This window comes from Ochrobactrum sp. EDr1-4, from assembly GCF_049199085.1.
Lineage (GTDB): Bacteria > Pseudomonadota > Alphaproteobacteria > Rhizobiales > Rhizobiaceae > Brucella.
This window is the reverse complement of record NZ_JBLZOF010000011.1, coordinates 57,672-113,214: the sequence shown is the minus strand read 5'-3', so window position 1 is coordinate 113,214 and position 55,543 is coordinate 57,672. Positions and strand designations below refer to the sequence as shown.

Sequence of the window (55,543 nt, the reverse complement as noted above, 5' to 3'; positions counted from 1 at the left end):
GACGGCAGAAGTTACACTGAAAAGCTGGGATCCATTTACAGCATCTGTTGATTTTTTACTAACTTCTCCGGCCGCAACATTAACGATCTGACGCTCTTTACCGGCAGAACCGACGCTGAATGTTCCATCCCCAGCTTTGGAAACACCTGCAAATTGATAGGTTTTCGAGTTAATTGTAACATTATCAATAATAGTTGCTGCCTTATCAGTTGAATTTGCACCTATAACGACATTATTATCCAACTGAGATACTGCATTGCTTCCAATTGCAATGGAATTGTTACCCTTAGCGGTAGAGTACATTCCCAAAGTCAATGAGTACTTACCTAAAGCACTTGCACCCGAGCCCACTGCAATTGACCTATCACCCAACGCAATCGTAGCCCTTGCATTTTCAATGTCATTGACAGAGGTTTGGAATCCTCCAATCGCGATAGCATTAAGACCAGCACGAGCATTTAACGTGGCTACGCTACCAATTCGGGTGGCAAATGATTTGTCTTGTTGGTCAGTTAGCCCTATTCCCCCGCCATTAACATAGAGAACGCCACCAAGACTTAAGTTCTTAGATTGATTAGCTGAGCCCAATAATCCTTTGGATCCTACATTACCAAAAAATGTTGAGTGATCCGTTTGACTGGTCAGATTCTTATTGCAAGAAGAACGGGTATTAGTGATCTGCGTGTTCAGACCATTATCCACAATTACAAAACAGTTGTCATCCCTACCATCATTTACAAAAACTTGTGAAAATGACGTGCTTGGAAATACAGAAAAGAATAAAAATCCACACAATGCAGATGAAGCTATGTATTCTTTACTGTATTTTTTAATTATCTTTTGATAACCAACGATTTTTGACATGTGCTTACCCGCTTTCATGAATTTTTCTGCAAAATAAGCCGTAGTATTAATTAATCTATCGAAAATGGAACCATAATGGTAGCAAATCAAAAAAATCCTTACATGGCATGATATAAGACAATAGAAACAAGGTTTTATCCTTTCCAAAATGAGAACGATTTTATTTGTATGGTAATGTATCCCCGTCCTGAATTATCGCCCAAGAAACCAAATTGGATGGATTGGTCAGGCCGTGTTGGCGGCTTGGCACCGTTATCATAACGTTGTTGCCGACAATATCAGCAAAGACCGCAGAACACGGTTGCGCAAGCTCAGACGTTATCCAGAGCTGCGCAAGTGTGTCATAGAACAATTGGAAGCACACTGGTCGCCGGAACAGATCTGTGGCCGGCTCATTAGCCATGGCCTGAGCGCGATACGTCTATGCGCAGAAACCATCTATCACTTCATCTATTCCAAGGAAGAATATGGGCTAAAGCTGTATGAACACCTGGCCGAGATGCGAACAAAGTGCTGCCCACGTGGCACCAGGCGATCGAGCAGTTCCCGCATTCCAAAAGCGTTTCGCATTCATAACGGTTTGATTTTTATTGGCAATCACCACCAATTTGGAAATTGGGACGGTGATTTGATTATCTTTGATCATGATCTTGACGAAACCGATGCCATGACACTGGTTGAACGCAAAAGTCGTTAGTGCGTCATCATTAACTATATTTGGCACGTTTATTTCCGTTTAGCCGACGTAATATCTTATTCATAAGTATGGATGGCTGACTACATTCATAACTGGATGCTGTGTGGGTCTAATTGGCGCGCTGCTCGGTACTTTAGCAAACTTTTTCGGCCTATTCTCGTTGTACTGTTTATCCTGCCTTCTACTAGGTTTCTTTATGGCAACCGTTCAGTACTGCGTATACGCCGAAGGAGAGTGTGACGGCGATCTACCAAGCGCCATTGGTTCTACTGATTGGCGATGATGCCTCCCGCATTGATTGGGACGAAACCGATCAGAGTTGGAGTAAGAAGGATGTCAAAGCCTACCTACACAACCTTAACCTACAGGGGTATTTACAATGCAAACTTCCATATTGGGAGACATCGGAATAATGACAGGGTGAGTGCTTCAATAAGCAAGGTAAGAATGCATCCCGATAAAGCTTTAGAAGTGTCAACAAACCGATCCACTCATCGGCAATATGGCTTAATTCTGGAATAACCGTTAGAAGAGGTCATTGAAGTGGTTAAGAAGGATACAAATAACAATTATGGACCAGCCCCTATTCAAGAGCTTGTGTAAGGCAGGGAAGTTCAAGGAAGCCCTCGCTCTTGCCGTTAATGGCCACGAAGACGATAAACTCGCCCCAACTCGTTTCTCATTGGATAGAAAAACCGGATTGCCGATCTTCTATCGCGGCAATAAGCGAGTAGAATTAGACGCGGCCGATGAATGGAAATTGGCAAAAAACACCAATTTTTAGAGAAGAGATTTAATTACTTATTTTCAAAAATAGCATTCTACCACCGATAAAATTCCGCCAGTACAGTCAACGGGGCATTTGTGGAAACTGATAAGATTGCTTGTTCCGAACAATGCAGTTGCTTATTGAAATTTACTCGTTGTAGCAGAAACGACTGAAGGGGGGTGCGGACGAAAACTTGGACTGGTTTTACGTCACAATGTCAGGACTTCTCAATTTTCAGGGCCCTTGTTTGTCGGTCTATTGCTCTTGTGAGGGCTCGATCTGAACAATTGAAACGGACGCTATTCCCTAAAAGTCCACCAAGAGCACGGCGTGGGGTGTCGACGTCGGCCTTTCCAACATCTTCCTGTTGATTTCAACGTAGAAGCTATGGGATGGCAATCAACATCTTAGGCGATGCAAAGCTCTTCCTGCCGAGTCTTCTCGACCAGCTCGTGGTAAAGCGGCACAACGATCCACGGCTTCCGGCTTGATGAAGTCCTGAACGATCACCTTAAGCATGAGCTGGGCTTTTTGGAGAAGGATTTTATCCCGGTCTTTAGTGTTCGTTCGTCCACGGGTCGATTATGGGGACACCCGCTGCTTTAAAGACACTAGCATCCCGTGTGGCGACGGAGAAACCATGAGCGGTGGCTATCGAAGCGATGTAGCCATCCGGCGTCGGAAAGCCCTTGCCGGCCTTGCGCGCAGTGACCGCCAGGTCTGCATAGTTACGAGCGGCTTCAGTATCGAAGGGCAGGATGCGGCCTTCAAACAGATCAAGCAATCCCTCGAGTGCGGCGGCGAACTTTTACTTCCGTCGCCCTTCAGGCAATGCGCCGGTGCCAAAAAGAAGTTCCGCAACGGTGACGCTGGAGAGATAAAGGGTCAGTGCGGCCTGCTCGTCCAGCCAGCCAAGCACGACGGGAGCCGGTTCCGGTTTCATAGCCTCGGAAACGACATTCGTGTCGAGAACAATCATTCAAAGCTCAATGGCTTGGCGGGATTGCGGTCGCGAGCCTGTTCCAGCACCTCGGAATCGGCGTTGGTAAGCCCGGCATCGCGGCTCAAGGCCGAAAGAGCGGAACCGATGCGTGTGCGGTTAGCGAGGCGAACCGCCGCATCCAGAATGTCGCGCATTTCCGCCTCGGCGCTGCGGCCATGATGTGCCGCGCGCACCTTGAGGGCGCGGTGGGTCTTTTCGGAAAGGTTTCGAATGGTGACGGCGGGCATCTGATAGCACCTCCTGCAGATCGACATCTATGCTATCAATTTAGTCGATATGCCATCACGTTCAAGCCGGGCTCGTGAGAGTATCGTGAATACCTCTTCTCGACTCGTCGTCGGGAGTATTCCCTGAATAAATTCGCACTTAACGCAGTCATGGACTTGCCCTGATTTAGTGGAGAGGTTCTGTCACTAATATACGGTTTATCATCTCGAACTGGATCGGTGATTTATACCCGAGTGCAGAATGTCTGCGCACAGGATTATAGAAGCCGTCAATGTATTCACCAATGGCGTTGATGGCAACCTTACGTGTGTAGAACACAGTTCGCCATATCAGTTCTGACTTGATCGTCTTGAAGACGGTTTCCACCATCGAATTATCATAGCAATTTTCTCTTCCGCTCATGGATGGAAGCATGCTGTACGCTTCGAGAATTCTGCTATACTCATAACTGGCATATTGGCTTCCCCTGTCCCAGTGTTGGATCAGTCCCGGCTTTGGTTGCCGGATTGCAATAGCCTTCTTCAAAGCGTAAATCGCAAGATCCTTTTCATCCGGTCCCGTGCTTCCCAGCCGATAATACGACGAGAGAAAAGATCGACAACGATTGCCAGACACAGCCATCCTTTTGCGGTCCATATGTAACTGATATCGACACCCCATTTCTGATCTGGCCCGTCACAAGTGAAGTCCTGATCCAGAACATTGGGAGCGACAGGCTCACCATGACTGCTATCGGTCGTGCGTTTGAAGCGCGTTTTCTGCCGAGCTTTCAAACCATTTTCTTGGCACTCAGTCGTGCTGTGCGGTGGCGTCCGGCTCGAATGCCTTCTTCGCTCAGTTCGACATGCATACGAGGGCTGCCGTAGGTTTCACGTGATAGCGCAAACTGATTGCGAATATGAGCCAGGATAATCATGTCATCAAGCTGACGGCGACTGGGGCGCCGATGCTTCCATGCATAATAACCGCTGATGCTGAGGCCTGCAAAAGTACACAGCCGCGACAGAGACATGTGGGCCTTCTCCGTATCGATGAAAGCAAACTTCATCGACTTGTCTCCCGAGCGAAGAAGGCCGTCGCTATTTTTTTTAATAAATCTCGTTCCTGGCGCAGGAGTTCGTTTTCTTTGCGAAGGCGAGCAAGTTCCTGGCTCATGTCCTCATGCGGACCAGAGAGCAAATCTTGCTCAGCAAAAATGCTACGCCAGCGGTCAAGCGTTGACTTGCCAATGCCTAGGTCGGCCGCGACCGATAAAATGCTGCGACCACTCGTCGTTAAAATCCGAACGGCTTCGCGTTTGAATTACTCTTTAAATTCTCGCTGCTTCAATTCTAAGTCTCCTGTCAATCTTGTCTAACAGAAGCCTTCACTTTTGAAGGGGAAGCCCATTTCTGGCTCAACGTAATATTCTGAACATGAGCCGTTTTCTCTTATGTTGCATGCTCTTCAATGTGCGAAGATTTTCTTAAACAAAATTCATTCTGAATGTTTATTATTTCAGCCGTGACATGATAATTAGTTATTTTAAGTTAGCTTTGGGGTGGGGACATGGATCAGGCATCAGCAAGAAATAATATTGCTTCAGAATTATTTGAATTGAAGCCAGCAACCTGGAACTCCTGGCGCGCGATAAGAACAGCCTTTTGCATCGGATTTCCTTTTGCTGTTGGTTTGTTCTTTAACGATATAATGACCGGCATGTGGGTCGCGATGGGGTGCCTGATGATGGCGACCGGCGAAGGCTCAGGCAGCTATAGTTCAATATTTAAAAAAATGCTGATTTCTGCGCCAATCGGCGCTTCAGGCTACCTCCTCGGTTATCTTGGGATATTGCCTTGGGCTTTCGTTGTTTTTGCAATGATGCTTGTCGGCTTTTGCGCAGCATATTTGAGTAACAAAAGCAGCACATTATCCATCGGCACGCTCCAGGCACTACTTTTAGCATCAATCGCACTTGGAGTTCCTGCTATTAAACCATTTTGGCAGCCTGCGGCTCTTTATCTGGTGGGTACTCTTCTCTATTCAGTAGTCCTCGGTTTGGAAGCGTTGATACGCGGTTGGCATTCACAAGATGCTCAATCAAAAAAGGTAACTCATAATTCCTCAGCCCAAACTCGTGCTGCAACTCAGCGATCAATTGTAGCAACCGCAATCGCTTTTTCGGTCTGCCTTGGTGTTTCTTATTCTTCCCATTGGTTTGATCATGATGCCCATTGGTTCTGGATCCCCCTCACAGTTGGCCTGGTAATGAAGCCAGAGTTTGGATCAATTCGAGACCGTGCAATTCAACGCACCATCGGAACAATCCTTGGCGTCATAATCGGGGCTGTAATCTTAGCAGCCGTTCCAAAAGGCGCTTTGTTCATTGCTCTGATGGCTGCTTTGAGCGCTATGTTGCCGTGGGCAATGCAGCGTTCTTACATTCTGCAAGCCGTTTTTCTAACACCACTGATTTTAATGCTTGTTGATGTCATAGTTCCAGGAACTGCCAATATTGATTATGGAGTTCAGCGTCTCGTCGATACAGCGATAGGCGGACTGATAGTTGTTTTTTTAGGATATGTCCCGCTTCAATATGTAAATAAATTAAAAACTTAGCGTGGATCAGCGATGAGAACGTAGTTGTTTGTTACGTGAAAGCAAAAGAGGATAAGCCGAACTTTGACACCCGGCTTTCGCCGCAAAAATCTACCTGATATTTGACAATTTTTGCGCCTGTTGCAGAATTTCCGCCTTCTGCAACCGTCGTGGTTTGACTGTTAAAAGAGCTTCTAGCGCGTCCAGCAACAGATTTGGTGACACCGGTTCGCCACCTGTTTCCCAGGAATTCTGAAACCCGGCAATCTCTATGCCTATAAATGGGTATCCCGCAATAACGTCGCAGCAAATGCTAAGATCATTGAGGGAGAAGCCACCTTCATGCACATAGTCGGTCGGAACGACGCCCGGATTAAGCACATCGCAATTGAGATGAACGTAGACCGGGCGCCCTCCCATCGCGGCGCGAAGTTCGGAGGCCTGATTACCATTTGGCTTGATGTGAGGGATGCCGTTCCTATCAATCAGTTCCTGCTCGTAAGGGCCCAGATCGCGTTAGCCAACAAGCACTATCTGATCCAGTTTCAAGGCCGATCTCAGGCCTGAATCCCAGAGGCCTGCAGGGCCGGCAAAGGCCAGTCCACCCAGATAGCCAGTTGATGTGACCGCCGGGTGTTCAGATCACCATGGGAATCAAACCACACAACACATGCGGACGGATTATATTTCGCGATGATAGGAAGGGTAGCCAGCGCGACAGCACAGCGACTTGTCGCAGCAATGGAGACAGCACCGATTGTTAAGACATCCTCAAACCGTTCCCGAACCTGCCGTAGTGCTTGCAATACAGCATCCAATTCTTCTTTCCAACCAATGTTTAAAAAAGGTTCCGGTGTGCCAATCACCACGGGTTACACACCGCCCCGTCTGGCAAGAGCCTCTTCAATAACCTACGCACCCGGCATGGCCAAATCATTGTGATCGCCCTCACGGCTCGGAAAAAGCCGGGAAGCAGCCAATCCGCGTTGTGCGCAAAAGCAGACCCTCACATTATCCTGAAATACGTCTTTGTTGCGCTGCAATGTCGTAATTGATCTCGAAAAGCACCCCCGATTGCGGCGCGCAGGAAAGCTGATCTTCGCTCAGCCCCACTCGCGCAGTGGTGATGAACAAAGCTCTGTCGTCGCCCGCAAAGGCGCAACTCGTCGGACGCGGCACCGGCAGCGGGATCAGCCGTTCGAGAGAGCCATTCGGTTCGATGCGGGCGAGGGCCGATCCATCGAACAAAACGCTGAGAAGGTGGCCGTCACGGTCCAGCGTGAGGCCATCGGGCTTTCCATCCCTTGGGTCCATACCGAAGAACAGGCGGCGGTTGCCGATCTCGCCTGTGGCCGGGTCAAAATCATAGGCGTAGATCTCGCCCTTGTGCGAGTCCGTGAAATAGAGGATTTTGCCATCTTTGCTCCATTCCAAGCCGTTGGGCAAATCGAAGCCGGTGTCCGCAACATGCCATGTTCCGTCCGGATCAAACCGATAGAGGGTTCCGCGCCCCTTCTTTCCCTCCATGTTCATCAACCCGGTCCACAGGCGGCCCTGCCTGTCGAACTTGCCATCGTTGAACCGGAAGGCGGGATCGGCCTGGGGCGCACGTGCAAACAGCTTAACTCCACCATTCGCATCAAGACGCGCGAGATCGCAACCGAGGCCGAGAACGATTTCACCCTCGGGATCCTCCGCCAGAAGTCCGGCAGGCGTGGGAACAGGGGTAGCAGTATTTTGTCCGCTCAGCGGATCATAGCTGTGGAGGTGTCCACCAAGGATGTCAATCCAGAGCAGGCGCTTACGCCGCGCGCTCCAGACGGGGCTTTCGCCGATGATTGCCTGCGTGGCGGCTGCAATCCTGATCTGGCCGGTCATGCCCGTGGCTCCCGTGCCATCAAGGCAATCCGGTCCCATGCTGCCGCCACTGCCGCCGGCGAGCCGGCCCGAACGGCGCGGAGGTCGCGCGGATAGTCCACCCCTTCGGCCTCAGCCGCGCGGGTGGCATGGAACTGCCCATTGGCGGCCCGCAAGATCCAGCCGCCTTCGGTGCAAGCCTCCGACGCCAGAAAGGCGACACCCGGAGCAACCGCCTCGGGCTTCAGGTCCTCCGTCTCCCCTTCTACTCCCCACATCCGCGTCTTTGCTACGGGGGATACCGCGTTGACGACGATGCCGTGTTCGGCCCCTTCATCTGCGAGTACATTCACGATACCCACGGCGGCCATCTTGGCAGCGGCGTAGGAGACAAGACCCTTCTGGACATATTGCGGATAAAGCGCGCGGCAGGAGGTCGTCAGCACGATCCGGCCGTATCCGACCTCGCGCATCGCGGGCCATACCGCCTGGGCGATCCACAGCGGTGCCTTCGCCATGACCGTCATCATGTGATCGAAGGATGACTCCTGCACATCCTCGACGCGTTCGTAGCCGACCCACCCGGCATTGTGGATCACGGCATCAAGGGATCCGTTCACTGCAAGGCAGTCTTGCACCAGATCATGGCAGGCATCGCGGGTGTGGATTGAGGCGTGGAACGAATGTGCGTCGATCCCGTCGTGACGCAGGTTCGCGACCGCGATTTTGGCGATCATCGTGTCCGTTCCCGTTCCGTCTGTGTTGGCACCGACATCGTGCAGCAGGACCGTTGCGCCCAGCTGGCCGACCGCGCGCGCGTAAGCAAGTCCAAGGCCTCGGCCCGCGCCGGTGATCAGCACCGTGCGTCCGGTGAAATCTTGTTGGTTCATTGTGGCATCCTCTATTGAGCGGAAGATGGCGACACCCTTATGATACGTCCAATACTGAATGGATGGAGCCATGATATGACAGATGTATCAGAAGTCACGCGCGGGATGATCGACTTGCGTAAGATGGAGCAGTTCGTTGCCGTTGCCGAAGAAGAAAATTTCCATCGCGCCGCGCATCGCCTTGGCATGTCGCAGCCACCCCTGACGGTGGCGATACAGCGGCTGGAAGCCGATCTGGGCGTGGCCTTGATCGAGCGGGGCGGCAACCGGATTACCGGCCTGACGGATGCCGGTCGCGCATTTCTTCGCGAAGCGCGCGAGACGCTGCGACAGGCGCACCATTCGATCCTCATGGCGCGGGAGACGGCAGCGGGTCGCACAGGTCTCGTGCGGCTCGGATATGTCGGGAGTGCACTTTACGGGCGACTGCCGGACGCGATCCGGGCGTTCCGCCTGGCGCGCCCCAAAGTGCGGCTGGAACTGCGCGAGGCCACAACGGCCAGTCAGATAACCGGCCTTCGCAATGGAACACTTGATGCAGCAGTGGTGATCCCGCCACTGGCGGATGCGGGAAGCATTGTGTTGCACAGCTTCGACCGGGATCGCCTCTGCATGGCGCTGCCCGTCGACCATGTTCTTGCTGACAAAGGTGGGTTGACGGTGGCTGATCTAGCAGTGGAACCGTTCATCCTCTGGCCGATGATCGAGGGGCGCGGTTTCCACCTTCAGGTTATCCGGATTTGCTCCGCTGCTGGGTTCGCGCCCCAGATAGCTCAGGAAGCTCATGGCATGCATGCCGTGCTGTCGCTGGTTGCGGTCGGAGCTGGCGTGTCTATCGTGCCGCAAAGCATGGCGAGCTTCCGACCTGATCGGATCGTCTACCGCGAGATCAAAGGAGCAGAATCGACGTTCGATCTTTGCCTTATGGTGAACGCTCAAAATTCTGCGGCAAAGGCTTTTGCTAGTATAGTTGCCGATGTTCAAGCAAACACGTGAAGGACATTTAAGGGCCGACAGCGGAATGGCAGCTTTAAAGCTGGGAGCTGACAAAGTGGAAAAGTTTGGTCATCCTTGAGTGGCTTTACGACCATGCGTGCGGTAGTGCTCAACAGCCGCTTCCTTCTGCGCCTGTGTGAACTTGGGGGTTCGAGGTCCAAATCCTAAACGCAGATCAATATGGTGCTCATATTCCAGGTGCCAGCCCTTCAAAGCATTCTTGCTTGGATAGCCCAGCTGCCCAATAGTCGCTTTTGGTCCCTTGCCCAGCTTGATGTAGAGCGCAACGGCTCGCATCCGGTCTTCGTAGGAATACATGAACTAACTCCCTGATAGTCCAAGTTTTCGTCCGCCCCCCAAAAATCAACAATGTCAGGACTGGTCAATTTTCAGTGCCCATATTTGTCGGTCTATCGCTCTTGTCAAAAAAGATTTGAACGCGAATCCTGGAAGATCTGGTGGTTAATTAGCCATACCCCTGGGTTGTATCCGTCTCTCTCGGGACAAAACCAATTCCAAATCCAAATAATCTGCCTATTTTTGCCAATGTTTCGAGCGTGGGGTTTGCTGTGCCAGCTTCTATCTCTGCGATTTGACGCCTTGTAAGTGCAAGCGTCCTGGCAAACTCCTCCTGTGTCATGCCAAACCCTTTACGGATATCTGCAACGGCTTCAGGCAGCCTCAAATCCCCTGTTCGAGCACGCTCCGCCAGTGTTCGCCGATTATCAAGAATTTCGTCTTTCGTGGGTTTCTTCCAGCGAGCCATTTAGCTGTCCTCCCGCATCACTGACACGCTGCCAGAACACTGTCCGCTATCGCGATACAGCGCCCCATCGCGCGATCCAGAATGTCCGGAGGCGCGCTCATATCTTTCGCCATGGACGGAGCCTGGCGCAGGCATTCGGCAAACATGACAAGCCTGGCTGCCAGCGCTTCCTGCTCAGCTGGATCAGGCATTAGTTCACCGCAAATGTGCTTCCAATCGGGAAGATGATCGCCACCGCCGTCACGCATCATCGCCCATCGGGTGGAGCGAACAATCCCCTCTTTGGCGAGCCGCATGGGTGCGAAATCAAACAGAGGAGACAGGCGGATCGTACCGTCGTGATACTTGCTGAGTGCCGAATTCCGGCCGTGATTGTCGAGATTGCCAAACGCAAGGTTGGCAATATCGCGCTTCAGGTATTCGACAATGTCCGCAAAGGGATCGGCCGAATATTGGCGCAGAACGTCGATATAGGCCTCATGCGTGCCGACATGGCCGAAATCGGCAACGCCGACCGCGGACACGAGGCTTTCCTGCCCCAGCCGGACGGTTCCGCCGCCTTCTCTCGTCCTCCGGTCGAAACGGGGAATGATAAGGATACCTTCGGTATAGGTCGAAGGTTCGCTGACATTCAGACCGATCTCCTGAGCGATCCGCGAATAGAGGGCTTCGCCTTCGAGGATCAGGCGGTCCACGGGCTCGTTGCTGCGTACCAGCTTGACGATGACGTGGCGCACGGCCTCATCATCGGTTACGAAGCTGTCGGGGTAATAGAGCCCGTCATTCGCCTGCGTCATAGAGACCTTAGGCCATTCGCCTTGTAGGCCGCTTGAGCCGGAGGCCAGCATTCCAAAGCGGTCGGCGACTTCCATGAAGCGATCCGACCGCTCAAGGATTTCCGCCTCTGTAACTCCCTGGCGCTCAACACCGCTCAGCCGTTCCGCTTCGGCGGCTGCCGCTTCTTTGATGCGGATATTGCCTATGCCGCCAGTCGCCGATCGGAGAAGCAGTGGCAGATCAGAAGCGCGCGCGCCTTCAATAAGGCCGAGGTGCCCGGCAAGCCTTCGCCGTGCATGCCCCTGGGGCATAAGATCCAGGAGGAAGGGCGGCCACTTGCGGCTAAATCGATTTTCCAGATCGACGGGGCAACGGACGGATAAGGCACGATGGCCCCGGACCGTTTTTCCAGCAGAAAACTCCGCCGATGCCACGGTGACGAAATAGTCGAGATCGTAATCGACGATCGACGCGCCCTGGAAGCCGGCCGCGTCGTCATTGAGTTCCAACGTCGCAGCGTGATGCCACTTCCGGTCAAAATGGGTTTGGAGCGTTAAGCGCATGAATTGACCCTTTTAATGGTTCAAATAATGCATTACTCAACGTTATTCAACCCATCAATGTGGGTTGAATAATTACCGTCAGAACTGCCGGCCACCAAAATGGTCATTGAAGATTCCGATCCGGCTGACCATCTTCGGGCCGGGCAATGCACTGCCGCACGCGAACAGGATGAGCGACAGGCTAAGCGGTTTCATCCAGGCTACGGAGCCGCTGTTTGCGTCGAACAAGATGAGCGAAACGGCTCCCATTGCAGCTAAGAAGACCATCCCGAAATCATATTGCTCTGAAAGGCTCTTGAGCCGGGCCGAATGCCTGGCGTAGTGCAATTGCCTTGCCAATTTTCGTTTTTCGGATGCCAATTGATCGCGCTGACGGCAGAGGGCGGAGGCGCCCTGCATTATCTGCTCTTCGAAGCTCGATTTACTCATATCGCTGAGCTCAGATATTTTTCTGCAATTTCCTGTGTGAATTCACCGTGCGGTTCGGCTTAGTCAATCAGGAACCGGATGAGCTTCAAGCGCTTGTCCGGTTCTACCTGAAAGTTTTCTCTTGCGATGAAAGCTGTCAATCGGAACGGAATATTCACCGCGTTTACTTATCCAATATTGACCCCCGATTACGGATTAGCACTTGGCTTGCCCGACGCTGGCCGTGTCCGGCTGGGCCAGCCGCGCGCGGTGTGCCGCGAAAGGACGGCCCGTAGGGCAACGCCCAATCCTGTGACGTTCAATACCATTCGTTATGGGTTCGGAGGCGAGGCTTTATCCAGCCGTGCAACGGCCTTGGGATCGGAAGCCTCCTTGTGCAGCGCGTCCCAGTCGTCGGGCGGATTGCCGTCATCCAGCATCCCTTTGAAAACCTTGTAAGCATCCGTTTTGGAGCCGTAGGTTCGCAAGCTGTTTTCGTCGTTCACCCAGGCGAAGATGATGACCTTGCCAGTGCTGCTATAGCGGAAAAAGAGTCGGAAACGACCATTGCCGAACTTGGTTCGAAACCAGTGTTTGCGGTCGTCGCCAAGGGTCGCGCCCTGACGATAGATGGACGCTGTCGGGTCCGATGGCACATTGACGGTGACGAGTTGTACCAGGGACGCGAGCAACCTAGCGTCGGCGGATTTCTGATAATCGTCCGGTTTCTTTGCTTTGAGCGCGTCGACCGCTTCGATCAGCTTTTCCCATTGATCAAGAAAGAGAGGGTGTGCGAGGACGGTCCAGCCATTGAACGTCAGCATATCAGATCGAAACGTCCCCCTCGATCTCGGCATCGAGATCGACCGTCATGCCCGCAGTCAGGGCAACAGCCCGGTCAAGTAAGGATTGCGGGAACGGGAGAACAGATTTCTCGGGCTGCCTGACCATGTCGCGCGCAAGAAATTCGAGAAAACGGTCGATCACGGGATCAGCGGTTTCTTCAATCTCGGCCTTCTGGACATAGACGCGGTGTTGTTCATCGATGAGAAAGGCAATGCGTCCGCCATAGTCAACGCCCAAGGCCTGCCGAACGGATTTCGGCACAGTGGTCTGTCCCTTGGCGGTGATAGTGCTTTCTTCTTTCAGCAGGGCTCCCATGGCGGGCCTCCATAAATCGGTCGAACGGAATGTAAGGAATATTCCTTATTGTGTCAAGATTGGCCGTCGCCTTGCTCCGCCGCCCGGTTCGGCGCCGTTAGTTCGCGGGATGTCCGACACCTGCCGCCAGACGCGCCAATGCAGAGAATCTGACGAATGTGCCGCCGACGATGCTGAAGAGTGCCGCCAGATGTCTGACGGCACAGCTTCCCCGGTGACGCGATAGACCAGCGCATAGCCCGCGACGGCGGCGGGCGCGCCGAAGATCAGCGCAACAATTAAGCGGATGACAGGTGAACGGATCGTCTCAAACAGTCCGGCCAGAATGCCGAAGGCGGCACCAGCCGAGCACAGGCCGACGAGTCCCGCACGGATCAGGCCCGCACCTGTCCCGTAGGCGAATTGTGCTGCGGTCAGCCCAAGCGTGAAAGGCAGCGCATAGACGGCGAGATTGTAGGCGAGGATGCAGAGAAGCGCGCCCAGGGCAACGCTCATGAACATGACGACGACCATGATGTTTCACCTTTGCTGACGGCACCCCCTTGCATGCAATCGCCACGATGGCCGCTGCTCGTACACCACCAGCCATGCGGGCCGCTCGGTGCGCAGGATCGGCGGGAGCCATCCGGTTCCTGCCAGAAACTGTTCTGCGGCTTCGGCCATCTCCGGCTTCTTCTTGCCCGCGATCCGTTCCGCTGCCTCATCGCCAAGCGCCTCCCGCACGGCGTGAAGGCTAACAGCTCGATTTCGTAGCAGAAACGGCAGATCGTATCCTCATGTTGGAGCCTAAAATGGCTACCCAAATCCAGGACAAAGACGTGCTCGCGAAGCGCAGCGTGGCCGTTCAATGGTGCGCATGGGCAAGCGAGCACGCGCGTTCTTGTCCTGGGAAACCACGGCAGTACTTGCTGATCCAACACGATGCCATCGCTGAGAATATGACAAGCGATTTTTTGGGAGGGCAATTCGGATAGCAGTGTGAAGCACATTACTATCCGCTTGCTGCTCTGATCGGAGTTAGTGCGCCAACCGGCCGATTGCCCTCTATAGCGCGATATTGCCGCCGATCACGGCCGTTTCTACGCTAAAGTCCGACATATCAGCGTCTATAGCGATAATGATCTTGATGGGTTGTTCGTGAGAGACCGTGTTGTCGGCGACGGGCCAAAGGGCGAATGCGATCGGCAGGGGGGTCCGTCATTGAAGACGGGAAGTATACTGCTACGAACCTTTTGCGTGTACGCGCCATAATGTTGTCGACCGTTATTTAAGAGCACTTACTTTAGCTCAACGACTATTTAAGCCAAAAGCCAATTGCTTAAAAAAGGCCGCTTCCGGATAGTGGGAGCATGTCCGCACCCCCAAATACTTGTTTCTCGCGTGGCATTCCAGCGACACGCTGAAGCCGAAGGGCGGTTCAACGAAGTACTGGCAAGACTAAGCGATATGGCCAGAAAGTTCGGGGCAGGCTGATAGTCTGTTTAATCCGACGTCGCGAAGTGCGTGCGTGGCGCACTGCGCCGCACATATGCGCGCTGGTGCGGGTATCTTGCTATCCGGTTTTTGTGATCGGATCTGCGTTAGAGAAAAGCTTCGCTGGGTCCTGGCAATTTCTTTTTCAGGCACGATCATTGTCGGTCCGCTTAGCGCGCAATTGTAGACATTACGGTACAATTAACACGCACTCCAAAACGGTCATTCTGCTTTTTTTGCTGCAAACCACCATGATGGGGTGGAAACAGACTGGCAGCTTTCGGTAATGAGATCGGCAAAGCAGACCGCTCTGAACAGTAGCATAGGCAAAGAATTGGAAAAGAGACATGAGCGGTATCCTGCGGGACAGGATACCGCCATTCACGAGGCACTGATGCCTAGTGCGCCGCCATAAAGGGCATACTGCTTTTTGTCGGTCAGATTATTGGCGACCTGTCGACGGCAGACTCACGGGACCGGAGGAGCGCTAGCCCTAACGACACCAGCACCGCCATCATTGTTGAGTAACAGATCACCGGCCACGCTGTGTCTCCGTTTAGTAGCGTCACCGCAAATGTCCCGACGATGCTGACTATCAGACTTTGGATGCAGAAGTAGAACGCAACCGCCGATCCTGCGATGTCGTCGAACTGCGCAAGTGCGCCGTTGGCGGTAACGGACACTGTTAAGACAATACCGACTGCCATAACCCACATTGGCACGATAAAGCTGAGGAACGACGGCGAGCCGAAGAGTTCGCCGACTACCAATAGAACCGCGCCGCAAACGAGCAACGCCATTCCTCGCGCCACGCACCCCATGATGCCACATCTGGCGACAAAGGACTTCGCGAAACGAGTTGTCACGATCATGACGAGCGCGACGGTTGCGAAGGCAAAGCTGAATCCGATCTCGGAATAGCCAGCTTGACCTATGAGGACGCGGGGGGCGGTCGAGAAGAACACAAAGAAGGTGCCCATGCCGGCGCTAAAGCCAACCGTATAGACCCAAAAGGCTGGGCTCGCGAAAATCGGCAAAACGGATCGTCGTGTCTTCGCTTGATCCATAAAACGGGTTTCGTGCCACCTGAACCCGGCATTCAGCAGAGCAAGCAATGCCAGTGCAGACAGTGTGATGAATATCGCCCGCCATCCCAAGAACTCACCGATCAACGCTCCGGCGATAGGGCCGAGCGCAGGCACAAACGCCAGCATCGAACTGAAAAGGCCGTAGATGATAACACCTTCGGGACGATTGGCATAAACGTCGCGAACCGTCGCGAAGGTCGCCACCAGCATGGCCGACGCGCCAACTGCTTGAAGCAGTCGGAAAGCCACAAAGGCTAATGCAGTTGAAGACCCAGCAGCTCCCACAGACGCTATGACAAAAGCCGTTGCGCCCGCAAGCAGGATTGGCCGCCGTCCGATGCGATCTGAGAGCGGGCCAAAGATCACCTGGCCCACCCCGAGCATCACCATGTAGAGGCTCAAGGTGAGTTGGATCGTGGAGGACGTCGTGTTCAGGATGTCAGGCATCGCTGGAACGACAGGGAGGTAAATATCCATCGCCAATGAAGCGAGAATGTCGAAGGGAGCCATCAGCACTAGGGCTGCCGGCAGCGTATAGGCCCACGCAGGGCGTGTGGTGGTCATGATAAATCAACCGCTCGATTAAGGAATACCGGGCGGCGTCTGCTCGTGAGCAATCAGATGGGATTGGTCTTACAGAGCGCCGCAACAACAATACTGGTTGTTGCGGCTTACTTGTCTGCTGACTTCGAATTTTCCATCTGATGACTCCACAATTCGAATTTGGGTAGCTATTCACTATCCGATTATATGTTACGCCGCAAGGTGACAGGGTTGATGCCTATCGCGTCAATGCTTTAGCGTATGCCCCGTTCAAGCGGCTCCCGGATGGCCATGCCGAGTAAGCAGATGTCTCCTCATTGCGCTGGATCGGGCCCCATCGCCATCGCCGTCAAGGAATATTTCCAACAGCGTGGAAACCGTACTGGCGTGATCTGACAGAGACCGCTTTCAGTATTTCGTATTTCGACAGCCAAGGGCTGACTTAAGGGTCGGAAGCTGCCGGACGGCATTGCGCGTAATGCTGGACGTTAGGGGTACCGAAAAGTTTGCTGAAAGCGGTCGTTTCGCTTTTCATACTGCTAACGACCATGATGAGGTGGAAATTGAACTGGCGTCTTTAGGAAGGCCGCACAAGAAAGCAGTCATTCATTTTAATGACTAGATGTCCTGATCGAACCCTTAGTGGACCCGTTAAAACATTCGCGAATTCGGACTGCTCCAACAAAAATTATGCGGGCGGCATTCGCTCGAATGCCTGCAGGGAGGGATCCATCTTGTTCCACCTATGGCCGCCCACACTATATGTGACTACCTGCGGATTGAACCTGCCTGGATCGTCAAGACTGGAAGCGTGGACCGCTATCAGTTCCGGCATCGCGGCAAATGTTAGGTAAACTGGAGTTCCGCAGGTCGGGCAGAAGGCGTGTATCTTTTCATTTCCACTGTCGCCCGCGACCGGCCAGCTTTTGGCCTCACCCATGATTGTCACTTCGGCGCGCTGCGGGAACGTCAGATAGGATCCATGCCCAGTGCCGCTGCTTTTCTGGCAATCGCCGCATTGGCAGTGGTTCTCGAAGATCGGTTCGCGGGTCGTTTCATAGCGGATCGCACCACAGGCGCGGCCGCCGGTAGGCTTTGGTCATGATTATTCTTTCTGGATGTGAGATTTGACGCCGCCTGAAGTCAGACCGCCTTTGGCTTGGCGAAGACGTCCAGACTCTTGCCGGTTTCGAGGAGAGATTTCAGGCTGGAGAGAACAATCGGCCACCCTTTGCTGATGCCGTTCGCCATACCGCTACCTGCAATCAGGTCGTCATGGGTGACGGTCAATCTGACCATCTCGTCGTACTCTATTATCTCGAAGGTCACGCGGCTGTGGCTGGCCGGATCGGCAACCTGCGAAGCATTGGCCCAGGAGATGACCAGACGGGTCGGCGGAGAGACCTCGATGATCTTGCCGACAAGTTCGACGGTGCGTTCATCACTGGCACGAATGTGTTCCCACTTCGATCCGATCTTCCAGTCGGAAACATTCTCGTGACCCCAGTAACGCCTTGCGATTTCTGGTTTCGTTATAGCCTCGAACACCTTTTCCGGCGTCGTGTGAATATAGGTTACGTAAACAAAGCTGGTTGTCTCTGTGGTCATTGCTATTCTCCTTCGAGTTCTTTCTTCAGGTCGTGCAGCAGAATGAGCCTCTGGCGTTCGAATTTCCGCACCCACCGCTCGTAGACTTCGTGCAGCGGCACCGGATTGATGAAATGCAGCTTTTCGCGTCCACGCCTGACCGTGCTCACCAGATTAGCATCTTCCAATATCCCGAGGTGCTGCGCGGCGGATTGCCTGGCCATGTCCAGGGTTTCGCAAAGCGCGCCTAGCGTCTGCCCGTTCTTCTCACACAGAAGGTCGAGCAGCTTTCTGCGTGTCGGGTCGCCCAGGGCTTTGAAAACTTTGTCAGTGTGCATGGTCTCAATCTTTACCAGAGTATAAATATGCAGGTAAATACCTGCATGTCAAGAGGCGAGCTGACTCAAGCGCCCAATCCACACTGATATCAGTGTCCGGTTAGGGAGAGATTGGCCATCGTCGGCTATGACTTGGTTGAGGGTCGCAAGCCGTCGGACCGTTTAGCGCCTCCAAGCCGGTCATAGAGGTCGTTATCGCCCCTCCCAAAAAGCAGATATCGCGCCGGGACGGGGCACGTCGCCTCTGCCCCAATAGCCGCCAAGCCCCCAACACTTCGATCGCGAGCGAAGCATCTCTTCCGGGAAGCTGCCATAAGGATCCGTCGCCATTGGAGCCCAGGTTATGATGTCTTTCCCACCATTCACGAACGCATCCTTTTTCGGCTGGCATGTGGTCGCTGCGACCTTCGTGCTGGCAGTCTTTGGCTGGGGCGTTGGTTTTTACGGAACACCGATCTACCTGCAGATGGTGGTCCAGCGAACGGGTTGGTCCGTCGCGCTTGTCTCGGCTGCCGTAACACTGCACTTTTTGGTCGGCGCGGCCGTCGTGGCAAACCTTCCCCGACTGTATCGGCTTGCTGGCGTAGCTGCGATCACCACCATCGGCGCGGTTCTTCTCGCCATCGGCGTCGTCGGTTGGTCTGTAGCCGACCAGCCGTGGCACCTGTTTGTCGCCGCTCTCTTGAGCGGAACAGGCTGGGTTGCAATGGGCGCCGCGGCGGTGAATGCCATCATCGCCCCCTGGTTTGTCCGCGCCCGCCCGGCGGCACTGTCCATGGCCTACAATGGGGCGAGTGTGGGTGGCGTGATCTTCTCCCCCCTGTGGGTTATGCTCATTGCTTCAATCGGCTTTGCACAGGCAGCCATCGTCGTTGGCATCTCCATGGTCACCACTGTGGTCGCCTTGTCCGTTCTGGCTTTTTCCCAATCTCCCGACGTTCTGGGGCAATTTCCGGACGGAGCACGGCCGGACCGCGAGGCGACGGTTCCACTGCTCGTTGCGCCCATAGCAAGCGCTTTGCTTTGGCGCGACCGCCGATTCCTGACGCTGGCAGCGGGTATGGCAGCCGGGCTGTTTGCGCAGATCGGGCTGCTGGCCCATCTGTTCTCGATCATGGTTCCGGTTTTCGGATCACGGTCGGCGGGCCTGCTCATGGGAGGGGCTACTGTTGCGGCAATCCTCGGGCGCACTGGCATCGGCTGGCTGATGCCGGTTTCGGCGGACCGCCGTCTGATTGCCTCCGCCAGCTATGGCGTTCAGATCATCGGCACCCTGATGCTTTTGACGACGGGTGGAGGAAATACTGCTGCAACGGTTGTCGGCGTGCTGCTTTTCGGCCTCGGCATCGGCAACGCCACGTCGCTCCCGCCTCTCATCGCTCAGGCGGAGTTCGACAAAGCCGATGTCTCCCGCGTGGTGCCACTGATCGTGGCTCTCAGCCAAGCGGCCTACGCTCTCGCTCCCGCACTATTCGGAATGGCCCGGACGATCTTCGATCCCGCCGTTTTTATATTGGCGGTGGCGATCCAGTTTCTGGCAGTTATGGCGTTTTTAGCCGGACGCCGCAAATGACCGCAAAGGGATGAGAGGCGTCTGCCGCTTTGCGCCCTCATTTCAGACGTTCATGTGAAATTCGATCGTTTCCTCGAAGCAGACATAGACCAGACGCTCCAAATGCGTTCTCTCTGATACTCCTAGCCGACGTGAGCATCAATCCAAGCGCGCGTCTGATCAAGAACCTCGTCTGATAATTCCGGATCATCGACCGCTCTGGCCAGAATGACTGCTCCCACCATTGCTGCCCAGCTTCCTATCGCTGCACGGCGCTTGTTGGCTGCATCTTGCTCCTGAAGCGCCCCCTCAATACGGACAATCTGCGCGCGCAGTCCTTCAGCCATAGCGGCCTTCGCCGCGGGTGTCTGGTGGCGAATTGCAGCACTCAGGCTTGCCGTCGGGCAGCCGTTACCTGGATTATCACGGTGCCGAGGCGTCAAATAGGAGCGAGTGAAATCACTGAACTTGCCGTCTCCGAAACTATCTGCTGCAATCGCGTGACCCAGCGTCTGCGCCACCAGATCGTCCTTCGAGTTAAAGTGTCCATAGAAGCCGCCATGGGTAAGTCCGGCGGCCTTCATAACTTCGGCGACGCTCACCGCATCAAACCCTTTATCCTTGAACAACTGGCTTGCGACTTCAAGAATCCGGCGTCTGTTCTGCGCCATTTGTTCGCGACTAACCTTCATTTTTAAAATTCTCCGCAACGGATATTGACATTTACATGATGCTCATCATATTTAAAAGCAATCATGATGGTTGTCATGAATATACGATCAATAATAGAAAAGAGCAATCCGATGAGCCGAATTCCTGAAGTCCTGATAACGGGCGCCTCCACTGGCATTGGCGCAACATATGCGGAGCGGTTCGCACGTCGCGGACATAATCTCGTGCTGGTCGCCCGAGACGTGGCACGTATGGAGGCGCTTGCAAGCCGTCTGCACCAGGAAAGCGGCGTGACTATCGATATTCTTCAGGCCGACCTCACACAGCTGGCCGATATTGCAAAAGTTGAAACCAGACTACGTGATGATGTGCGCATCGGCATTCTCGTCAACAATGCCGGAACAGCGATCGGCGGAAGCTTCGTAGACCAGAGTGTCGACGATATAACCAAGCTCGTTGCTCTCAACGCTACTGCACTTGTCCGACTTGCCAGCGCCATTGCTCCACGTCTTGCTAAGGCTGGTGAGGGTGCAATCATCAATATCGGTTCAGTCGTTGGCCTCGCACCGGAGTTTGGTATGACGGTTTACGGGGCAACAAAGGCTTTTGTCCTGTTCCTGTCACAGGGGCTTGCACATGAACTTGGATCCAAAGGTGTCTACATTCAGGCCGTGCTTCCCGCCACGACACGGACCGAAATATGGGATCATGTCGGCGCAGACATAAACGCCATGAGCAATGTCATGGAAGTGGGCGATCTTGTGGATGCCGCCCTGGTAGGATTTGATCGTCGCGAACCAGTGACAATCCCGCCGCTTCACGATGCTGGACAGTGGGATGCTTTTGACGGCGCGCGCAAAGCTATGCTCGGCAACCTCGTCAACGCGCTTCCAGCCGAACGGTATCGTACGCTTGCCTGAGCATTTAGTTAGCAAGTCAAGGCAACTGCAGAAGAAATACCAGAGGTAAAACTATGACCAATAACCCGCTTTTTGAATCCTACGCTCTCGGTGCTATCACGTTATCTAACCGGATCGTCATGGCGCCCCTCACGCGCAATCGCGCTGGTGCTGGCCTCGTGCCGAGTGAGCACGCTGCGCAATATTATGCCCAGCGCGCGAGCGCCGGACTCATTATTACCGAGGCGACACAAGTCTCCAGGCAGGCACAGGGCTATCAGGATACGCCAGGGCTCTACACACCGGAGCAAATTGCTGGCTGGCAGAAGGTGACCGATGCGGTTCATGCCAGTGGCGGCCGGATTTTCGTCCAGCTCTGGCATGTGGGTCGCGTCAGCCACGTCGATCTTCTTGGCGGTGAAGCGCCGGTTGCACCATCAGCAATTCGTGCCGGGACCAAGACGTTCGTGAATAATGGTTTCGCTGACGTATCTGAGCCGCGTGCTCTTGAGCTTAATGAGCTTCCGGGCATTATCGACGATTTCCGGCAAGCGGCAGCCAATGCCATCAAGGCTGGTTTCGACGGTGTTGAGGTCCACGGTGCTAATGGCTATCTGCTTGAGCAGTTCGCAAAGGATGGTGCCAATGTTCGAACAGACGCCTATGGCGGCTCTGTGGAAAACCGCGCGCGCCTGATGCTCGAAGTTACCGCTGCGGTTGTGCAGGAAATCGGTGCTGAGCGTACCGGTATCCGGATTTCTCCGGTCTCGCCCGCCAACGGCATTTCGTCCAGTGATCCACAAGCGCAGTATGACTATATCGTCGATGAGCTTCAGGCACTTGGCATCGCCTACATTCACGTCGTTGAAGGTGCCACCGGTGGACCGCGCGATGTCGCACCCTTTGATTACGGCTCGCTTCGCAGCCGCTTCAGCAAGACCTATATCGCCAACAATGGTTATGATCTTGGGCTAGCGACGTCGCATCTGGCCGACCGCAAAGCAGATCTGATTGCCTTCGGACGCCCATTCGTTGCCAATCCGGATCTCGTGGAACGGCTACAAAGCGGCGCACCGCTCGCCGAAGTCAATCCGGCGACGATCTACGGCGGAGGAGCTGCGGGCTATACGGACTATCCGCGCGTTACTGAGACTTCCCCTACTTGAGCCAAAGGAGCCGCACTTACGTGCGGCTTCCGCAAGACCGCCCACCATTAATGTCTGATAACTCCCAAAGCTGCGGGGCACGGCGCCACGCCCTAGATCGAGAAGAATGCAATGACGACCTTTGCATCAGCAACACTGAAGACTGCATTCGTGACCGGCGCTTCCAGCGGCATCGGCAAGGCAACAGCATTGGCGCTCAGCCGGGCGGGTTACCTGGTGATCGGCACAAGCCGCAAGGCGGCAATCGGCGAGATCCGCGATGGCATACGTATGATCGCTTGCGATGTGACCTCGGTTGCCTCCGTTGCAGCCGCTGTGGCCTTGGCACATGCAGAACTCGACCGCATCGACCTATTGGTCAACAATGCCGGCTATGCTGTATCGGGGGCAGCGGAGGAAAGCTCGATTGAGCAGGTCCGCGCACTGTTCGACACCAATTTCCTGGGCGTGGTGCGGGTGACGAATGCGGTTTTGCCGATCATGCGTCAGCAGGGTTATGGTAGGATACTGAACATCGGCTCGGTCGTGGGACTTATTCCGGGCCCATACGGTGCCTATTACACGGCGAGCAAGCACGCTATTGAGGGCTATTCCGAATCCCTTGACCATGAGGTGCGGACGTTCGGCATCCGTGTTGCAGTAATTGAGCCATGGGCCACCAAGACCGCCATCGAAACCAACTCACCGCAGGGCGACCGCCCGGTTGCAGCCTATCGTGAGACATTTGCCAGATACCAAGTTGCATTCAATGCGGCGATGGCGGCAGGCGATACGGCGGATGATGTCGCGACGACCATTCTTGCGGCAGCACAGGCCAGGAAGCCGCGTTTGCGTTACCCCTCGGGTAAGGCGGCTGGCCAAACGTCCTTTGCCCGGCGCTTCCTGCCGCGCACGCTGTTCGACCGAATCCTGCGCAAGCAGTTCAATATCGCCTGAATCCACAAGCAAACTAATATGGGCCGCAATAGCGCGGCAAGCAGGAGCAATCATGACAGACGCTTTCACAGCGGCAGTCGCGGCAGACCGCTATACCGACGCGCCCAACCGTTTCATCACGGCTGGGAAGACTCAATTCGCGTATCGCGAACTCGGTCCACGCGGTGGTGTGCCATTGGTACTCTTGAACCACTGGGGTGCGGTTTTGGATAATTTTGATCCCCGGATCGTCGATCTGCTTGGCTTCTCGCTGGGCGGCTTCGTGGCGCAGGATATCACTCTGAAAGCGCCCGATCTGGTTCGCAAGTTGATTTTGACCGGTACCGGCCCTGCAGGTGGAGCTGGTATTGAACGCGTCGGAGCCGTCTCATGGCCTTTGATGTTCAAGGGCATAGTGACGTTTCGTGACCCCAAGACCTTCCTGTTCTTCACCTCGACTAACAATGGTCGTCGCGCAGCGAATGACTTTCTGGCACGTCTCAAAGAGCGTAAGATCAATCGCGACAAAAGGCCTACACCGCGTGCCTTCCTGCGTCAGCTTAGCGCCATCAAAGCTTGGGGTCGTCGGGCACCTCAGGATCTGGGGCGCATCCACATTCCTGTTCTCGTGGCCCACGGAGACAATGACATCATGGTGCCGACAACCAATAGTCGCGATATGGCGCGGCGCATCCTCAATGCCGAGCTCGAGGTCTATGAGGATGCCGGCCATGGCGGGATATTTCAATATCATGCCCAGTTCGTGCCGAAAGCCCTGAGCTTTCTGGCGGCCTGATCTCATCAAAATTTCACAGCGGAGAAAGTCAATGCAAGCCTTCGTCGTCGACAAGTACAAGAAGAAGGGGCCGCTGCGCCTAGCCGACGTACCCGAACCCCGGACCGGTGCAAATGATGTGCTGGTTCGCATCCACGCCACAGCGATAAACCTTCTGGATTCCAAGATAAGGGACGGCGAATTCAAACTGTTCTTGCCCTATCGCCCGCCCTTCATTCTGGGCCATGATCTGGCCGGAACGGTTCTGCGCGTTGGCGCCAATGTCAAACAGTTCAAGTTGGGGGATGAGGTCTATGGCCGGCCGCGCGATCTTCGTGCTGGCACCTTTGCGGAGATGATTGCGGTTAATGCGGACGACATAGCACTGAGACCGAAAAGCTTATCGATGGAGCAGGCCGCTTCGATCCCACTGGTCGGACTGACCGCCTGGCAAGCGCTTGTTGAGGTGGGTAAGGTTAAGCCCGGCCAGAAGGTGTTCATTCAAGCCGGCTCCGGCGGTGTGGGTACTTTCGCTATCCAGCTCGCAAAACATCTCGGCGCCATCGTCGCAACCACCACGAGCCCCGCGAATGCAGAGCTGGTCACGAGCCTCGGCGCAGACGTAGTAATCGATTACAAGACGCATGATTTTGAACAGGTGCTGTCCGGTTATGATCTGGTGCTGAACAGTCAGGATGCGAAGACGCTGGCCAAATCACTGAACGTGCTGAAACCAGGTGGCCGATTGATCTCGATCTCTGGCCCGCCGGACGTTCCCTTCGCCAAATCTCTGCGGCTGAACCTTTTCCTTCTCTTTGTCATGCGAATGCTGAGCCGGGGAGTATTGAAGAAGGCAAAGAGCCGGGGTGTTGAATATTCCTTCCTGTTCATGCGCGCCGATGGGCGGCAGTTGGTTGAGATCGCCAAGCTGATTGACGCTGGCACTATCCGTCCGGTAGTGGACAAGGTATTTTGCTTTGCGCAGACGCCCGATGCCTTAGCGTACGTGGAAACCGGGCGCGCCAAGGGGAAGGTTGTTGTTAACGTATTGTGATGACCATTTTGCCAGCAGGCAGGCTGCTTAGTCAGAGCTTAATGTCCACTTCAAGGGCCCACGGGACAGAATCCGACATTCCGCTCCCGGCCCCATTACAGTCATAAAAAGTGAGGTCGGCGTGTGTCCGACCTTTTGTGTATAGAATCGAGCCTACGACGTAAGACCGTATGTCCGTCTTTGCGCCTGAGGTGGCTCGCCCTACACTGGTCTTCCGAGGTTTGCTCGGACGGGCCGAGCTGATCCTCATCACAGGAGGACGAGCCATGGCAGATTATAAAGAAGCTTTTGTCGGAATCGATGTCGCCAAGCTGTCAATCAGCGTTTAAAAGTTTCCAGTTTTAGTTGGTAATTTGGGTTGTTCTTTTGCGCTGTTTAAATCGGAATGAATCATTTCCGGTTTCTATGATTACGCAGTGATGGGTAATGCGGTCGAGTAGAGCGGTTGTCATCTTGGCATCCCCAAATACGGTGACCCATTCGGCAAACGAGAGGTTTGTTGTGACCAGGAGCGATGTTTTCTCATAGAGCTGGCTGATGAGATGGAATAGTAGCGCACCACCGGCTGCGGGGAACGGCAAATAGCCAAGCTCATCAAGAATAACAGCATCGATCTGTTGTAACTGCTTTGCGAGATTGCCTGCCTTTCCATCACGCTTTTCCTTTTCCAGGAGATTGACGAGATCAACGGCATTGAAGAAACGGATGCGTTTGGAGTGATGCACGGCAGATACGCCGATTGCTGTCGCAAGGTGAGTTTTGCCTGTTCCGGTTCCACCAACTAGAATGATATTGTGCGCTGTTTCCATGAACGCCGCAGTTGCCAGTTGCTCGACTTGTGAGCGCGAGACTGTTGCCTCTTTCCAGTCAAACCCGGCAAGGTCACAGTGGGCCGGAAAGCGGGCGACCTTCAGCTGATATTTCAGGCTTCTTACCTGCCGGTCAACGATTTCAGCTTCAAAGAGTTTTTCCAAAAAGATGTCTGGCTGAACCGGCTTTCTAACCTCTTCCGCCAACCATTCGCTCCAGATCGTGGCCATTCCATAAAGATGCATAGCCTTGAGTTGTGCTAGTTTATCAATAGGCATTAGCAGCTCCCAGCAGCATGTCGTAGCGGGCACAATCGGCCAAAGGCTCAATGGTCAGGCGCAACCTGTCATTATCCTCATCAGCTTGGGGTCTCGGTGGTTCAACGAGGCGTCGCAGCTCATTCATGACAACACCGGCCGACACGGTGCCCGCATTCATCGCAAGTTGACAGGCAATGTCGAGGGCTTCCAACCCATGCTGACTAGCGATCTGTAGCAATTCCACAAATGCACGATCACCACGCGACTGACCAAGGATGTGATCTCTGACAGTCCTGATTGCACTGGGCAAATCCCACTCCCTGAATGGAATGCCATTGCGTAGCGCACCGGGTTTGCGTTCCAGGACAGGGAGATAGTGCCACGGATCACAGATAAGCTGATCACGGCCAAACTTTCTGGGATGGTCAGCTATTTCCCGGTTGTCTGCGACAGCTTTGATCCTTGTCGCACTTGTTCGAACGGAAACGATCTTTCCGGCAAAATCAGCTGGAACACTATAGCGGTTGCGATCGACACGAACCAGGCATGTGCTGGAAACACGCATCATTTGCTCGACATAGCCATCAAAGGCTGCGCGAACAGGACGTAAATCTTGCTTCTCACGCTCAAAACATTCGGCAATAGTCTGTTCGCCATAAGCGGGATGCTTACGAGCTCCCAGTTCCAGGCAACGAACAGACAGCCATACATTCAAATCATCGAAGCTTGCAAAGCGCGCCATCGGTGTAAAAAGCCACTCACGAAGATTGCCGACCTGATTTTCCACTTGGCCTTTCTCCCAACCAGAGGCGGGTGTGCATGCAACAGGCTCAAACAAGTAATGGTTGGCGAGAGCTAAGAACCGGCGATTAAACTGTCGTTCTTTGCCGACGCAGATCAAGTCTACAACGGGCTTCAAGTTGTCGTAGATCATACGAACAGGAACCCCGCCGAAGAATGCAAACGCCCCTACTCAAACATTGGCATGAGCATCAAACACCATCTCTTGGCGTTCCCGTGGACAGCCAACCACAAAACACTGGCGGCTGTGCGCCAGACGGAAATGTGCGACTTTGACGGTCTGGACAACTCCGCCAATCTCAATACGTTCTTGACTCCAGTCGAACTGACACGCCTCACCAGGCGAAAAGGCAAGTGAACAAATGCTGCTTTGATGCCGGTTCCAGAAGCCGTAGCACCAGAGTGATTGTTGCGTTTCCAGCGCTGCACATAACGCTGCACACTATCGTAAGCGCCTTCATACCCTTCTTCTCGCAACCCCTCATAAAGACGCTGCGCTGTGCGCCGTTCACGAGCAGGTTTACGCTTTTCCAGTTCAAGCCAACTCAGCAATCGATCTTCAAAACAACCTAGCCGCCGACCGGGTTTAACAGCCCGCGAATATACAGGCGCTGTCGTAGTCAACAGATGCTTGCGCACCGTCGGTCGTGAAAGACCGACTGAACGAGAAAGCGCACTTATGCTCTCGCCACCAACAAAATGTCGGCGACGTATCTCGGCTATCAATTCCATTGTTATCACCACAGGTTCTCCGGATATTCATCCGGATTGGATCACAACCAGGTGGAAACTTTTAATCGCTGTTTCCGCCCGGAACCTGGTAACTTTTGCACGCTGATTGACACTAGACGGATCGGTCGACCATCAGCATCGACAACTGCGTGGATTTTGGTGGTTAGGCCGCCACGGGAACGTCCCATGCAGCCATCGTCTTGATCCCCCTTTTTCCCTTCGCCGCATGTCGATGAACACGGACACAGGAGCTATCGATCATGACGATATCGTCATCGAAAGCTTTGGAAATCTCGCCCAGAACATGATCCCAGACACCCGCTTTGCGCCATCGCACGAACCGGTTGTAGCATGTGGTATACGGACCATATCGATCCGGAACATCCGCCCATGGGGAGCCTGTCCGAAACCGCCACAAGATAGCGTTGATCACACGCCGGTCGTCAACACGGGGCACGCCGCGCGGCTTGTTCGGTAGCAACGGTTGAATAACACACTACTTGAAATCGGTGAGATCAAACCGGCGACGGGTCATGAGAAGCCTCCAAATCAAGGCTTCAGTGAATCAAAATCAGACCAATTTGAAAACCCGGTTTATGAGTGTGCGGCCTAGCAAACCTATTGCCATTCGCTTCAGCTAATATATGAACAACATGATCGAGCAGGACCATCGCCGCATCAAACGACGCACACGCTCCATGCTTGGTTTCAAATCCGAAACCTCAGCCGGCATCACGCTCTCTGGCATTGAACTCATTCATATGATGCGCAAACAGCAAGGCGTCTGTGCAGATCAGAAAGTATGCTCAATCAAACAACAGCTCGAAGCACTCGCAGCATAATTGCGCCCAGAATTAAGCCGCACTCTGTTCAATTCGAATTTTTCCAACACAACCCTATTTATCTGGCACCCGGTATTACCGATATTACGATCTTGCGCCCGCTTCTCACATTGTTCGTGCAGCAAGTCATGAACATCCTGACACTGGAACACGATCCCAATTCGCTCCCTGTCTATTTTTTGCTTGATGAATTTCGGCAGCTTAAAAAGATGGATGAGATTATGACGAAGCTTGCCTATGTGGCCGGCTATAATATCAAGCTTGCTATCATCATTCAGGATCTCAAAAATCTCGATGAGATTTATGGCGAGACTTCGCGTCACTCGCTTCTTGGCAACTGTGGTTATCAGCTGGTGCTGGGTGCCAACGACCAGGCCACAGCGGAATATGCATCCCGAACCATCGAAATTCTCGGTTTACCCCGTCGTACAAAGGTTGAGCAAATTCGCGAGCGCGATTTGATGATGCCGCAAGAAGTGCTGCAAATGCCAGAAAGCAAGATGATCTTGCTAGTCGAAGGACAACGACCAATCTATGGCGACAAGCTGCGATTTTTCAACACACAGCCCTTTAAGTCCGCTGAAGCTTATTCGCAATCGCATGTTCCTGATGTCCCGACGATTGAATATTTGCCCCATAGGCCAATACCAGCACTCACGAGCGAATATGTGGTTGAAGGCAGCAAGCCCCCAGAGCAGAATATCATCGCCCGTCCTTCTCAGCCTCAACTGCATGAGGAACCTCAGCTAGATAGTAGCGGTGGAGATACAGAAGCCGTTGCAGAAGGTCGTTACAAGAAACAGCCAGATAGCAGAAAGGTCAATCTGAGCGTCAAGTTGCCATCCAAGCGCAACCGCACGTCACCGTCTGCTCTTCCCGCTGATATCAATAACCACATAATGGACGTCGAAGCTCAGCTAAAATCTAGTGCAAAACGATTATTGAAGGTGGTGCATGAGAAAGTTGAAGCCGGCAGCGCTTCACCTCGTAAACGAAAAAGCTATCTCGACATATTCAACGCTACAGTGCCAGTCCCGGAAGACATCGATCTGGCCATGGCCGTTGTAGCAATATCCGAATAGCGCAGCTCATTGGATAGGGACTAAGCCTATGTTATGTGGCGACTGAAGGCTTCCCAGACGGCATGTATGAATATCTTAATGCGCTCACATCCGAATTTAACACTCACGAAAGTGAGGCAGCAACAAGTCGGATGCGGTAGCTCAAAGCGCCCATAATTGAAGTTGCTAACTGATCCGGAAAACCAACGGGTAACGCAGCAATAGCGGCTTCAGCCTGCAGTTCAGCATTTTCGACAATATCTTCGAAGATTGCATTCATCGTTGAGATACCAACACCGGCAAGATCTGCAGTCTGAATAAAATGACGCGGCACGATGTCCGAAATCGTATAGTGCCGGTTTCTGCCAATCGACATGGCGAGTTTAAATTTCTTGCGCGAAATCTGCCTCTCATCAAGACTCGGCTGTGCACTAAGCACATCATAGAGCGGCGTCATTCTGAAACGGCCACCCGGCCCGAGGAAAATACTGAAGTTTTTTGCATGCCCATCCGTCGCGCCGAGTAGCCAGAACAAGATGCAGGCGCGCATGAATAGCGTAACATCAACATCGGGCGTGTCGCTGCCCTTTAACAGATTGATGATTTCCCGCATAGCTGGGCCACCATCGGACTGATACTTTCTGGTGGGTGGGATCGACAACGCTTGGCAAGTATCTTCTTGTGGCAATCGAAGCAATCTTCCGTCTTTCGCCCAAAGGCGATCGAAACGTTCTACGATTAACGTGCGGCGTCCACCGAAATCTGTGATTTCAACGTTAGCCGTGGGGACACCCATTGCTTGCAAAAGTTTCAGACAGAGATACTCATTCTCAACACTATTGGAAAGGTCAACCCCATTTGGAAGCTGACCAATCTGTGGTTTGAGAATATGAGTTGTCGCCGTAGTACCTAAAGGTTTGAACCACTGGCCACCTTTGCGTAACAGAGCAGTTTTCTCCTGTGCTCCCGCAATCGAAATTCTAAAATCTTGATCTTCCCCCATACCAAGCGGAGCGGACGCGAGGTTTTTGATGATGTCAGCAATCTCATCGTCACTGACCGGTTTACCCTCGCTATTGCCGGCAGGTCCCGGATCTACACCGTCGGGCAAGAACTGTAGTGCGCCCACACAGTCCTGGCCGAGCGCAGTCAGGAGACTGAAAGCGTCAATACCGTCCGCACCAACACGCTCAGCGACACGCCTGCGCAATACGTCGTTGTCAGGAAGAAGATTATCAAACACATTGATGACAGGAGTGCCTATATACCGGTCTTCGCGCAAAGGCAGTGACAATGACACCGGGAATGTATTACGCCAATTCAGCCAGCTTGATCCGTACTGAAAGTCGACTGCGCCTGTAGCTTCGCGGCGTAGTACGCCGACATGTCGGCTGTTCAGGAATATATTAAGAGGAACGTGGACCCGCTTTCGCGTCATCAGAACAAGTCCTCAATGTCGGAGGCATCACTCTGACTGCGTGGCCGGACAACCAATTCTAAATTAAGTGCAGAAAGGGCTTCCATCAAGGTGTGCAACTGTACCGCTGGCTCACCAGCTTCAAGGCGTGAAACCGTACCTTGACGCATATGAATTTGTTCACCAAGCACACCTTGGCTCAGACCTGCCTGCTTGCGGGCACGTCGTATGATAGCGCCAAGTTGTTTTTCTGTACGGGCGATCTGTTGGTTCATCGAGCCTCCAGGCCATAGTATACGCGTCATCGTATATTCTTTCAATATACGCGAATTCGAATTATTGAGATATATACGCTAAGACGTATAAACAATTTATATACGCTAATGCGTCTATCGAGATAGAGCGCTCAAACGGGGAAACGACCTTTTGTCATTGAAACTCAATAACAGGCCTCAAAAAACTCGATGATAATAATGCTCGGTTCAGAACGGCCAAAAACTCGCCATGGAACTGATCGTAAAAGTCATCCAGGCAACGGCTGCATTGAACCAGTCCCGAATGACAGTAGCAACATACACGATTGCAACCAGTCCAAGCACGAGCCAAAACAAGATTGCAAACGCATCGTGGGCCTTCGGATCGGGAGGTGAGTTATAAATGTAATCGTGTCGCATAGCCGATTAACGCTCGTGCTCGTCGCGTCCCTTCTTTTGCTGCTGCTCTTGTTCCAGGCCGTAGACTTATAAAGATCTGATCCAAATTCTAGCTGCTGCCAATTTGACGGCGGCGAGAAAGTTCATCGGGTCTTTATCATAACGGGTGGCGATACCTCTGAACTGTTTGAGTTTGCTGAAGAAACGCTCAACGAGATTGCGTTGTCGGTAAACCCATTGGCTGAAAGGATAGCGTCCCGTCCGATTGCTTTTGGCCGGAATATTGGCCCATGCTTGCCGTTGCTTTGTAAATGCTCGTATAGTGTTGGTATCGTAGGCCTTGTCCGCCAGCAGGATCGCACCCTTGGAGATTGTCTGTAACAACGGTTCCGCCATACGGCCATCATGGGCTTGGCCAGCTGTAAGTGCTAGACGGATCGATCGACCATCAGCATCGACAACTGCGTGGATTTTGGTGGTTAGGCCGCCACGGGAACGTCCCATGCAGCCATCGTCTTGATCCCCCTTTTTCCCTTCGCCGCATGTCGATGAACACGGACACAGGAGCTATCGATCATGACGATATCGTCATCGAAAGCTTTGGAAATCTCGCCCAGAACATGATCCCAGACACCCGCTTTGCGCCATCGCACGAACCGGTTGTAGCATGTGGTATACGGACCATATCGATCCGGAACATCCGCCCATGGGGAGCCTGTCCGAAACCGCCACAAGATAGCGTTGATCACACGCCGGTCGTCAACACGGGGCACGCCGCGCGGCTTGTTCGGTAGCAACGGTTGAATAACACACTACTTGAAATCGGTGAGATCAAACCGGCGACGGGTCATGAGAAGCCTCCAAATCAAGGCTTCAGTGAATCAAAATCAGACCAATTTGAAAACCCGGTTTATGAGTGTGCGGCCTAATCCACGTATCGAGACGTTCGCCTTCGCCGCCAGCGACTGGAAAGCAATTTCGCAAACTGCGAACCTGGCTGAAACTAACCGCGACGAAGCTAACTGCATCATCGAGACATGGTCCTACGATCCGGCCGCCTTGTCCGACACCCATTAAGTGGACGTCCTATCCTTGTACGCACAATTCCCGGGTCATCGCGACGAGCGTGTCGCCATGGCTGCGGATGGACTTTTGGAGAACCTAACCTGGTAACCGGCATCGATAAGTTTCAGAAATACTTCGCTGGCCATGAGGACCACTACGCCATCATCGGTGGCGCGGCCTGCGACCTCCTGTTCGATGAAGCTGGCCTCGATTTCAGGGCCACCAAGCATATCGACATGGGGCTTTGCGTTGAGGTGGTCGATGCCGCCTTCGGCACCGCTTTCAAAGAATTTCTGGATGCTGGCGGCTATCAGGCACGCGAACGTAGCTTTAAAAAAAGAAGAAATTTACCGCTTCCACAAGCCTTCGGACCAGGGCTTCCCCTTCATGATCGAGCTGTTTTCCCGCAAGCCCGGCACGCTCGACCTTCCGGAAAATGCAGAACGCACCCCCATTCCGGTCGAGGAAGACATCGCCAGCCTCTCGGCCATTCTGCTCGACGACGGATATTATGAAGCGTTGAACTCCGCGAAGCGAAGGATCGAGCAAGTGACAGTCATCGACGAAACACTCCTCATTCCCTTCAAAGCGCGGGCATTTCTCGATCTGTCCGCAATTGACGAAGCTACTATGCAGGAACTCCAGCGGTATGGAATGGACATCAACCGCGCGAGCTGGGTTATTGAGACTGCAATGGGGACAACCAACAAGGAAAGCGCACAGCTTCCAGAAAAATGAGTCGAAGGCGCCTGTGCTGTGCTTTTCCAGATGGGCGCGAAAGGTGACGGAAATGTTAGCTCGCTTGCGGCGCTCGGTGCGGTCATGGGACTAGGGCCGGAAATAAGCGTCGGCCCAATCGGGGCAACACTTAAACTGCCACCGAAGGCGGCGAATAGCGAAGTTCCATCCCTCTAGGTAATACAGTAGGTGCGTGTCATTCGCCTTTCTTATTGACACCGCCAACCACTAATGACCCACATTTCTGCGCCGCCGCTCCCCTTGAGGAAGCGGCGTCGTGCAGAACCATTGGCAGGATACATCACGCCGAAACTTCGAGAGTTTGTTGCCAGATTCTCGCACATCAACGACTTCGGTTTCTGACCATGGCGTGGTCTCCCTTCGCGGTCGTTAGCACTATGAAAAGCGAAACGACCGCTTTCAGCAAACTTTTGGGAACCCGAATGCCGACATTGCACGCGAAGCGGAAGACCGCAGTCGGCCCATTGCAATCATAGAAAGTGAGGTCGGCGTGTGTCCGACCCTTTGGGTATAGAATCGAGCCTACGACTGGATTTTCGGTAACATAAGAGTCGTATCCCCCAAGCATTGCTTAAAGCTCATAGCTGAATTGCACAAATATTAGATGCAATATGATAAATATTTAGGCATAAGGACGGCAGCTGTGACGCGCGTTCCTCCCATTTCCGCGTCCAGCTGTTCCCCTCTGAAGGTTTAACCTTCAAAATTTATAGGGCCTCGGTCTCCGATGGCCCTCTTTTTTTAATTACAATCCGCATCACCCAGCATTTTCGAGCAGCTTTCGAGCTTTGCCTTCGAGTTCTAACCGCGCATCCTGATGCGTTTTCCCGCGCGCGAATGCTGTAATGCCTTGCACGAAGTCAAATATCGTTTCGGCGGGGCGATCTTCTTCCTGAAACACGGTTTGGATGATTTGACTGGTTTCGACTTTCGAAAACCCACGCTTACGCAAAAAGTCGGTACGATCCTCATCATTACGGGCTACGACCCGTTCACGCGCTGCGCGAATGCCGGCAATGAATGGGCCTGGCGACGCGTTTGTAAAACTGGCCAACGCGGGTGCCGCTTCATGCACAAAACGTTGCGCCGCAAATTTGGAATGTCGAATGGTTATCTCCTGGAAGTTTTCACAACCCCAAAGGTTTCGGTTGCAGCAGACTGCACGAAGATAGAAGCTCGCAATTCCAAGGGTCTTTGACCCAACCTCGCTGTTCCAGGCATAAAAGCCGCGGAAATATAAGTCAGGGTCACCGTTTGGCAGGCGACCAGCTTCAATCGGATTGGCATCATCACAAAGAAAGACAAATACATCGCGATCACTTGCATATAGCGTTGTCGTATCCCTGGTGACATCGACATAGGGATTGTGCGTCATGGAAGACCAATCAAGCACGCCGGGGATTTTCCAGCGGGTTTCGCCGGTTCCATTGCCTGCAATGTTCATGATAGCTTCGATCAGGTCCTTATCCCAGATACGCCCATATTGCGGGCCGGTTACAGCGCGCAGTTGGACCGATCCATCATCCATTTCCAGGGTTTTGACCATTTCCTCCCGGTTATTAAGCAGACCGTGCTGCAGATTAATCGCGGCCAATGGTGCTGGCAGCTGTCGCATATAGCTTGTAGGGGCTCCAACCAGATTGCAGAGTTGCCCGTAACTCCAGTGGGTCGGTGCAATCGGGCTTTTATTGCCCGGCACAAACAGTGACAGCCGCTCAGGATTATCACGGGCTGCATCAACACGGATTTGAGAGCTTTCCACAATTCGGACACGAGCATGCTCAGTCCTTGCGCTGACAGCGCGATGAAGATCGGTAAGTGAGAGAAAACGTTGATCGTCCGGGCGTGAAAACCATTCAGACGAAACACGCCCGATCCACTCACCGCGCGAAATATCGACTTTATATCCTGAGGGAAAGCTCAAGGGGTTGGAAATCGTATAATTCATTGTCATCTCCTGAAACAAACAGGCCCGACTGTCGGGGCGACAGTCGGGCTGAGAGAGAGTAAATTTTGTGATTTTGAATGACGGCGTCAGAGCCGGTCAAATGTCGTTTTTCAGTCAATGGCCTGAAAAATCTCTGCCGCTTCATCATGATAAGCCGCATAGGCATAAAGACGACTATAACCGTCGCAAAGCAGATCAGATTGAGAGCGAAACGACAGATGTGAAAAGGTAAACAAGGTTGCGATAATACCGGCTGCATCAGCCGACACTTCACCACGAAATCCCGTGATTTCACCCGTTATCCGAAATCGCCGGTCGCATTTCGGGGCCAAATAAAGCGGCTCATTATCGTGCTCATAAAACTCCCAGAGCCCACCACTATAATCGAGCGGACTAAGCCGCTGCATGAGATTGTAAACGCTACTTTCCGCGATAATCACGAATGAGCACCCAAACATTGCTGGCAAAAACTGTAAACGGCGTGCTTCAGGAACACGTGCTGCATGCGGGCGAACGAGTTCATTTATGGTCATTGGTGTTACTCCTCAGGGAATTAAGTTCAACCGGAGCTCTCTTCCAAACGCCCGGTTCACCACGAGCCAGCTCAACTCCTCCTCTCATCTACGCTTCAGACGAGAAGCCAAAACCACTCGGTCTCAAATCAGCAAGGCCCGACATGCGCCGGGCCTTGCTTTAAGTGCGAACATCGTAATGATCGCTATTCTGCTGCTTCCTGGTCTTCGTCGTCAGGCTGCTCGCTCTCCACTAAAAACGCAGGCAATTCAGAACCAGTCTCCACCAGAACTGTGCTGTCTCCGACAGGGTCAGCAACCTCGTTTTCGTTCGGTTCCAGGATCAATTCATCGAGTGGAAACCGCAGCATTTGCGGAAGCCAACCGCTACCTTCAAGCAATCGTTCAGCCTCACGGGCCATATCCGGCTTTTTGAGATGATCAATGAGCTGCACGGACTTTTCGCCCTTCGCATCACGAACTGCCTGAAGGATATGTGCCTTTGTTACGCGTCCAAGATAATTCTCGACAGAAGGAACCCAACCTGCATCCACCATGCCAAAGCCCAGTGCATTCGCGAGCACGATGGCGTGCGCATTTTCTCGTGGTCGACGGTTCCATGATTGAACACTGGCATTGAGCGATAGCGACACACAATGTGCGAAGAGTGCCATGCGGCTCGCATCATCAAGGGCCACCAGATAATCCCAAAGCGCCTCAGAATTATCTGGAAGATCCTGTCCCCAAGCTTCTTGCCGCTGCTCAGTCTCCTTTATCCAGACTGTCTCACTAAGTCCGACAGTTTGCGCGAAGGTTGTATTCTGCATCGAAATCTCAAGGCACGATTCCGTGTTTGAGCGATAAAACGCCCTAAGCGCAAATGCATGAAGTGCTGCAATGAATGCCACCAGAGGATTGTTGGCCAGCGCATTGCGCAGTGCAACGGTTCGTTCAGCGGTCAGATCCTCAACAAGCCGCTCGGATAGAGGTCGGATTGTCTCATCCTCCTCTTCCAGATGATTGGCGTGAGATGGCTGGTCGCTTTCTGTAATCCCATGGTGCGATAAACAAGCTGGATCATCGCCCATACCGTCACCGGTATTTGCGAAACTATCCGCTTCAGAGCTTTTCTCCGCAACGACAGGCTCATCTTCCGGGCGAACAAACCCGCGTTCGACTTTCAGCTCGCCATTCACATCCAGCGAGATAAACGCGCCACCATATGCGACTTCTTCAGGGTTAAACTGGTAGGGTCGATCATTGAACGCATCGATTTCATGCCCGAGTTCTTCAAGGCGAGCTTCCGTATCCTGAGAATATTCTTCAGCCTGAGCATATTCAGCATCAAGTCGATCATAATCGGCTTTTAAATCATTATAGCGTGCAAGCTCGTCTTCTGTCATTTCAGGCTGATGCCCGTAAAATCGCCGCAAGCCAGATGTGTGGCCGTATGGAAAATCGATGCGTTCATCAACCCATTTCCAGCCCTCCTCCAGCTTCAAAGCCTCAGCATGCGCTTTCAGATTTTCGAACACGAGCTGCTCCAGCAGTGCCGGATCCTGAAGCCAACCGCCTCCGTCCTGCTCAAAGAGATCACGCATGGTGATACCGCCAGCAGTTTCATAGACTGCAACGCCGACATAAAGCGCTCTACGGTCATTTGCCCGAACGGCAGTTTCGGTCAGCATTCTACGGATGTAAAAAGGATCCTGGTTGTGGGAACGCGACACTACATCCCAGACCTGTTCCTGACGGGCGTGATCATTGGTGATTGAAAACGCCATGATCTGACCAAGCTTGATCTCGTCATTTGCATAAAGTTCCAGAAGCCGGGCCGAAACCGACGCCAAACGCAGACGCTGCTTTACCGTCGATACTGGCAAGTGAAAGCGGGCGGCGATCTCCTCATCATCAAGGCCCTGTTCCTGCAGCTCTCTTATTGCGCGAAATTCATCAAGCGGATGCAGGTCAACACGTTTCAGATTTTCAGCAAGCGAGTCTTCGACCTCAAGAGTTTCACCAGAGCTGACAATGCAGGGTATGCCTACAGTCTTAGATAGCTTCTTCTGGCTAACAAGCAATTCAAGTGCCCGATAGCGTCTTCCGCCAGCTGGAATGCGATAAACGCCCGTCTCTCTTCCTTCAGCATCAAGTTCCGCGCGCACATTGATGCTGGTTAAAAGCCCCCGCTGTGCAATATCATCAGCAAGTTCTTCAATCGAAAGACCCGCTTTGGTCTTGCGGACATTTTGCTGGCTAAGTACGAGTTTATTGAAAGGGATTTCCCGGCCAGCGTTGAGCGATATTTTCTGGTTGGCATGTGCCATAGCATTTCTCCGTGGCAGCTTGGCCGGAGCCTCTCTCCGACCACCACAAACCGCCACGAAACTTCCTTCCCCCCTCTCCCTCCACGCCTTTAAACCCCGGCATTTGCGGCCAACAGACATGAAATCCGTTCATCCTCGTCGACTGATCGGACACATGCTTCTTAAGCGTTTAAAACAAAAATGCTGAAGCAGTACCTTGCTTTTACTATTTATATTTTTGATAGTAAAATGTAGTTTCAATGCTATTTAGCGAAGCGGGAGGACAAGCCTCATGCGAAAGTTCACCATCGACAATCAGGTGTTCGAAGAATCCTCTCAAGAATTGCGTGCTTTTCTTGCTAACGCATATGAGCAGCATCTTCGCCCAATGTGCATGTGCAAGACAAATCACATCCCCATGTATATAGCGCGGGTTGAAGACCAATATCTGATCAAGCGAATGCCTCTTACTGGGTGCGAACATGATTCCAACTGCCCATCACATCAACCGCCCTATGAACTGTCGGGACTTGGTCCCCTTATAGGAACTGCTATTCAGTTCGATAACAGCGGTCAGACAAACCTTAAACTCGACTTCTCAATGACCAGGCGTGGGCCACGACCGGCGCTCCCTAAAGCAAAAATAGCAGCAGAATCCGCTATTCGCCATACGTCTGATAAACTGACACTCCGCGCCATGCTTCATTATCTCTGGGAAGCGGGAGAGCTGACTGAGTGGCGCTCAGCCTGGACAGGCAGACGTGGATGGGGACGCGTACGCTCCAGTTTAATCAATGCAGCCTCGCAAATGAGCACGCGAAGCGGACCGCTAAACGACGTGCTTTACATACCGGAAGTGTTCAGAACACCGGACAAAGATGCAATTAGCGCGCGACGCACGCAATCGCTTAAAAAAGCTCTCGCACCTAAGTCCGGGCCCCGAAAGCTCATGATGGTCGTCGCCGAGGTAAAAGAGTTCTCCTGCGCCCGGGAAGGACAGAAGATCACTGTTCGTCATATGCCCTTCCCGCTATTGCTTGATGAGAGTGCTACGCGACGGCTAACAGTGCGCTATGAGACAGAACTGGACCTTTGGCGCTCAAATGAAGCGTTTCATCTGATTGTCATCGCAACGTTCGCAATTTCCAGTGCCGGGATTGCATCTGTTGACGAAATTGCTCTGATGGTTGTCAATGAAAACTGGTTGCCATTCGAGGATATGGTTGAACTTCAATTGCTGGAAAAGCTTGCACGATTGAAACGGAAAATCGTCAAAGGTTTACGCTTTAACTTGCCCCGCAATAAACCGATTGTCTCGATAACACTTCCCGAACAGAAACCGTCCCCAGTGGCAATGTTTATCGTGCGAGCGGATGTGGGAGATGAATATGAAAATGCGCTTCAGGATATGATTAATGCCCGGCCCGAAATCACACCGTGGATTTGGCATGTCGGCAAAGAAAACATTCCAGAGCTGCCTTATTGACGTACTGCCGGACCAACGGGATCTTCTGGCGCATGAATAATAGTTGATAAAACTGCTATATCAAAAACTATAAACGCGTATAGGAAGGCCAGGTCATGATCAGCGCTGAGTTGGGTAAAACACGTGAAGGCGTTCGCCTGATCGAGGATCGAGAAACACGACTTGTTGCACTTGATGCATTGATCAATCGTGGAAATGCAGATGCTGATGCTGGTCGCACTCATGCTGCGGACGATGTCTTTTGTGAACTGCGCAACCGCTATAACTCTATGCTTGCGGACAAGGCTGAATAAACATTCGGTTTACCGCTGAGGCAAGGGCCTGTGTGGAGCAGACCGGTGATTACATAGCTAAAGATAGTCCGGCCCGGGCTTTATCATTGGTAAAAGAACACGAGCAGAAATGCCGGATGATTGCCAATTCTCCCAAGCTGTTTCCATTGATACCGCGTTATGAACAATTTGCTTTTCGCTGCTGCGTTCATGCAAACTAACTGATTTTCTACAGGTATGAAGGTGAGCAACTTATCATTCTGTATGTCCTTCATAGAGCGATGAATTACGCAGAAATCTTGTTTGCACAGTGAGATATCAAACTCCAATATACGTTGATTGTATATTATTGCATTTCGCATTGTTGCAGCGAGATACATACAAAAACCGGAGGTGCTTGATGCAAGTTTCCAATTTCAGCAGTCGAGAATTTAATCGAAACGTTGCGGCAGCTAAGAAGGCTGAGAAAGGCGATGATATTGTATATATATTCGACAGAGGAAAACCTGCTCATGTGCTCATGAGCATAGAAAAATTCAGGGAGTTGTCCGGGCGGAAACAGAGCATTCTTCAGATGCTTGCTATGCCAGAGGCTGCAAACAACGATTTTGATATTAAACCCTATATCCCACTTGCCGCGCTGAGCAGATTTGTCCTGAAGTATCTGGTCAATTCAAACATTGTTGCTGAGCTTCGTTAAGCGCCATCCGGACGTGCTAATTCACGCACTGCCGAATGGCGGCATCTCGATAGTAAATCTCTGTCGCCCGGAACGCACCATCAATGCGCTTGCATTGAACGATAATGTCGATCGCAATTAGTAGCGAGGCAAGTACTTCTGAGCGTTCCAGATCGCGTCCTGGATCAGACTCTTTCACCAGTGTGGCGAGCTGCTCGAATGCAAGTTCTGCGGAGCCTGCATGAACGGTAGTAATTGATCCCGGATGGCCAGAATTGACGTTTCGAATGTAGTAAAACGCAGTTCCGTCACGAAGCTCCTGCAAAAGGATGCGATCCGGGCGCATACGCAGGCACGATTCCAGAAGTTCACGTGGCCCTGCCCCGGAAAGGCCCTGGCCGCCTTTGGAATAATAAAGGCGCACGTGATTGGGCTGGGGAAGAGCGAGCTCCGGTGTATCTTCGATGGATATCACCCTTTCATTATTGGGAATATGTTTGATCAAAGCTTTGGAAAGCGTGGTTTTAGCGGACCCTGTCGCGCCTGAAATAACAATATTCTTTCGGGCAATGACTGCTTGGCGTAAGAACTCCATGTAAGCGCCATTTTTATAAAGCGCAGCAAGGTTTGTATCCTGCTTAGTTGCTGTCATGCAGCTTATGGCCTCAGAAAAGAAACCACCATTCTCCAGATCTGTGAGTGTGAGATCAAGCGACGATGGCTTACGGATCGTGATGCTGACGGTACCGTTCGTCGTCGCCGGCGGTATCACAATCTGGATGCGCTCATTGTTGGGCAGTGTTGCCGAAAGAATGGGGCGTTTTTCATCAATGGATTGATTGGAGAAAGTCGCAATGGCTCTTGCCAGACGCATGAGTTTTTCAAATGTCAGATCTGGTACACTATGAACGCTCCAGCCTTTGGGCCCTTCCGTGAGCACTTCACCTGGCCGATTGACAATCACTTCATAAAGCGATCGATCTGCAAGGAAGACTGCAAGTGGTGATAGGAGTTCACGTACAACAACTCCATCCGTTTTATCGCTCATTACACAGCCCTACTTTGTGACGATATTTGGATCCGGGACAAAGTCGCCAAGCACCGCTCTATCAAAGATGCGGTTTTGCGGCTCAGTGACACGCAGTCGATAAACACCAGAAAAATCGAGATCACGAGCAACGTAAATTGATACGAGTTCTCCCTGATGCTTATTGAGCGTCGGTAGAATGTTGATTGATTGCTCAACCGCGATTGCTGCGGCCTGCTGGCCAGAACTTGCGGTACTCTGCGCATCAAAACCGGTTTCCTGAAGGCGGTTCTTAGCATAACTGCTAGCATCGCCGACAATCGATAATAAAAGCGCGCTGCCAAACCGCTCCCACCAATGGGTATTAACATGACCACCCATACCTGGGCGACCAAGTGCATCAGTGGCAGGTGATGCGAGCGTAACAATAACACCTTTTGGTGTTTTTGCCCTATTCCATAAGACAAACAACCGCTTTTGACCGCGTCGAAGTCCACCATGATATTCACCTGTAACCTGCGTTCCCTTTTCCATCAGGACCACTCTGCCATTATCAGAAAGAATATCGCGATTAATCATACAGCTTGTGAAGCCCGGCTGATCTGATGAAAGTGCGGTTTCCAGGATACAAGGAATAGAAGTTCCCATCGCGACTATAAAATCACGATTTCCCAAAGTTCCGGCGCGTGAGCCTTCGAGGCGGGTTGGTTGAAGAAGTCCGTCAAAGCGCTGCTGTTCATTATTCGCCGGGCTCTCCCCCGTCAGGCCGTTTGAAAATGCAACAAAGTCGTCATCAGTCGAACCTGAGCGATCAGCAGATGCCCGCTGTTCATACCCGCTCGTCTGCGCCCTGCTATAAGCCATCACAGGAGCGCGCCTTGCAGAATCGAGCAATTCATCTTTTTCTTCAACAACCGGCTCAAGACCTGGAGTCGGAAGTGTCACCTGTGCTTCAGGCTTGGGCAGTTCCGGTTCAGTCTTTTCCTTTACCGGTTCAAAGGCATTGGTCTGGCGGATGACAACACGCTCAGACGATATCTGATCATCTTTGTTCCTCTTTCCTGAAGTCGACCATATTGCAAAGCCAACAAAACCAACGACAGCGAGCGCAACGGCCCCACGTTTAAGAACAGGGTTATTATCAATACGCCGACTAGCCGTTGTCTCAGCACGTTCACCAGGGATCTGGATGTCTTCTTCCTGTGTCATGCCATTAACCCCGCACCTATCGCGTTGATCTGTCATTTTTTACAACACGTTCGACTGACGGCGATGTCGTGCTGGTTTCTGGATTAATGCCGACCCGATTGTATGCTTCGTTAAAAACGCACAAAACATCCTTGCCACTGCGTAGTATGAATTTGGCGCTGATTGCATGAACCATAACGAGATTGCCATCGACAGATTTCGGCACAAGGCTCTCGGACCCATCCGCGTTTTCAATGTAGATTGCTGGCATGTCCTGATTGCCGACAAATGCGAAAGTCGTAACCTTGCCATTGTCATAGACACTGTGGGGTTCTAACGCCTCTGAACCTTGTGCAGAATACTGCCAATTGCGCGGACCATAGGCCTCATGAAGTGCTAATACATCATCAGCGGCTCTTGCCTGCGCCTCCTGCGCACGCGATTGCGCACGTCTGCGACGTGCCTCTGCCTCATCGCCAGGATAGCGAAATTTCACGTAAAAATATGTGTTCTGCCCTGCTTCCACTGTTCCATCGCGTACCGTTAGCTCTAACTGATAACTGCGATTGGACCCATCGCGCTTTGTGGTGATAATGGATATATTGGTTATTGGTTGTTTTTCACGTGGTTTTAAAAAAAGAATATTTCCAGCCGGCGCTACCTCCCAGGCTACCGTATTGCCAAGCGCCACATGCGCTATCTCTTCATCCGCTGCAAACTCAACCTGCACCGATGAACGAAGGGAGCCGACAACTCTGGTAATGTTATAGGGCTGATAGTTAACGAACCGAACGCGATTATCTTGTTGCGCACCACGTGGGATTTCGAGCGCATGCGCAACCGAATTCAGGCTGACAACTATTGCTGCAAGCATTATGGATTTTCGTATCAATTGATTGCCTCCGGATCAGAGCGATACTCGCTCACTGCGAAGCCCAGGGGATTAACCAGACGATCGGTCGAGGAAATCGGAGAGTTGGCATAAGAAAAGGTAAGCGTTGCGACCCAGTGCGTGTTTCGCATTTCACCCCCGCGGGTGACCTGGCGCATATAGCGTACCGAAACGACATTTGGATTGATCAGGGAAATTGAGGCGATGTTAATTTTAGAAGTAGCACTATGGCCGTAGATCACCTGAGGGGAGTCTGAGTTGCTTCCCCGATAATGGCTTGCAAAGCGATCTTGCTCTGTCTGCGTTGATAACAGAGCTATTGTTCTGAAATTTTCCTGCGCCTCGCTCCAGACGTAGCCTTCACGAGCACGCACATACTTTGCAGCAAAATATTTGGTCACCGCCTCATCATAGGTGCCAGCAGTTGACGTTAATGCAGAAACGACATCAACGATGCCGGTTGAGTTATCAACCCGCACGACAAAGGGCTCTACCGTTTTAAGAGGCGTCAGACCAACGAGTGCTGTTACAGAAGCAAGCGCGACAACGCTGGCCACGATCGCAACAGACCATGCAATACGATTTGATCGTTCAACCTGCATCATGCGGTCCTGATCAAAACGACGTGCTTTTTCAAAGTAGCTCTTAAGATTATTTGTCTTGATCATGGCTTCACTCCGCGCAAGGACGGTGCGACCCGTCAATGTCAAGATGGGCGAACGCCTCCCGATGCTTTGGCGGATCGAGAAAAGGCGTCATCAAGGGTGATAATTCGGCATCAGATTTGTGAAGTTGCGGATTGCTATTTCCGTCCCATTGCCACATCGCGCGATTAAGTGGCCGACGGGAATATCCATCACATTTTGGCAAAGGATCGCGAAGCGAAGCACACCCACCAAGAACAAGTGCTATCGTAAATAAAAAGGTTAGCCTGAGCATTTTTGAGGGTCCTTTTTTGATTATTTGAAACGATCGACGCGCAGAAAAAGCAATCGCTTCCTTCATAAAAACATTGAAAACAGTGGCTTAGCTCTGCTCTAACGACACAGCAGAACGAGCCGCTGTTTAAAGCTCGTCATGATCGGGTTTCTTTGGATCTGAGCGTTTGCCCAACAAACTGCGCTGTTTGCTTGATTGCTCGTCCTGCACCTCTGGTACCACGCGCGAGCTTGCCTTCATCTGCGTCACGCGCAGCACTATAACCATAGGCTAGTGATGCCCCGCCCGCAGCGAGCGCTGACGCAATTCCAGGGAGTTGATAAAAAACATACAAAGCAGCGATCCCGACAGCGCAAAGTGCGACAGGCCGCATGAGAACGTCTGAATAGCCGTCAATTGCTGTAAAGGTTGAAGCCATACACGAGATCAACAATGATCCGACAGCAACCACCAGAACCTGCAGAATAACAAAGTTCGCAAGCTGTCCGATCCACGCTTCCGTAAAGCGTCTTGTCGTTTGGAACATAGCAAGCGCGATGAACACGGGGCCAATCGCTAACACAATGGCTAGCGCCAGGCGCGCATAAAGCGAAACAACATACCCAATTCCAGAAACCAAAAAGCTGACAGTGATAACCATCAGTCCGCATAGGCCAGTGACGATATCAATCGGCCATGACGCGCGTGACCAGATATGGGATGCAGATGCCTGACCTTTGTCCAGAAGACTATCGAAGGTACTGGCACCTGGCGCAGCACCTGAATTTAACGCCTGAGCGATTTCATGCGGGAGCACATTGAAAAACGTGTTCGTGACGTATCTTTGATATTCGCCTGCGTTCTTTACAAGCATGACGATAATCGCAAGCTTAATCACACGAAAAACAAATTCCATGATCGGATCGCTGACAGAACCTCGCAGCACCAGATAACCATAAAGAACGATGTATAGTGTGACCGCAGCGGTAAGCGGGCCCGTAACCCACGCAGCAATATTAGTCGTCCCATCCGAAACAAAGGTCTCCAAAAGTTCTTTAAACTGCGCGTCAATGAATTCAAAGACCTGATACATTGCTTTATTTCCTGAGTGCTTCGCGCATTTTCTGAAGACGAAGCTTGAAATCAGCAGCTTCCGCATTCACACAATTGCTCGTCTTTTGCAGACCGCCGGGATCATTACGGCACGCAGTGAGAATGCGGCTCAGCAGACCTTCATCCCGGATCAGTTCTTCAACGTTATAAGTTGAGCTGTTTTCGTTTGAGCAACTGATTAAACAAACAAAGAGAGCAACGATGACAGCGACCCTCATTTGAATGCCGCTTTCATTGCGTCCATACGCTGACGCCAATCCTCAGCTTTTCGCTGATTATCAACCTGAACCTGCGTTTGCTGCACCATTTTAAGTCCCTCCATTCTTATGAGATCGGTTTGAAGAAAGGCCTGTTCCACCTGCAATCGGGCCTGAAGATCCGCGATTTCTTTAGCGTCACCCGCTGATGTGATTTTCTCACGCAGTTCATCGATACCATCGATGCGTTTTGTTGCAGCATCGTAGATCTGTTGCCCAATGCTCATCTGGCCAGCATTCCTGGTTTGAAGACGCGAGAGTTCCTTTGCGTAAAAATCATCGGCATTCGTCCGGTAAGTCGAATTACGCTCAAGGAACTTTGAAGCGGACTGCGCTAAAGCATCAGATGCACCACCCTTAAAAAGGCGCTCTACTGAATTAAAATCGGAAGGTAATGCTTTCCTTATTGCAGGATCATTCAGGATTTGGGCCACATCAGCCATATCCGTCAGCTTATTGAGCGAACCATAGAGCTGCTGCGCCTGATCGATTTGCTGGTGGAGCGCATCAAGTTGGGATTTTAACTGGGTAATGCTCTCTATCTGTTTGAGGATTGCGTTTCGATCGATAACCGGAATTCCCTGGGCATGAGCTGCAGGAGCGGAAAGTGTCAACGCGATTAAAACTGCTACACTTTGCAATCTCTTCATAGTCATTAACCTGCACTCCTTCGTTCGTGAAAAATGGGAAGCCAATCTTCTGGCTTGTCCCCCGCCTCGATGCGAATTGCGTCAGCGAGTTCGACATTGGCTGTGCGCCCCGAAAGAACAGCGAGTTCGTCTTCAAAACCCTGGAGGTTTAATTCCGCTACGACACTTCGGTGGCCTTGCTTGAGAACAAAGCGCCTGCTTTCGACAGAAAGCTCCCGCGCAATCAGTTCGTATTCACGCTCGGTGAGTTTAAAGCCGCCCACATAATCCGAGTGATTTCCGCGCGCGTTCGGCAGAAAAATCTGTGTCGGGCATTGTTCGATTATGGTGTGGGCGATGGGGGAAGCGATAGCATCGTGTGGACTTTGTGTTGCAAACAGCATCAAGCCATTTTGCTTCCGGATTGTTTTTAGTTTGTTGTGTGCGAGGTCGCGGAAATCATCATCCTGCAAGGCCTTCCAGAATTCATCGATAACGATGATAATACGCCGGCCATCAATCAGTTGCTCAACGCGGTGGAACAGGTAAGCCATCAGCGGCGTACGAATTTCCTCATTATCGAGAAAGTCGGTCATATCAAACCCGACGATCGTTCCACCGGCATCTAACGTGCCAAACCCGATCTCTTCATTTGTGTTATCAAACACCCAGCCAAGCGGGCCGCCCCTCTCCCATCGACGAAGCCGGGCAGCGATCCCTTCAAGGTTCGTATTATCAAGAAAGGTTCGAAGTGCGCCAATCGTGCGCTGCTCCACGGATAAATCAGCCAACCCGTCAATTGCAGCAGCGATATCCCGCAATTCTATGACTGATAATTCTCGCTTCGCTGAACCCACAAGCCTTCCGACCCAGTTTGCCAGAAAGACTTTGTTGTCTGGCGTCAGATCGAGGGCTTTTAGCGGTGCGCAACCTGTGGGCTTGCCATTTCGCAAAGGATAATATGTGCCACCTGCTGCACGAACATAAAGATCAGCGCCCCGATCTTTGTCAAAGAAGACGACTTGCGGATCATGCTTTTCAAGCTGCGACAGCATAAAGTTAAGCAATACCGTTTTGCCCGCGCCTGAGGGGCCACAAATGAACGTATTGCCAAGATCACTGTCATGAAAATTAAAATAGTAGGGCGAACCAGATACAGTTTTTAAAAGAGCAACGGCTGCACCCCATTCATTTCCATCCTTTTGACCGGAAGGATAGGAATGAAATGGCGACATGGCCGCGAAGTTGCGTGAGGTGATTGCGCCTGAGCGCGCACGAAACCGAAAATTACCCGGAAGCTGTGCCCACCATGCAGCTTCGAGGCCAAGATCTTCTCTTGCGACGACAGCGCCACCATTGGTAAGGCTCGTGCGCGCTTTTGCGAGATGGTCGCTTAAATCTTTTATCCTGGGTGCAAAGACTGCAAGCGAGAGATGATGTTCGCCAAGAACAAACCGGTTGGATTCGAGATCATCCATTGCATCATCGAGTTCATCGATTTGCGATGCTGCTTTATCACCGCTGCTTAGCATTTGATTTTGCTTACGCCCCATGATGGACCGAGCGTCAGATTTGGATACAAAGGAAAAGGACTGCGAAAGGATCAATTCAAAGGGGCTTGTGAGCACTCTATCCAACATCCCTGGCCTTGTACTGGCAGGATATTCCTTGAAACTCAGCATGCCTGCAAAGCGGCTCTCAGCTTCGTGGCGGATTTCAATTGTTTCGCGTCCGACAATGACACGATCTGAATAAATCGCGCTTGCGATAAGTCCATCTGTTAATGGAACCGGCTCACATCGCCCGCCAACAAGTTGGTGCAAAACTTCACTTGGCTCAGAGAATGAAAGCCCACCATGTTCGTAAAGGCCAAGAACCCGCGGTTTAAACCGCTCCAGGCCCGCAACAATATCGATGACTTTGTCGCGAAGCTGCGATAAGGCCTCCTCATCGAGTTCAATTCCAGATCTATGTGCACGTTTAAGGCGCGAAAATAGTTTTGCCGCCTTTTCAGCGGGATCGCTCAGTGGCGACCAGATGATTGTCAGATAAAGATCATTACAAAAGAGATCCTCATCCACCATCCGGGAGCGATATTTTTCATTAAGCTGAGCGGAGAAAGATGTTTTGAAACTGCCATCAGGATAGCTGCTATCGCGACGGCGGATGAGATGGGTCCAAAAGGAAAGACGCTCGTCAGCGATGTTTCTGTGGAGTGTATTGAGATCACGATGAAGGGCATTGATATCAAGAACATCAGCAGTCTCAAATGACACACCTTCAATCGCAATCACGACCATCAACGCGCGCGATTTTAAAGCAATCGTATTCTCATCGACATGGCGCACGTAAGGGATGAAAGTCTCCGGGCCCAGTTCACGTGATTTGAGTTTGTCCAGCTTAGGCAAAATCAAAATCCCTTCCATCGCGTTTACGGACGAGTTTTAGCGGAGAGACCGAGCTACCGCCCCAAAAGTGGGTGTTTCTCGATCTGCCACGTGTTTCTGCCCAAGCGACAACAATGCGGAACATGTTGTGGTCGTGCTTAATAAGCGCCCGAAAGATAAAATGAAAAACGACGCCAACAAGTGCATAGGCGATGGAGCCGGCTGAAAGATAAAAGATCGTTGTCACGATGACATTGATCCCCATCGCCTCCATAGTCACGCCAGCAAATATTGCAGGTCGCGTACAGGCAATGAACAGTGTGTCCTGTTCAAATACTGGCTTTGGAAGTGACATGCGCTCAGTTCCCAACAATCGTGCTCACCAGCTCGGAAGAGCCTGCAATAACGCCGATCCCGATGATCCAGTAGCCCGCGCGACGAAGATCCATGTAGCCAAACATCCAGGCTATCGCGATCAGGATCACGGCAATTGTTGCAATCAGTCTGAAGATATTGCCTGTCAGGAGATCAACAATGTTCTGAAGGATGCTCTCAATGCCTGCGGCTTGAGCAAATGCAGGCTCTACAAGAATTGCTACGATTGCGAGCGACATAGCGGCCGACGTTGCGGCTGAACGCACACGACAAGAATAGTTCATTTCAATTTGCTCCATTCTTATTCTGGAAAACAAGGATCGAAGATTGCCACCGGCGATTGAACACATCCCAGGAAGGGGATGCTGGCTTTATGGCTTCCGGCTGAATGGAATTTTCAGCCGCAATATCGCTGGCCATGCCCGGCACAGCAGTAGAGTGCATCTGATCGTCGCCATGCAGAGGCGCGCTCACGACTAATTCTGTCATTATCGGTTTCAAACGGTCGATCTCATGTTTGACCTGGCTGTCATATTTGACAACAGCACCCAAAGAGGGATCTCCCTGACCGTAAAACGATTGCAGCATGCTTGTGTGGGCTTGCGCTTCATCATCGCCAAGTCTGATCGCAAATCGGTAGTAGCCTTTGAGAAGGGTCGCCGTGGCTTTCAAATTAAGACATGGTTCAAAGGCGTCGGAGACTGACATGTTTAGCTTTTCCAGATCTTCAATACGGAGCCCGGAAAGGCCGAGTTGTATATCCTGGTGTTGAGCGGCAAGCTCTGTGGCCGTTTGTACTGCTTCGGATTTCGAAGCTGGTTGCGTTTTAAGCGGCAAGTCACTGTCAGTGCGAATGTTAAACGGTGAGAAGCCGCTTTCCAGACTGACAATGCCAGCCAGCGTTTCGACAGCGATCATGGGTGCGCAGCTTTGTGCAAGATCAACAAATGGTTCGGACATCATCAAAACCACACCCGCTGTTTGCCAGCACCGTCAATCGTGACGTCAATATAGTTTGGCTGTTCACGTACCAGCGGCCGGGCCGTCGTATAGCCCATGCATCGCAGCTGGCCATTGACCGATTGCCATTGCGCGTCTGACAATTGCTTACTGCTATTTCTTTGCTCGTTGCGATCTTGCCGGCAGAGGCTTCGGCTCAAGATCTGCCTGGAACTGGAAACACAGGCCGCTTTCCGCCCGCGATCTGAATGTGAAATGGTAAGGCGGTAACTCCCATTGCAGTAGAACGGATCATAGCCCGGGCGCGATGCCTTAAATCCAACACCGATACAAGTTGGGAACGACTTTCCTCTTGCAAGTTCGCGCCATAGTTTTTGTACTGGTGGGCGGCACTGTGTATATTGCATTGGCCCACCCGGATTGGATAAGCATAGGATAACCTCACAACCCCAGTTATCGGCATAAGCCGTTTGGTCAGATATGAGATACAATGAACCAAACCCGAAGACTGCCATTGCACAGCGAAAGAGAAAGCTCATCATGCCACCCATCCTCCGAATTGCTGCTGGACACGTTCGCGAATATCAATGTGCCGCAACGCCATACTATACAAATAATTGATAGTTAAAAGAATGGCAAGCAATTTAAGTGAACGATGGCAAAATCAGGCCCTCGCCCTTTTTGGCGTTCAGGAAATCCTGGAAAAGCCGCTAGAGGATGAGACTCCTCAGTCGCGCATCAAACAAATTGGTATGTTGAATGTGCTTTACATGATGCATCAGGCACATGAGCCTTTGACACTGGCATCCGTCATAAAAATTACGGGTATGACGCGCGGTGGAGTCCTTGAAACCATGGACCAGCTCGTTCAACGCGGCATTCTGACAGAAACTTTGGGAAAGAACTCAATGGGGCGTGGAACAGCGCGTCAGTTTGAGTTCGCAAAAAATGTTTTCGATCAAATCCGAGCCAAACATGATTAGCATAGTATATAAACTTTATATGGTTAAATTGATGTTGACTGACTTTACAACAAAAATTTTGAGCACGGAGCGCTGCTTTCCGAGCTTAAACATGCAGGAAACGTAGCAGATCACCGCCTGAGCAACCGCGCTATTTTTGTCGAAAAAGTCTGCTCCTTATTTATGATTGCAAAGCGTTAGATTGAAGCTTTTCGTGCAGAAGAAGCTTAAGCCGGGCATTCTCTGCTTCCAGTTCTGCCAGTTCCTCATCTGTCACCTGTCCGTCCATAGCCTTCGGCTTTTGTGTGTGAGAGCGTTTCATTGCTGAAAGTTTGGCTTTAGGGGCTGCTGATTTCTCTTCTCTCTCCTCTACGACCCTAGGCAGATCCCCGTGAGGTGACAGTTTCTTAGCCTTCACCGTATCTTTAGTGGATGCCAGTTCATCTGCGCTAGTTTCGAGCCTGAAATCAGTGAGCGCTTTAATGTCTGCTTTAGCAGGTACTTTTGTTGGAACCTCATTTGCAACCTTCCTCTGCGCACCATGATCACGTTTGCGCCTCCGTCCACTATTGCTGATGACGCTTTTCCCGTCGGACGTTTCATCGGTTACTGGGCCCACGCCCACTCCTGATGCCTTATCAAGCAGCGGTCCATTTTGGGATTTGTGTACCTGCACCGGGGATGGCTTTGGCATTGGTGCGGAATTGCTTAATCGTGTTAAGGGCTCGTCTGCGTTTTCTTTCCCCGGCTCTTCAGATAGGGTTGGGATCTCACCCGTATCTGGTTTGCCGACATTCAATTGAGCCTCTGAAGGACTTTTGGTCGGTGCAGCTTCATCGCCAGTCTCTGGCTCAAATTGATTCAGGTCTTTTTCACTGTCTTTGGTTGACAGCGCCTCGTAAGGCTCTGAATCGTGCTGCAGAAGACTATCTTTGACTGAATCCTCGAGAGTGGGCGTTTCGTTTCCCTCAGCATCAGCTTTCTTGTGCGATCGCGAGCCAAACAGACGCCCAACGATACGAGCTCCCCAAGATTTCGCCATCAACCAACCTCCGTGTTTGTACCAGAAAACTTTGGATGCCAACAACAACGGCAGCCAGCATATTAATGAATGATCGCTTATTTATACCCCGAGCGCGAGGAACTTTTGTCATCTTTGCGCGATAAGTACGAATTCACTGGAATTGTCGGGCCGAACGGGACGGCCTTATGTCTCATGTGCTGTCCGTCGCCTCATTTGTGCGAGCATCGCGGACAAATTTTCATTCTCTAAACGCAGTTTGGTAATCAGCTCTCTCTTCAAAGAAACATTTTCACTTTCCAGAAACGTTAGTTCAGTGCGCAGATCCATATCTGTGACCGAAAGTGTTGTCACTTTATGGTGTTGTTGAGAGGTGGCAATCCCTGTGCTCTCAACAGATGGATTTTTATGCTCGATGGACGGGCTTTCAGAAGGCTCTGCTTTTGGCGACGGATGCGTAACAGGTACCTCTATTTCAAACTCTACAGCTTCAACAACATCAGGCTCGCTTGTGGTTTGATCGTCTTCAAACTTCTCATCCGCCACGATCACTGGCAAATCAACCCAAACAGTGTTTTTCGCTTTGTTTACAAGCGACTCAGAAACATCAGAATGGGCTGAACCCTTGACCTCGGACTGTGGGAGAACCGTTTCGACTTCACGAGAAATCGATTTTAAATCAAGGTCTCCCCATAAGGATCCATTTGCCTTGCGCGAACGCTTATTTTTATATTCAACGACAACATTGCGAACTGGATTTTTCACCGTTTTACATGACTCCGCTAAAGATAAATTGATTTTATAAATCTCTGATCGCTAAGCACCGATTTTGAAAATTATTTCGAAAAATTGCCACACTAACCACCAACTCAAAATGCTACATGATCAGGTATCCTGATTAGATAGATTTAAATCATTTTGATGATATTCTCATAATTATCATAGATCTGTAATCTATACCATCGAGAAATGCCCGATTAATAAAACCGGAGAAACATTAAATGGCTGATGAAACAATCGCAGATACAAATTCCGCTGTAACTGAAATCAAAAATGCTGGTCCCGCGGGAGATAAGCCAAAGGCAAGCGCTACGCGGAAAGCCAGAGTTTCAAAAACAAAGAAGGCAGAAGTAAAACCAGCCGTTGTAGCACCAAAAGTCACCAGCAAATCTGTGATTGCATCAAATGCCGATACAACAGAGCCTGCTGCGAGCAAGCGTAAGAAATATACACCAGCTCAGCGAACATCTATTCTCGCTTCAATCGAAAAAACAATCAAAGATGGAGCAACCACCCTTAAAGCCGCGTTGCAGCAGTTTGAAGTGAGTGAACAGACTTATTACAATTGGAAGAACGCAGTCGGTAAAGCATCGTCCACCCCTGCATCAAAGAATACAGGTGATGATCTCACCACTTTGGTAGCCCTGGAAGCAGAAAATCTTAAGCTCCGCAACGCGCTTGCTGAGAAGCTTCGCGCAGAGAACGCGGAATTGCGCAAACGCCTTGGGAAAATTTAAACGTCCTAATCTCGACCAGACTATTCCTTCCAGCACGCGATTTGCGCGAAATACGTCGCGTGCTGGCTCTCATGGTATAATGGCCTTGGTACGTCGTTTAGAGGAACCTTAGTAAGATATCTGCAGTCCGGATTTCTCTACAGGCTAAATCAGTTAGCTCGAGCATCCCCATGACTATCAATGGGAGGAATTATTCTTCCTTTCCGCGTGCTGTTTAGCCTGAACATTGAGTGCTGCAATGACGGCTCTGTGTAGAACGTCTTCAGGAAGCACGTCGGTTTGACTGGAAAAAGTTCCTCCATGCTTTCAACGGCAAGCCAAATAGCCATTTCAGCTATATTTAATCGCAACCGCTCACAAGGCGTAAATCTTTCTGCGGCAATTTAGAAAAAAGACCGAAGGCCATCAAATTGGTCGGCGGAAACATCACGGGCAAGATGGTTTTTCCTCAAACGCTCCTCCTGATACCAGGCAAGAGCACCTATTATCCCACAACCGCCACTGCCTACGGAAATTCGTCGGTGACGACACTATGACCATACGCTGATAGCCAGAACTATCAATGAGTAACACTGAGTTCTTCGGTTTCATAAAAATCGATGTCCGCCCGCAAACTATGGAAGGAGAGCGAAGTACATTGCCCCATGTGTGGACTGATTGCTGAATGCTACAACATCGTGCATAGCCCAGCTGGCGAATAGTTGCCTTCGCACGCTTGTCAAACCTCATGTAGAGAGCAACCATTCGCATCCAGTATTCGTAGGAATGCATGAACTACCTCTACGATAGTCCTGGTTTTTCCTCGGCGCTATATGAGCTCTCCCAAACTAAACAGAAAATCCATTCCGACGACGAGTCCCGAGCTATTTTAAAAGCAATATTCAAGAAATGTTTCGCACTCATGCCGGGCCTAATGCTTGGTTTGCCTTCATTTTAGAAAACAGAAGCCTATTGATCGAAAAGCCCGCTTCCCTGACCTTCTGGGTCAGAGACCGCCAATAGCACCAGGCGACTGGTCCCTGGTCTCTGAGGAATCCACACAATAGCAGTCGAGGCATGCTCCGTACCCATACAGG

At 51.9% G+C, this 55,543-nt stretch carries 57 protein-coding genes and 6 pseudogenes (1 of these 63 running past the window's edge); 20 read left to right on the top strand and 43 right to left on the bottom strand.

Going from position 1 to position 55,543, the window contains the following annotated elements:
- On the bottom strand, positions 1-303 hold part of the coding region annotated (locus tag ACOZHT_RS21995; RefSeq protein ID WP_421566579.1) for a hypothetical protein (this coding region is incomplete at its 3' end). Its footprint begins 3,242 nt before the window's first position; 303 of 3,545 annotated nt are visible.
- 793 nt (positions 304-1,096) lie between these two features.
- Here ACOZHT_RS21995 and ACOZHT_RS21990 point away from each other — a divergent pair.
- Together ACOZHT_RS21990 and ACOZHT_RS21985 are read left to right on the top strand one after the other, a co-directional pair.
- Positions 1,097-1,561, top strand: a complete 465-nt coding sequence (locus ACOZHT_RS21990; RefSeq protein WP_421566578.1) for an IS30 family transposase — start codon at positions 1,097-1,099, stop codon at positions 1,559-1,561.
- Between the two features lie 571 nt (positions 1,562-2,132).
- Complete coding sequence (locus ACOZHT_RS21985; protein WP_421566577.1) at positions 2,133-2,345, top strand: hypothetical protein; 213 nt, start codon at positions 2,133-2,135, stop codon at positions 2,343-2,345.
- A gap of 541 nt (positions 2,346-2,886) precedes the next feature.
- Here the strand turns inward: ACOZHT_RS21985 and ACOZHT_RS21980 are convergent.
- The 3 genes and pseudogenes from ACOZHT_RS21980 to ACOZHT_RS21970 all read right to left on the bottom strand — a co-directional run.
- A pseudogene (locus ACOZHT_RS21980) lies at positions 2,887-3,309 on the bottom strand (type II toxin-antitoxin system VapC family toxin).
- A complete protein-coding gene (locus tag ACOZHT_RS21975) occupies positions 3,306-3,560 on the bottom strand; it encodes a FitA-like ribbon-helix-helix domain-containing protein (protein ID WP_421566576.1) in 255 nt (84 codons plus the stop codon). The pseudogene ACOZHT_RS21980 and the gene ACOZHT_RS21975 overlap by 4 nt, the downstream one beginning before the upstream one ends.
- Before the next feature lie 166 nt (positions 3,561-3,726).
- A pseudogene (locus tag ACOZHT_RS21970) lies at positions 3,727-4,863 on the bottom strand (IS3 family transposase); the annotation flags it as partial.
- 246 nt (positions 4,864-5,109) lie between these two features.
- Between ACOZHT_RS21970 and ACOZHT_RS21965 the strand changes: the two are divergent.
- Positions 5,110-6,159 (top strand): FUSC family protein, encoded by a 1,050-nt coding sequence (locus ACOZHT_RS21965; protein ID WP_339515172.1) that lies wholly within the window; start codon positions 5,110-5,112, stop codon positions 6,157-6,159.
- 536 nt (positions 6,160-6,695) lie between these two features.
- Here the strand turns inward: ACOZHT_RS21965 and ACOZHT_RS21960 are convergent.
- From ACOZHT_RS21960 to ACOZHT_RS21950, 3 genes are all read right to left on the bottom strand, one after another.
- Complete coding sequence (locus ACOZHT_RS21960) at positions 6,696-7,007, bottom strand: hypothetical protein (protein ID WP_421566575.1); 312 nt, start codon at positions 7,005-7,007, stop codon at positions 6,696-6,698.
- A gap of 142 nt (positions 7,008-7,149) precedes the next feature.
- The gene (locus tag ACOZHT_RS21955) at positions 7,150-8,016 is read right to left on the bottom strand and encodes an SMP-30/gluconolactonase/LRE family protein (protein WP_339515176.1); all 867 of its coding nucleotides are present in this window, start codon (positions 8,014-8,016) and stop codon (positions 7,150-7,152) included.
- Positions 8,013-8,885 (bottom strand): SDR family NAD(P)-dependent oxidoreductase, encoded by an 873-nt coding sequence (locus ACOZHT_RS21950; protein ID WP_421566574.1) that lies wholly within the window; start codon positions 8,883-8,885, stop codon positions 8,013-8,015. Before ACOZHT_RS21950 ends, ACOZHT_RS21955 begins: the two co-directional genes overlap by 4 nt.
- A gap of 75 nt (positions 8,886-8,960) precedes the next feature.
- On the opposite strand from ACOZHT_RS21950, the gene ACOZHT_RS21945 reads away from it, so the two are divergent.
- A complete protein-coding gene (locus ACOZHT_RS21945; protein WP_339515180.1) occupies positions 8,961-9,881 on the top strand; it encodes a LysR family transcriptional regulator in 921 nt (306 codons plus the stop codon).
- A gap of 69 nt (positions 9,882-9,950) precedes the next feature.
- Here ACOZHT_RS21945 and ACOZHT_RS21940 read toward each other — a convergent pair whose 3' ends face one another.
- The 11 genes from ACOZHT_RS21940 to ACOZHT_RS21890 form a co-directional block, all read right to left on the bottom strand.
- Complete coding sequence (locus ACOZHT_RS21940; RefSeq protein ID WP_421566584.1) at positions 9,951-10,199, bottom strand: hypothetical protein; 249 nt, start codon at positions 10,197-10,199, stop codon at positions 9,951-9,953.
- A gap of 148 nt (positions 10,200-10,347) precedes the next feature.
- Positions 10,348-10,647 (bottom strand): helix-turn-helix transcriptional regulator, encoded by a 300-nt coding sequence (locus tag ACOZHT_RS21935; protein WP_339515182.1) that lies wholly within the window; start codon positions 10,645-10,647, stop codon positions 10,348-10,350.
- 17 nt (positions 10,648-10,664) lie between these two features.
- Positions 10,665-11,987 carry a type II toxin-antitoxin system HipA family toxin gene (locus ACOZHT_RS21930; RefSeq protein ID WP_421566573.1) on the bottom strand — a complete coding sequence of 441 codons (1,323 nt, stop codon included), beginning with the start codon at positions 11,985-11,987 and terminating at the stop codon, positions 10,665-10,667.
- A gap of 78 nt (positions 11,988-12,065) precedes the next feature.
- Positions 12,066-12,416, bottom strand: a complete 351-nt coding sequence (locus ACOZHT_RS21925) for a hypothetical protein (protein WP_339515186.1) — start codon at positions 12,414-12,416, stop codon at positions 12,066-12,068.
- A gap of 311 nt (positions 12,417-12,727) precedes the next feature.
- Entirely contained in the window at positions 12,728-13,219 is a 492-nt protein-coding gene (locus tag ACOZHT_RS21920; RefSeq protein ID WP_339515188.1) for a type II toxin-antitoxin system YhaV family toxin, read from the bottom strand.
- Position 13,220: 1 nt separating this feature from the next.
- Complete coding sequence (locus ACOZHT_RS21915) at positions 13,221-13,556, bottom strand: type II toxin-antitoxin system PrlF family antitoxin (RefSeq protein ID WP_421566572.1); 336 nt, start codon at positions 13,554-13,556, stop codon at positions 13,221-13,223.
- A 45-nt stretch (positions 13,557-13,601) separates the two neighbouring features.
- Positions 13,602-14,069 (bottom strand): hypothetical protein, encoded by a 468-nt coding sequence (locus ACOZHT_RS21910; protein ID WP_421566571.1) that lies wholly within the window; start codon positions 14,067-14,069, stop codon positions 13,602-13,604.
- Positions 14,070-15,466: 1,397 nt separating this feature from the next.
- Complete coding sequence (gene floR, locus ACOZHT_RS21905) at positions 15,467-16,681, bottom strand: chloramphenicol/florfenicol efflux MFS transporter FloR (RefSeq protein WP_421566570.1); 1,215 nt, start codon at positions 16,679-16,681, stop codon at positions 15,467-15,469.
- Positions 16,682-17,348: 667 nt separating this feature from the next.
- Positions 17,349-17,726 carry a GFA family protein gene (locus ACOZHT_RS21900; protein ID WP_421566583.1) on the bottom strand — a complete coding sequence of 126 codons (378 nt, stop codon included), beginning with the start codon at positions 17,724-17,726 and terminating at the stop codon, positions 17,349-17,351.
- Between the two features lie 77 nt (positions 17,727-17,803).
- Positions 17,804-18,268: an SRPBCC family protein gene (locus ACOZHT_RS21895; protein WP_421566569.1), complete on the bottom strand. Its 465-nt coding sequence runs from the start codon at positions 18,266-18,268 to the stop codon at positions 17,804-17,806.
- A gap of 2 nt (positions 18,269-18,270) precedes the next feature.
- Positions 18,271-18,585 carry a helix-turn-helix domain-containing protein gene (locus ACOZHT_RS21890; RefSeq protein ID WP_339515292.1) on the bottom strand — a complete coding sequence of 105 codons (315 nt, stop codon included), beginning with the start codon at positions 18,583-18,585 and terminating at the stop codon, positions 18,271-18,273.
- A 343-nt stretch (positions 18,586-18,928) separates the two neighbouring features.
- On the opposite strand from ACOZHT_RS21890, the gene ACOZHT_RS21885 reads away from it, so the two are divergent.
- Positions 18,929-20,158, top strand: coding sequence for an MFS transporter (locus tag ACOZHT_RS21885; protein ID WP_421566568.1), 1,230 nt, complete (start codon positions 18,929-18,931; stop codon positions 20,156-20,158).
- Positions 20,159-20,280: 122 nt separating this feature from the next.
- Here ACOZHT_RS21885 and ACOZHT_RS21880 read toward each other — a convergent pair whose 3' ends face one another.
- Positions 20,281-20,829, bottom strand: coding sequence for a helix-turn-helix domain-containing protein (locus ACOZHT_RS21880; protein WP_339515296.1), 549 nt, complete (start codon positions 20,827-20,829; stop codon positions 20,281-20,283).
- Positions 20,830-20,940: 111 nt separating this feature from the next.
- Here ACOZHT_RS21880 and ACOZHT_RS21875 point away from each other — a divergent pair, with 111 nt between their 5' ends.
- The 6 genes from ACOZHT_RS21875 to ACOZHT_RS21850 all read left to right on the top strand — a co-directional run bounded on the left by ACOZHT_RS21875 (position 20,941) and on the right by ACOZHT_RS21850 (position 25,947).
- The gene (locus tag ACOZHT_RS21875) at positions 20,941-21,729 is read left to right on the top strand and encodes an SDR family oxidoreductase (protein ID WP_339515298.1); all 789 of its coding nucleotides are present in this window, start codon (positions 20,941-20,943) and stop codon (positions 21,727-21,729) included.
- A gap of 53 nt (positions 21,730-21,782) precedes the next feature.
- Positions 21,783-22,874 carry an alkene reductase gene (locus ACOZHT_RS21870; RefSeq protein ID WP_339515300.1) on the top strand — a complete coding sequence of 364 codons (1,092 nt, stop codon included), beginning with the start codon at positions 21,783-21,785 and terminating at the stop codon, positions 22,872-22,874.
- Between the two features lie 111 nt (positions 22,875-22,985).
- On the top strand, positions 22,986-23,810 hold the full coding sequence (locus ACOZHT_RS21865; RefSeq protein ID WP_421566567.1) for an oxidoreductase: 825 nt from the start codon (positions 22,986-22,988) through the stop codon (positions 23,808-23,810).
- Positions 23,811-23,862: 52 nt separating this feature from the next.
- Positions 23,863-24,585, top strand: coding sequence for an alpha/beta hydrolase (locus tag ACOZHT_RS21860; RefSeq protein WP_339514857.1), 723 nt, complete (start codon positions 23,863-23,865; stop codon positions 24,583-24,585).
- A 31-nt stretch (positions 24,586-24,616) separates the two neighbouring features.
- A complete protein-coding gene (locus tag ACOZHT_RS21855) occupies positions 24,617-25,618 on the top strand; it encodes an NADP-dependent oxidoreductase (RefSeq protein ID WP_339514860.1) in 1,002 nt (333 codons plus the stop codon).
- Positions 25,619-25,788: 170 nt separating this feature from the next.
- Positions 25,789-25,947 (top strand): hypothetical protein, encoded by a 159-nt coding sequence (locus ACOZHT_RS21850; RefSeq protein WP_339514862.1) that lies wholly within the window; start codon positions 25,789-25,791, stop codon positions 25,945-25,947.
- A 12-nt stretch (positions 25,948-25,959) separates the two neighbouring features.
- Here the strand turns inward: ACOZHT_RS21850 and istB are convergent, their stop codons facing one another.
- The 3 genes and pseudogenes from istB to ACOZHT_RS21835 form a co-directional block, all read right to left on the bottom strand.
- Positions 25,960-26,706, bottom strand: coding sequence for an IS21-like element helper ATPase IstB (gene istB, locus ACOZHT_RS21845; RefSeq protein ID WP_421566566.1), 747 nt, complete (start codon positions 26,704-26,706; stop codon positions 25,960-25,962).
- Positions 26,696-28,230: pseudogene (istA, locus tag ACOZHT_RS21840) on the bottom strand (IS21 family transposase). Before istA ends, istB begins: the two are co-directional and overlap by 11 nt.
- Positions 28,231-28,334: 104 nt before the next feature.
- Positions 28,335-28,711 (bottom strand): annotated as a pseudogene (locus tag ACOZHT_RS21835) (IS5 family transposase); the annotation flags it as partial.
- Positions 28,712-28,862: 151 nt separating this feature from the next.
- Between ACOZHT_RS21835 and ACOZHT_RS21830 the strand changes: the two are divergent.
- Positions 28,863-29,063 (top strand): annotated as a pseudogene (locus ACOZHT_RS21830) (DDE-type integrase/transposase/recombinase); the annotation flags it as partial.
- 56 nt (positions 29,064-29,119) lie between these two features.
- Positions 29,120-30,145, top strand: a pseudogene (locus tag ACOZHT_RS21825) (type IV secretory system conjugative DNA transfer family protein); the annotation flags it as partial.
- 103 nt (positions 30,146-30,248) lie between these two features.
- On the opposite strand, the gene ACOZHT_RS21820 reads toward ACOZHT_RS21825, so the two are convergent.
- From ACOZHT_RS21820 to ACOZHT_RS21810, 3 genes are all read right to left on the bottom strand, one after another.
- Positions 30,249-31,562, bottom strand: coding sequence for a type II toxin-antitoxin system HipA family toxin (locus tag ACOZHT_RS21820; protein ID WP_339514870.1), 1,314 nt, complete (start codon positions 31,560-31,562; stop codon positions 30,249-30,251).
- On the bottom strand, positions 31,562-31,816 hold the full coding sequence (locus ACOZHT_RS21815) for a helix-turn-helix domain-containing protein (RefSeq protein WP_339514872.1): 255 nt from the start codon (positions 31,814-31,816) through the stop codon (positions 31,562-31,564). Before ACOZHT_RS21815 ends, ACOZHT_RS21820 begins: the two co-directional genes overlap by 1 nt.
- 465 nt (positions 31,817-32,281) lie before the next feature.
- Positions 32,282-33,000 (bottom strand): IS5 family transposase gene (locus tag ACOZHT_RS21810; RefSeq protein ID WP_421566582.1). Its coding sequence is split into 2 segments (ribosomal slippage): positions 32,282-32,730 and positions 32,730-33,000, totalling 720 coding nucleotides; the frame shifts between segments, so codons are not numbered across the junction.
- 43 nt (positions 33,001-33,043) lie between these two features.
- Between ACOZHT_RS21810 and ACOZHT_RS21805 the strand changes: the two genes are divergently transcribed.
- Together ACOZHT_RS21805 and ACOZHT_RS21800 are read left to right on the top strand one after the other, a co-directional pair.
- A complete protein-coding gene (locus ACOZHT_RS21805) occupies positions 33,044-33,271 on the top strand; it encodes a hypothetical protein (protein WP_339514874.1) in 228 nt (75 codons plus the stop codon).
- A gap of 249 nt (positions 33,272-33,520) precedes the next feature.
- Positions 33,521-33,997, top strand: coding sequence for a hypothetical protein (locus tag ACOZHT_RS21800; protein ID WP_421566565.1), 477 nt, complete (start codon positions 33,521-33,523; stop codon positions 33,995-33,997).
- 778 nt (positions 33,998-34,775) lie between these two features.
- Here the strand turns inward: ACOZHT_RS21800 and ACOZHT_RS21795 are convergent.
- From ACOZHT_RS21795 to ACOZHT_RS21785, 3 genes are all read right to left on the bottom strand, one after another.
- On the bottom strand, positions 34,776-35,966 hold the full coding sequence (locus tag ACOZHT_RS21795; RefSeq protein ID WP_421566564.1) for a DUF932 domain-containing protein: 1,191 nt from the start codon (positions 35,964-35,966) through the stop codon (positions 34,776-34,778).
- 110 nt (positions 35,967-36,076) lie between these two features.
- The gene (locus ACOZHT_RS21790) at positions 36,077-36,499 is read right to left on the bottom strand and encodes an antirestriction protein (RefSeq protein WP_421566563.1); all 423 of its coding nucleotides are present in this window, start codon (positions 36,497-36,499) and stop codon (positions 36,077-36,079) included.
- Between the two features lie 185 nt (positions 36,500-36,684).
- A complete protein-coding gene (locus ACOZHT_RS21785) occupies positions 36,685-38,805 on the bottom strand; it encodes a ParB/RepB/Spo0J family partition protein (protein WP_421566562.1) in 2,121 nt (706 codons plus the stop codon).
- A gap of 271 nt (positions 38,806-39,076) precedes the next feature.
- On the opposite strand from ACOZHT_RS21785, the gene ACOZHT_RS21780 reads away from it, so the two are divergent.
- The 3 genes from ACOZHT_RS21780 to ACOZHT_RS21770 all read left to right on the top strand — a co-directional run bounded on the left by ACOZHT_RS21780 (position 39,077) and on the right by ACOZHT_RS21770 (position 41,242).
- A complete protein-coding gene (locus tag ACOZHT_RS21780) occupies positions 39,077-40,270 on the top strand; it encodes a DUF1173 domain-containing protein (protein ID WP_421566561.1) in 1,194 nt (397 codons plus the stop codon).
- Between the two features lie 95 nt (positions 40,271-40,365).
- Entirely contained in the window at positions 40,366-40,563 is a 198-nt protein-coding gene (locus tag ACOZHT_RS21775) for a type II toxin-antitoxin system ParD family antitoxin (protein WP_421566560.1), read from the top strand.
- A gap of 379 nt (positions 40,564-40,942) precedes the next feature.
- Positions 40,943-41,242, top strand: coding sequence for a type II toxin-antitoxin system Phd/YefM family antitoxin (locus ACOZHT_RS21770; RefSeq protein ID WP_421566559.1), 300 nt, complete (start codon positions 40,943-40,945; stop codon positions 41,240-41,242).
- 16 nt (positions 41,243-41,258) lie between these two features.
- On the opposite strand, the gene virB11 is transcribed toward ACOZHT_RS21770, so the two are convergent.
- The 13 genes from virB11 to ACOZHT_RS21705 all read right to left on the bottom strand — a co-directional run bounded on the left by virB11 (position 41,259) and on the right by ACOZHT_RS21705 (position 51,509).
- On the bottom strand, positions 41,259-42,269 hold the full coding sequence (gene virB11, locus ACOZHT_RS21765; RefSeq protein WP_339514888.1) for a P-type DNA transfer ATPase VirB11: 1,011 nt from the start codon (positions 42,267-42,269) through the stop codon (positions 41,259-41,261).
- Between the two features lie 9 nt (positions 42,270-42,278).
- On the bottom strand, positions 42,279-43,457 hold the full coding sequence (gene virB10, locus ACOZHT_RS21760) for a type IV secretion system protein VirB10 (RefSeq protein WP_421566558.1): 1,179 nt from the start codon (positions 43,455-43,457) through the stop codon (positions 42,279-42,281).
- Between the two features lie 16 nt (positions 43,458-43,473).
- Positions 43,474-44,310, bottom strand: coding sequence for a P-type conjugative transfer protein VirB9 (gene virB9 / locus ACOZHT_RS21755; protein WP_339514984.1), 837 nt, complete (start codon positions 44,308-44,310; stop codon positions 43,474-43,476).
- 14 nt (positions 44,311-44,324) lie between these two features.
- Positions 44,325-44,996, bottom strand: coding sequence for a virB8 family protein (locus ACOZHT_RS21750; protein WP_339514892.1), 672 nt, complete (start codon positions 44,994-44,996; stop codon positions 44,325-44,327).
- Positions 44,997-45,000: 4 nt separating this feature from the next.
- Positions 45,001-45,267, bottom strand: coding sequence for a hypothetical protein (locus tag ACOZHT_RS21745; RefSeq protein ID WP_339514986.1), 267 nt, complete (start codon positions 45,265-45,267; stop codon positions 45,001-45,003).
- 136 nt (positions 45,268-45,403) lie between these two features.
- Entirely contained in the window at positions 45,404-46,339 is a 936-nt protein-coding gene (locus ACOZHT_RS21740; RefSeq protein WP_339514894.1) for a type IV secretion system protein, read from the bottom strand.
- Positions 46,340-46,343: 4 nt separating this feature from the next.
- Positions 46,344-46,577 carry an EexN family lipoprotein gene (locus ACOZHT_RS21735; protein ID WP_339514896.1) on the bottom strand — a complete coding sequence of 78 codons (234 nt, stop codon included), beginning with the start codon at positions 46,575-46,577 and terminating at the stop codon, positions 46,344-46,346.
- Positions 46,574-47,272, bottom strand: a complete 699-nt coding sequence (gene virB5, locus ACOZHT_RS21730) for a P-type DNA transfer protein VirB5 (protein WP_339514988.1) — start codon at positions 47,270-47,272, stop codon at positions 46,574-46,576. Before virB5 ends, ACOZHT_RS21735 begins: the two co-directional genes overlap by 4 nt.
- Positions 47,272-49,671, bottom strand: coding sequence for a VirB4 family type IV secretion/conjugal transfer ATPase (locus ACOZHT_RS21725; RefSeq protein WP_421566557.1), 2,400 nt, complete (start codon positions 49,669-49,671; stop codon positions 47,272-47,274). Before ACOZHT_RS21725 ends, virB5 begins: the two co-directional genes overlap by 1 nt.
- Positions 49,646-49,987 (bottom strand): type IV secretion system protein VirB3, encoded by a 342-nt coding sequence (locus tag ACOZHT_RS21720; RefSeq protein ID WP_421566556.1) that lies wholly within the window; start codon positions 49,985-49,987, stop codon positions 49,646-49,648. Before ACOZHT_RS21720 ends, ACOZHT_RS21725 begins: the two co-directional genes overlap by 26 nt.
- 4 nt (positions 49,988-49,991) lie before the next feature.
- On the bottom strand, positions 49,992-50,291 hold the full coding sequence (locus ACOZHT_RS21715) for a TrbC/VirB2 family protein (protein ID WP_421566555.1): 300 nt from the start codon (positions 50,289-50,291) through the stop codon (positions 49,992-49,994).
- Position 50,292: 1 nt separating this feature from the next.
- Positions 50,293-50,970: a type IV secretion system protein VirB1 gene (locus tag ACOZHT_RS21710; RefSeq protein ID WP_421566554.1), complete on the bottom strand. Its 678-nt coding sequence runs from the start codon at positions 50,968-50,970 to the stop codon at positions 50,293-50,295.
- A complete protein-coding gene (locus ACOZHT_RS21705) occupies positions 50,970-51,509 on the bottom strand; it encodes a hypothetical protein (protein WP_421566553.1) in 540 nt (179 codons plus the stop codon). The genes ACOZHT_RS21710 and ACOZHT_RS21705 overlap by 1 nt, the downstream gene beginning before the upstream one ends.
- Positions 51,510-51,599: 90 nt before the next feature.
- Between ACOZHT_RS21705 and ACOZHT_RS21700 the strand changes: the two genes are divergently transcribed.
- A complete protein-coding gene (locus tag ACOZHT_RS21700) occupies positions 51,600-51,950 on the top strand; it encodes a transcriptional regulator (protein ID WP_339514904.1) in 351 nt (116 codons plus the stop codon).
- Positions 51,951-52,110: 160 nt separating this feature from the next.
- Here the strand turns inward: ACOZHT_RS21700 and ACOZHT_RS21695 are convergent, their stop codons facing one another.
- A complete protein-coding gene (locus ACOZHT_RS21695) occupies positions 52,111-52,974 on the bottom strand; it encodes a hypothetical protein (protein ID WP_421566552.1) in 864 nt (287 codons plus the stop codon).
- A gap of 162 nt (positions 52,975-53,136) precedes the next feature.
- On the bottom strand, positions 53,137-53,715 hold the full coding sequence (locus tag ACOZHT_RS21690) for a hypothetical protein (RefSeq protein ID WP_421566551.1): 579 nt from the start codon (positions 53,713-53,715) through the stop codon (positions 53,137-53,139).
- Between the two features lie 236 nt (positions 53,716-53,951).
- On the opposite strand from ACOZHT_RS21690, the gene ACOZHT_RS21685 reads away from it, so the two are divergent.
- On the top strand, positions 53,952-54,467 hold the full coding sequence (locus ACOZHT_RS21685; protein WP_339514910.1) for a transposase: 516 nt from the start codon (positions 53,952-53,954) through the stop codon (positions 54,465-54,467).
- The last annotated feature ends 1,076 nt before the right edge of the window (positions 54,468-55,543 follow it).

What these genes read in the sequence shown, in the direction of transcription:
- ACOZHT_RS21860 (WP_339514857.1), top strand. Translation starts at nt 23,863, where the DNA reads ATGACAGACGCTTTCACAGCGGCAGTCGCGGCAGACCGCTATACCGAC.
- ACOZHT_RS21910 (WP_421566571.1), bottom strand. Translation starts at nt 14,069, where the DNA reads ATGGTCGTCGTCATGTTCATGAGCGTTGCCCTGGGCGCGCTTCTCTGC.
- ACOZHT_RS21890 (WP_339515292.1), bottom strand. Translation starts at nt 18,585, where the DNA reads ATGCACACTGACAAAGTTTTCAAAGCCCTGGGCGACCCGACACGCAGA.
- ACOZHT_RS21870 (WP_339515300.1), top strand. Translation starts at nt 21,783, where the DNA reads ATGACCAATAACCCGCTTTTTGAATCCTACGCTCTCGGTGCTATCACG.
- virB9 (WP_339514984.1), bottom strand. Translation starts at nt 44,310, where the DNA reads ATGCTTGCAGCAATAGTTGTCAGCCTGAATTCGGTTGCGCATGCGCTC.
- ACOZHT_RS21965 (WP_339515172.1), top strand. Translation starts at nt 5,110, where the DNA reads ATGGATCAGGCATCAGCAAGAAATAATATTGCTTCAGAATTATTTGAA.
- ACOZHT_RS21805 (WP_339514874.1), top strand. Translation starts at nt 33,044, where the DNA reads ATGAGAAGCCTCCAAATCAAGGCTTCAGTGAATCAAAATCAGACCAAT.
- ACOZHT_RS21800 (WP_421566565.1), top strand. Translation starts at nt 33,521, where the DNA reads ATGCCGCCTTCGGCACCGCTTTCAAAGAATTTCTGGATGCTGGCGGCT.
- ACOZHT_RS21895 (WP_421566569.1), bottom strand. Translation starts at nt 18,268, where the DNA reads ATGACCACAGAGACAACCAGCTTTGTTTACGTAACCTATATTCACACG.
- ACOZHT_RS21740 (WP_339514894.1), bottom strand. Translation starts at nt 46,339, where the DNA reads ATGTATCAGGTCTTTGAATTCATTGACGCGCAGTTTAAAGAACTTTTG.
- ACOZHT_RS21725 (WP_421566557.1), bottom strand. Translation starts at nt 49,671, where the DNA reads ATGGAAGGGATTTTGATTTTGCCTAAGCTGGACAAACTCAAATCACGT.
- ACOZHT_RS21920 (WP_339515188.1), bottom strand. Translation starts at nt 13,219, where the DNA reads ATGCTGACGTTCAATGGCTGGACCGTCCTCGCACACCCTCTCTTTCTT.
- ACOZHT_RS21685 (WP_339514910.1), top strand. Translation starts at nt 53,952, where the DNA reads ATGGCTGATGAAACAATCGCAGATACAAATTCCGCTGTAACTGAAATC.
- ACOZHT_RS21865 (WP_421566567.1), top strand. Translation starts at nt 22,986, where the DNA reads ATGACGACCTTTGCATCAGCAACACTGAAGACTGCATTCGTGACCGGC.
- istB (WP_421566566.1), bottom strand. Translation starts at nt 26,706, where the DNA reads ATGCCTATTGATAAACTAGCACAACTCAAGGCTATGCATCTTTATGGA.
- virB10 (WP_421566558.1), bottom strand. Translation starts at nt 43,457, where the DNA reads ATGACACAGGAAGAAGACATCCAGATCCCTGGTGAACGTGCTGAGACA.
- ACOZHT_RS21975 (WP_421566576.1), bottom strand. Translation starts at nt 3,560, where the DNA reads ATGCCCGCCGTCACCATTCGAAACCTTTCCGAAAAGACCCACCGCGCC.
- ACOZHT_RS21745 (WP_339514986.1), bottom strand. Translation starts at nt 45,267, where the DNA reads ATGCTCAGGCTAACCTTTTTATTTACGATAGCACTTGTTCTTGGTGGG.
- ACOZHT_RS21820 (WP_339514870.1), bottom strand. Translation starts at nt 31,562, where the DNA reads ATGACGCGAAAGCGGGTCCACGTTCCTCTTAATATATTCCTGAACAGC.
- ACOZHT_RS21915 (WP_421566572.1), bottom strand. Translation starts at nt 13,556, where the DNA reads ATGGGAGCCCTGCTGAAAGAAGAAAGCACTATCACCGCCAAGGGACAG.
- ACOZHT_RS21855 (WP_339514860.1), top strand. Translation starts at nt 24,617, where the DNA reads ATGCAAGCCTTCGTCGTCGACAAGTACAAGAAGAAGGGGCCGCTGCGC.
- ACOZHT_RS21880 (WP_339515296.1), bottom strand. Translation starts at nt 20,829, where the DNA reads ATGAAGGTTAGTCGCGAACAAATGGCGCAGAACAGACGCCGGATTCTT.
- ACOZHT_RS21710 (WP_421566554.1), bottom strand. Translation starts at nt 50,970, where the DNA reads ATGATGTCCGAACCATTTGTTGATCTTGCACAAAGCTGCGCACCCATG.
- ACOZHT_RS21955 (WP_339515176.1), bottom strand. Translation starts at nt 8,016, where the DNA reads ATGACCGGCCAGATCAGGATTGCAGCCGCCACGCAGGCAATCATCGGC.
- ACOZHT_RS21775 (WP_421566560.1), top strand. Translation starts at nt 40,366, where the DNA reads ATGATCAGCGCTGAGTTGGGTAAAACACGTGAAGGCGTTCGCCTGATC.
- ACOZHT_RS21705 (WP_421566553.1), bottom strand. Translation starts at nt 51,509, where the DNA reads ATGATGAGCTTTCTCTTTCGCTGTGCAATGGCAGTCTTCGGGTTTGGT.
- ACOZHT_RS21795 (WP_421566564.1), bottom strand. Translation starts at nt 35,966, where the DNA reads ATGAATTATACGATTTCCAACCCCTTGAGCTTTCCCTCAGGATATAAA.
- ACOZHT_RS21925 (WP_339515186.1), bottom strand. Translation starts at nt 12,416, where the DNA reads ATGAGTAAATCGAGCTTCGAAGAGCAGATAATGCAGGGCGCCTCCGCC.
- ACOZHT_RS21885 (WP_421566568.1), top strand. Translation starts at nt 18,929, where the DNA reads ATGATGTCTTTCCCACCATTCACGAACGCATCCTTTTTCGGCTGGCAT.
- ACOZHT_RS21720 (WP_421566556.1), bottom strand. Translation starts at nt 49,987, where the DNA reads ATGTCACTTCCAAAGCCAGTATTTGAACAGGACACACTGTTCATTGCC.
- ACOZHT_RS21780 (WP_421566561.1), top strand. Translation starts at nt 39,077, where the DNA reads ATGCGAAAGTTCACCATCGACAATCAGGTGTTCGAAGAATCCTCTCAA.
- ACOZHT_RS21750 (WP_339514892.1), bottom strand. Translation starts at nt 44,996, where the DNA reads ATGATCAAGACAAATAATCTTAAGAGCTACTTTGAAAAAGCACGTCGT.
- ACOZHT_RS21875 (WP_339515298.1), top strand. Translation starts at nt 20,941, where the DNA reads ATGAGCCGAATTCCTGAAGTCCTGATAACGGGCGCCTCCACTGGCATT.
- ACOZHT_RS21815 (WP_339514872.1), bottom strand. Translation starts at nt 31,816, where the DNA reads ATGAACCAACAGATCGCCCGTACAGAAAAACAACTTGGCGCTATCATA.
- ACOZHT_RS21700 (WP_339514904.1), top strand. Translation starts at nt 51,600, where the DNA reads ATGGCAAGCAATTTAAGTGAACGATGGCAAAATCAGGCCCTCGCCCTT.
- ACOZHT_RS21715 (WP_421566555.1), bottom strand. Translation starts at nt 50,291, where the DNA reads ATGAACTATTCTTGTCGTGTGCGTTCAGCCGCAACGTCGGCCGCTATG.
- ACOZHT_RS21790 (WP_421566563.1), bottom strand. Translation starts at nt 36,499, where the DNA reads ATGACCATAAATGAACTCGTTCGCCCGCATGCAGCACGTGTTCCTGAA.
- ACOZHT_RS21850 (WP_339514862.1), top strand. Translation starts at nt 25,789, where the DNA reads ATGTCCGTCTTTGCGCCTGAGGTGGCTCGCCCTACACTGGTCTTCCGA.
- ACOZHT_RS21785 (WP_421566562.1), bottom strand. Translation starts at nt 38,805, where the DNA reads ATGGCACATGCCAACCAGAAAATATCGCTCAACGCTGGCCGGGAAATC.
- ACOZHT_RS21735 (WP_339514896.1), bottom strand. Translation starts at nt 46,577, where the DNA reads ATGAGGGTCGCTGTCATCGTTGCTCTCTTTGTTTGTTTAATCAGTTGC.
- ACOZHT_RS21950 (WP_421566574.1), bottom strand. Translation starts at nt 8,885, where the DNA reads ATGAACCAACAAGATTTCACCGGACGCACGGTGCTGATCACCGGCGCG.
- ACOZHT_RS21945 (WP_339515180.1), top strand. Translation starts at nt 8,961, where the DNA reads ATGACAGATGTATCAGAAGTCACGCGCGGGATGATCGACTTGCGTAAG.
- floR (WP_421566570.1), bottom strand. Translation starts at nt 16,681, where the DNA reads ATGACCACCACACGCCCTGCGTGGGCCTATACGCTGCCGGCAGCCCTA.
- ACOZHT_RS21930 (WP_421566573.1), bottom strand. Translation starts at nt 11,987, where the DNA reads ATGCGCTTAACGCTCCAAACCCATTTTGACCGGAAGTGGCATCACGCT.
- ACOZHT_RS21940 (WP_421566584.1), bottom strand. Translation starts at nt 10,199, where the DNA reads ATGTATTCCTACGAAGACCGGATGCGAGCCGTTGCGCTCTACATCAAG.
- virB5 (WP_339514988.1), bottom strand. Translation starts at nt 47,272, where the DNA reads ATGACTATGAAGAGATTGCAAAGTGTAGCAGTTTTAATCGCGTTGACA.
- ACOZHT_RS21770 (WP_421566559.1), top strand. Translation starts at nt 40,943, where the DNA reads ATGCAAGTTTCCAATTTCAGCAGTCGAGAATTTAATCGAAACGTTGCG.
- ACOZHT_RS21985 (WP_421566577.1), top strand. Translation starts at nt 2,133, where the DNA reads ATGGACCAGCCCCTATTCAAGAGCTTGTGTAAGGCAGGGAAGTTCAAG.
- virB11 (WP_339514888.1), bottom strand. Translation starts at nt 42,269, where the DNA reads ATGAGCGATAAAACGGATGGAGTTGTTGTACGTGAACTCCTATCACCA.
- ACOZHT_RS21935 (WP_339515182.1), bottom strand. Translation starts at nt 10,647, where the DNA reads ATGGCTCGCTGGAAGAAACCCACGAAAGACGAAATTCTTGATAATCGG.